Here is a 56648-nt window from a genome sequence, read left to right as displayed (position 1 = left end):
GCTGGGTCGGTCAGAACCTTGCGGTCGATGGTCCGGCAGGATGTGCACCAGTCGGCGGTGACATAGATCAGCGTCGGAAGACGGGTCTGCCGGGCGTGGGCCAGCGCGGCGTCCAATGCCTCCGGCGTGCCAATCGCCTGAAACGCCGCCGCCGCGTCTTCGGTCAAGGGCCTTACGGTCCGGCCCTGTAGCGCGGCCAGCGGTTGCAGGGGGTCCGTGCCGCCCAGTGCGGCCCCGACCCCCTGCAGCGCACCGCCGCAAAGGGCGATGGCCGCCAGCGCATTGCCCATGCCGGCGCCGCGGCCCAGCAGGCTGCCGCCAAGGCCCAGCAGAAGCACCGCCCAAAGCGCAAGCGTCAGTGGGCCGGGCAGGATGCGCCCCAGCAACCAGATCGCGAGGGCCAGAAACAGCAGCCCCATCGCGCGGTTGACCAGCCCCGTCCACGGGCCCATTCTCGGCAGGATACTGGCCCCGAACAGCCCGACGGCCAGAAGCGGCATGCCTTGCCCGAGCCCCAGCGCAAAGAGCGCCCCCATGCCAAGCACGACATCCCCGCTTTGCGCGATATAGAGCAGGGCTCCCGCCAAAGGGGCGGTGACACAGGGGCCGATGATCAGGGCCGACGAGAACCCCAGCAGGGCCGCGCGGGCCGAAGATCCCGGTCGTGGCGCGATCTGCCCGACCCGTGCGGCCAGTGCCTGCGGCATTTGCATGGTGAACAGACCGAAGCTGCCCAAGCCCAGCAACACAAAGACCCCCGCCATCAGCCCGACCGCCAGCGGTTGTTGGAGCAGGATCTGCAGATTGGCCCCCGAAACGGCCGCCACGGCGCCGATCAGCGCAAAGGCCAGTGCCATTGCCAGCACATAGACCGTGGCAAGGCCCAATCCGCGCCGCGGCGTGATACCCTGTATGCGGGTGCCGATCATGGCTGCGACAATCGGCACCATCGGCAGCACGCAGGGGGTAAAGGCCAAAGCCAGCCCGAAGCCGAAAAACGCGACCACCACCCAGAGCGCGCCGCCCGACTGCCCCAAAGAGGCCACCAGCCCCGAGGCTTCTTTCGCCGGAATGCCTGTCTGCGCAGTGTCTGCCAATGCAGGGTCTGTGGGCGGAAGGACTGCCTGCGGGGCTTCTGTTTGGAGCGGCCCTGTCGGGGGGAAGGCAGAGGCTGCGGGCGGAACCACCTGACGCGCCTGCGGCGGATAGCACAGCCCTGCTTCCTCGCAGCCCTGCCAACTGAGGGTTGCGGTATGATTGACAGGGGCGAAAACGACGCGGGCATGGTTCTGCCAGATCTCGACCTGCCCGAAATTCGGGTCCTGCTTGCTTTGGGTCGGGCTGGCCTCCACCCGAGGCGCATCAGGGCTTAGCGTCAGCCTGTCCTCATAAAGGTAATAGCCTTTGGCGATGTCCATCGTGACAATCAGCCTGTCCCCCTGCCAGCGGGTTTGCACCCCGAACGCCTGATCGGGGGGCAGGGGCTGGGCGCGCGGGGTCAGGCTGTGCCGCAGATCCGGCTGGGCAGAAGCGGCGGTGCCAAGTGCGACAGTCAGCGTCAGGGCAATGGCCAGAAGGGACGGAGTGTGTTTCATAAGGGGCAGACAGGAAATCCACCTTAAGTCAGTCTTAAGGTTGGTGCCGCCCCTAACGCCAAAGGAGACATCATGCGCTTACTTGTGGTTGAAGATGATCATGTGCTGGCCGACGGGCTTGTGGCAGGGCTGAGGATCGCGGGGTTTGCGGTGGATCAGGTCGCCACGCTGGAGGATGCGCGCCATGCGCTGGCCGGCATTGCCTATGCCGCGCTCGTGCTGGATCTGATGCTGCCGGACGGTAGCGGGCTGGATCTGGTGGCCGAACAGCGCAGGCGGCACAATCAGGTGCCGATCCTGCTATTGACCGCCCGCGATCAGGTGGCCGACCGCGTGGCAGGGCTGGATTGCGGGGCGGATGACTATCTGGGCAAACCTTTCGAGCTTGACGAACTGGCCGCGCGGTTGCGTGCGCTGATGCGCCGCTCGGACGGGCGGGCCGAAGCGCAACTGCAGGTGCAGGGGCTCTGTCTCTTTCCGGCCGAGCGGCGTGCGGTCTATCTGGACCGCGAGCTGTCCCTGTCGCGGCGCGAATATGCGGTCTTGCTGGCGCTGGCCGAACGCCCCGGGCGGGTGCTGGCGAAATCCGATCTGGAGGACCGGCTTTATGGTTGGGGGGAAGAGATCGAGAGCAACGCAGTCGAGGTGCATATCCATCATCTGCGCGCCAAGCTCGGGCGCGGGTTCATCGAAACCCTGCGCGGCATCGGTTACCGTATCCGCCCAGAGGAGGGCCGGTCATGTCGATAAAGCTCCGGTTGTTCCTGATCCTTACGGCCTCGACGCTGATCGTCTGGTTCTCGGCGGTGGTCTGGATCGAACATGTCACCCGTGCGCAGGTGGAAAAGGTGCTGGACGCGCGGTTGATGGAAGCGGCGCGGATGGTGGCCTCTTTGGTCGAGAGCAGCGATATGCGCAGGGGTGACAGCGCTCAGGCGCCGCCAGCACTGTCGAGGGGGGCACAGGCGACGGGGGGACAGGCGGCGGGGGCACTCCTGACGGGAGCGGGGTATACGCAGCAGCAATTCTGCCAGATCTGGTCGCTGAGCGGGCAGATGATCGGACGTTCGGAAGATGCGCCGGACGGGCGGCTTCTGTCCTTTGACCAGACCGGCTTTCACGATGTGACCAGTCAGGGCAAGGCGTTGCGGGTCTATGCGATCGTCAATCCCGATCTGCGGGTGCAGGTGACGGTGGGCGATAGCCTCGAGATGCGGGACCGGCTGGTGCATGGCGTGGTGGAAGGTCTGGCCCTGCCTGCCTTGGTTGTGCTGCCCCTGATGGGCGGGCTGATCTGGTGGTCGACAGGGCGTGGGCTAAAACCGCTGGAACGTCTGGCCAAGGCGCTGGGGCACCGTCATATCGATGATGCGGGCCAGATCCCGCAGCAACCCGCCACGCCGCGCGAAATCCGTCCGGTGATTGCCGCGCTGAACGATCTTCTGGCACGGCTCCATCGGGCGCGACGGCGCGAGAAGGATTTTGTCAGCTATGCCGCGCATGAGATGAAGACCCCCTTGGCGGGGCTGAAGATGCAGGCCTATGTCGCGCGCCATGCCCCTGACGAGGCCGCGCGGCTTCATGCTCTGCAGGCGATCGAGTATTCGGTGACCCGCACGGACCGGATGGTGCGGCAACTTCTGGATCTCGCGCAGATCGAGAACCGCCCGCTGGAACCCGCAGCACTGGATCTGGCGGCACTGGCGCGCGAGCAGATGATCTCGCTGACCGATATGGCGGATGCGAAAGGGGTGGGCTATGCCTTGGAGGCGCCCGAGCGGCCGATGATCCGCAGCGATGCTGTCCTGCTGGGGCTGGCCATCCGCAATCTGGTGGAAAACGCGATTCATGCCACAGCCGCCGGGGGGCAGATCGGCGTGGAGGTCTGCTTGCGGCCCGAGGGGGTTGAACTGGCCGTCTATGATGGCGGGCCGGGGCTGCCGCCGGAGCTGGCCGGAAGGATTGGCGAGAAATTCCTGCGCCCGTCCTCTGCTGGCAGATTGGGCAGCGGGCTGGGGCTGGCCATCACATCGGATGCTCTCGCGCTTCTGGGCTGTCGTCTGGTCTGCGCGCAGACGGCGCGGGGCCATAAGATGAGCTTCCTGCTGCCGCCCGCCCACTCCGGCGTCGGCCTCTGACCTCGGGTTTTGATCTCAGGCTCTGGATGTGGCGCGGGCGGCAAGGACCATGCCGCAGAATACCAGTGCCAACCCTGTCAGGAACAGAAGTGACAGCCGGTTTGCCAGCAGCAGCACCGACGCCGCAATGCCGATCAGCGGCACACCCAGCGTGACATTCGACATGGCGAATGCCGAGATGCGGCGGCCATAATCTGCCGCGATCACAAAGCACAAAGAGGTGGCAACAGGGCCGATAAAGACCAGCATCCCGACCAGAGACAGGCTCCAGCGGATCTGGCGGGGCGGGCCCTCAAGCCAGAAGGCCCCAAGACCAAGGCAGAGCGCCGCCAGCGCCATCTGCCACGGCGCAAGGGCCAGCGGGCTGCTGTGCCAGCGGTGACGGCGGATATGCACGATGACCCCCGACCAGCAGATCGCCCCGATCAGCAGGAAGCCCGCCCCCATGAAGGCATCGGGCTGCGTCCAGTCGGTTTCCAGCGGCGAACAGACCAGCGCGATGCCCGAAAGGCCAAGCCCCAAAGCGACAAGCTGGGCGCGGCTCGGGCGCTGGCGCAACATCACAGCGCCCAGAAACACGGTCCAGAGCGGGGTGGTATAGGCCAGCAGCACCGCATGGCTGGTATCGGTCACCGTCATGGCGATCATCCCGAGACCGGTGAACACGGTCATCTGCAACAGGGCGATGCTGAGCACGATCGGCAGGTCGGCGCGTTTGGGCCATGTGATCGCGCCCCGCACGGCCTGCACCGCAAACAGGCATAGGGCGGCAGAGCCGAAGCGGAATGTCGCCAGCCAGAGCGGCGGGATCTCTTGCAATGCCATCTGGGTCGCGGGCCAGCTGAGCCCCCAAAGCAGCACCATCATCCCCAGAGCGCCCCCTGTGCGCGACAGATCGGAGGGTGGAAACAGGCGAAGGGCTGGGGAACTGAGCATGGGATATCCGGCGTGACTGGTTCGGCCCATCTTTTCGTATCATCGCGGGTGAAGCTGTTCTTTCTTGCTGCGGAATGGCGGTTTATAGGTATATCTCACCGCTTATCTGCCAATGAGGGAAAAATTGAACCGCAAGCCCGAAGATCTGGATATGGCCAGCCTGCGCATTCTCGAGGCGCTGCAACAGAATGCGGAACTCAGCACGGCCGAGTTGGCCGCCCATGCACATCTGTCTGCCTCGCCCTGCTGGCGGCGGGTGGCCGATATGCGCGAGAAAGGGGTGATCCGTGGGTCGGTCGCATTGGTTGATCCGGTGAGCCTTGGCTTGCTGGTCAATGTGTTCGTGCATGTGACGCTGGAAAAGCAGGAGAAAAAGACGCTCAAGACCTTTACCGATGCCATCCGGAACCGGCCCGAGATCATGGAATGCTATCTGATGACCGGTTCCGAGGATTTCATGCTGCGCGTCGTGGTCGAGGATCTGTTGCGCTATCAGGATCTGGTGATGAATTTTCTTACCCAGATCCCCGGTGTGGCCAATATCCGCTCCAGCTTCGCGCTGGATCAGGTGAAATACACCACCGCGCTACCGACCAATCACCTGAAGACCTGAGCGTTATTGTGCAGCCAGTTGCGGCTCTGGTTCCGGTTGGGGGCGGCGCACCCATGCCGAATAGTCGCCGCCCTCCGGCAGGGCACGGGCACGGGCGCTGATCTCGGCACTGGCGCGGCGGGCCTGCATCGAAGGGGCGGGGTCCAGCACGCCCAGACGGTCGAGATATTCGGGCAGGCGTCCCGAGAAAATCAGATCGCTGCCCAACGGCAGGTCGGCATCCAGCGTCTTGGCCAGCCGGTAGACGGTTGTCGTGCAGTTTGCGGTGATCGTATTGTAGAAGGCAGGCTTTTCCTCAAGCTGTTGCGCCAGGTCGATATAGGACAGGAACAGCGTGCGGCGTTGTGCAGCGGTCAGGTTCACAGGATAGAGGCTGACCGTTTCCTGCCGGTAATTCGTGCGCAGCTTGACGATATCCTCTTCGGTGGCGGCAATCAGCACCATTTCGAACTGCCGGAAGAACCCGCCCAGCTCATTGAAACTTTCACCGGCCTCGCGGCGGATTTCGACAGAGAAGGCGACCTCGCGCCCGTCGGCAAAGCCGAAACTGACGATGAGATGGGCGATATCGGGATTGTCCCAGACCGATGTCAGCATATCCACCCGTTCAAGCTGGGTCAGGTCATATTCCTGCGTGATCCAGCGCGGTGTCGCGGTGTCGCGGGTTTTCCAGTCGAAATCGCGGATATTGGCCAGTTGGACCAGATCGCCGTCGCGGCGGGCGATCACCCCGCGCGATACCTCCGGAGCCCAGTCGCGGTCCTGACGGGGCAGGATCGTGCTATACCATCCGGCCATGATGCAGGCCGCGGCCAGAAAACCGGCATAGGCCCAGCGTTTGCGCCATAGGCGCAGCCCCCAGAGACCGCAGGCGGCCCCGCCCAGAAGACAGAGCGCGGCCACCCGCAGCGGTCCGTCCAGATGGAACCAAAGGGCGCAGGCGCTCCAGCCGGTGGCAGCCAGAAGAACAAGGCTGAAACAGATGATACGAAAGGTTTTGAGAAAGAAGATCATGGGAACCACCATCGGCTGGAGCAAGCCACCAGCCCGTTGACGGGCCGGCAGCTATCGGGATCAATCGTGTTGCGAGCTTTCGGACAGCAGGCGCTCGGTGCGGGCATCCTCGAGCTTGTTATAGATCCGGTCGGCTTCTTCCTTGTCGCGCAGGGCTTTGGTGATCGAGGCGGTCGAATAGACCAGCATGATGGCCGCCATGCTATAGAACCCTTTCGCGGCAAAGCTGGCCTCAAGGGAGTAAATCCCGCCAGCCATCATGATCGCGGCCAGAGCGAAGTTGAAATAGGTGAAGTAGTTCCAGGCTTTCGAAGCATGCGGGATGTAATTGTTCATGGGTCTGTTCCTTCGGGAATAAGGGTTATTGGGCTTTGGCTTTCAGGCGGTCAAGGACCGCCGAGGCCGAGGATTTCTGGGCAGGGCCACAGCCTGCGGCGGCCAGCCTGTCGCGGGTGCTTTCGGCCTCGTTGGGCAGCGACAGCGCGGCAAGGGCGGTTTCGGTGCTTTCGGTCAGGGACTGGCGGTCCTGCAGACGCTTCAGCGTCGCTTCGGCTTCGGCGATCGAGGAGACCACACCGGCAGGGGCCGCGCCACGCAGGCGTTGGGTGCGGTCGGTGGCCTCGGCCAGTTGCTTGCCGCGTTGCAGGGCGCGCAGGCGCTGTTCCGCAAGCGACATCTCTTCCCGCAATTTCCGGATCTGCGCGGTATAGGTCGCAATCGCCTGCTGGCTGACGGCGCGCTCCTCTTCAAGCTGGGCAATCACCTCGGCGGCCTCTTGCGCCAGATCCAGCTTGTCTTGGGCCAAAGCCGCACAGGCACGGGTTTCCAGATCGGCCAGTTGCGCTTCGATCCGTTCGGCATTCGTTTTCTCGCGCTCGGCATAGGCCATCGTCACCGCCACAGAGCGCTTGGCGGCCTCCAGCCCCTGGGTCGCATCGCGCAACTGCTGGCGCAGGATGGACATGGCATTGGCATCGCTCAGGGCTTCGGCCGCATCATGGCTGCGGGCGCGAACGAGCGTACTGATAAATTTGAACATCGAAGACCTCGTTTCTTTCTTATCTGACGCGGGGTGCGCCGTGGGGCGCGTTGACTTGCATTCGTTTTTCGTTATGAACGCTGTTCATGAGGACCATTTACGAGAGTCGTGAACGATGTTCAAGCCCTTTTGTGAACGTTGTTCAAAAAAATTCGAGGACCTATGAACAAAGACGCAAAACGTGAAGATCTGAAGCAGCGCCTGATCACAGCCGCCGAAGACCAGATCAGGGAGCATGGTCTGGGCGGGCTGAAGGCTCGGGCCGTAACCGCACAGGCGGGATGTGCTTTGGGGGCGCTATATAATGCGGTGGAAGATCTCGACATGCTCGTGCTGCACGTCAACTCCAAGACGCTGGCGCGTCTGGGGCAGGAGCTTGCGCAGGCGGTGCGGCCCGATATGACGGCCAAAGCGGCTCTTCTGGCTCTGGCGCATGCCTATGTGGCCTTTGCCACGCAGAATGAACGGCTGTGGATTGCGCTGTTCGAGCATCGTCTGCCCGAGGGGCGCGACATCCCCGACTGGCACAAACAGGACCACGAGCAGTTGATCGCGCAGATCAACGGCCCGCTGTCGCAACTGGTGCCGGGACTGAGCGGCGATCAGCTCTCCATGCGTGGGCGCACCCTTTTTGCAGCAGTGCAGGGGGTGGTGCATCTGTCGTTCAAGGGGCGGTTCGTCGGCGTCCCGCGCGAGCATCTGCAATCCGAAGTGGCGGCTTTGGTGACCGCGCTGGTCGGGTAGGGCATCTTTCCGGCCCCTGCATTTTGTGGCCCTGCATCCTGTGCGCCCGTTCCGGCGGGCGCGCTTCTAGCCTGCTACATGGGTCAGCAGCAGCGAGCTTTCCGAGTTGATCACCCCGGGCACCTCGCGAATCGCACGTAGCACCTTGTCGAAGGACACAAGGGTATCGGTGCGGATATCCACCACCAGATCCCATGCCCCGTTGGTTGACCATACGGTGCTGACGCCGTTGATCCGCGAGAGCGTATGCACAACCTGCCGCGACATGCGGCCTTGCAGCTCGACCATCGTGATGGCGCGCACCCCGCCTTCCACATCCACATCGGTTTCAATGGTAAAACGGCGGATGCGCCCGCTGGCCTTGAGGCTGTCAAGCCGCGCCTTCACCGTGGTGCGCGACAATCCGGTGACCTGCGCAAGCTCGGTAACCGACATGCGTGCATTGTCGCGAAGGGCGGAGATCAGCGCGTGGTCGCTGGCCGAAATATCCGCCCCGAGGATGTCACCATTTTTTCGTAAACTCGTCATTATGCCCATCAGTATTTTCAAAATGATCAGATATACTTTCTATATGGTCAATTTAATTGTCAAATAAGATATTTTCCTGTGCATGATTTACAAAAGATTTGACGAAGAGGGGACGAGACAATGTCCAGAACCTGCGCCATCCTTGGCGCGCCGATTGAAACAGGCGCATCGCAGCGCGGTTGTCTGATGGGGCCTGCAAGCCTGCGGACTGCCGAAATCGATTCCGAGCTACGCGCGCTTGGTTGGGATGTGACGGATCTGGGCGATGTCACCATTGCGCCGGTCGCACCGCAGACCCATGCCAATCCGGCGCTGCACCATCTGGCCGAGACCTCGGCATGGATTACGGCCCTGCAGAAAGCGGCATTCGAAGCAGGCAAAGCCTGTGATGTCCCGATCTTTCTGGGCGGCGACCACTCGATGGCGGCAGGCACCGTGCCGGCTATGGCGCGTCGTGCCGCCGATGAAGGGCGTCCGCTGTTCGTGCTCTGGCTGGATGCGCATCCCGACATGCATACGCTGGCAACCACCGAAAGCGGCAACCTGCATGGGACGCCTGCGGCCTATTTCACGGCGCAGGAAGATTGCGAGGCCTATCCGGCTTTGGGCCATGCCGTTGATCCCGCCAATATCTGTATGATGGGGATCCGCTCTGTCGATCAGGCCGAGCGTGAGCGCATCAAGAAGATCGGTCTGGAAGTGCATGACATGCGCGCCATCGACGAAACCGGTGTGCTGCCGCCGCTGCAGGCCTTCCTTGAACGGGTGAAGGCGGCCAATGGTATGCTGCACCTGTCTTTCGATGTCGATTTCCTCGACCCGTCGATCGCACCGGCGGTCGGCACCACCGTGCCCGGTGGCGCCACCTTCCGCGAAGCGCATCTGATCATGGAAACGCTTTGCGACAGCGGGCTTGTGACCTCGCTCGATCTGGTCGAGCTGAACCCGTTCCTCGACGAACGCGGCCGGACGGCCGTGCTGCTATGTGATCTCACGGCGAGCCTGTTCGGCCGCCGCGTAATGGACCGTATGACAAGGAGTTTTGGCTGATGACACTCGCGCCTTCCGCATTGGCCTATGTGCCGTTCGTTTCCGTAGAAAATATGATGGGCCTCGTGAACCACATCGGAATCGAAGATTTTCTGAAAGAACTGGCCGTCTATATTGAAGAAGACTTCAAGCGCTGGCCGGAATTCGACAAGACCCCGCGCGTGGCATCGCATGTGCCCGGCGGTGTGATCGAACTGATGCCGACGGCAGACAAGTCGCTTTACGGCTTCAAATATGTCAACGGCCACCCCAAGAACACCAAAACCGGCCACCAGACCGTGACCGCATTCGGCGTTCTGTCGGAAGTCACGACGGGCTATCCGGTGCTGCTGACCGAAATGACGGTGCTGACCGCGCTGCGCACGGCAGCCACCTCGGCTCTGGTGGCAACCTATCTGGCCCCCAAAGACGCCTCGGTGATGGCAATGATCGGCAATGGCGCGCAATGCGAGTTCCAGGCGATGGCGTTCCGCGCGCTCTGCGGGATCAACACGCTGCGCCTGTATGACATCGATTCGAAAGCGACCGAAAAAGCGCAGCGCAACCTTGTGGCGCGCGGCTTCGAGGTGGTGACCTGCCGTTCGGCGCAGGAAGCTGTGGAAGGCGCGCATGTCATCACGACCTGCACCGCAGACAAACAATATGCCACGATCCTGACCGACAACATGGTCGGCGCGGGTCAGCATATCAACGCCATCGGCGGCGATTGCCCCGGCAAGACGGAACTGCATCGCGACATCCTGCTGCGGTCCGACATCTTTGTGGAATATCCCGAGCAAACGCGCATCGAGGGCGAGATCCAGGCCTTGGATGACGATTATCCGGTGACCGAGCTTTGGCAGGTCATGCGCGGCGAGATCCCCGGCCGTCGCGATGCGAAACAGCTGACGCTGTTCGATAGCGTGGGCTTTGCCATCGAGGATTTCTCGGCGCTGCGTTACGTGCGCGACAAGGTTGCGGGCACCGCGTTCTCCGAGCGCCTCGACATGCTGGCAGACCCCGATGATCCGCGCGATCTGTTCGGCATGGTCACGCGCGCCGAAGTGGCCCCCGCGAACTGAGCCTGCGCGCCCCGCACCCGCATCAGGGCGACATCCTGTACATGCGGTGAGGGGCGAAAGCGTTCACAACCTGCGTTGTCGCCTGAAATTTCCGGCTGCAACGCCCCGAAAAGGGCTGGAGGATTCCATCCTCGGGTCCTAAACCACAACAGCCCCGCAATAGGGGCGTCAGACAGGGGCCCGCCTTTCGGGCCTAGACAGGGAATTAGTCGATGATGCCAGACCTGCCCGAAGGGGCGCGCCTTCCCAAATTGTGGGAAGCGGTGTTCTCCTTGCTTTCGCTTACCGTCGGAATCGGTGTTTCAATCGTGCTCTACGGGCTCGACCCGCAAGTGCCCATGTTGCTGGGGGTCATTGCCGCCAGCCTGATCGGGGTGCGGGCAGGGTTCAAATGGCATGATATCGAACAGGGCATGGTCCGTGGCATCTCGAATGCCCTGCCCGCAATCATGATTTTGCTGGTCGTGGGGATCTTGATCGGCGTCTGGATCCTTGCCGGTGTGGTGCCGACGCTGATCTATTACGGGCTGACGGTGCTGTCGCCCAGCGTCTTCCTGCCCGCGACACTGGTGATCTGCTCGATCTCGTCACTGGCCACCGGTTCCAGCTGGGGCACGGCAGGGACCATCGGCGTGGCACTGATGGGGGTCGGGGCCGGTCTGGGCTTCCCGCTGCCCATCGTTGCAGGGGCCGTCCTGTCGGGGGCCTATTTCGGGGACAAGATGTCGCCGCTGTCCGATACCACCAATCTGGCTCCGGCGATGGCGGGCACCGACCTGTTCACCCATATCCGCCATATGACCTACACCACCGGCGTCACCATCACCCTGACGCTGCTGATCGAGATCGGTCTGGGCCTGCATTACAGCGCGACCGCCGTCGACCTGACCCGTATCCAGACCATTCTCAGCACGCTTGAACAGAACTTCACCATCTCGCCGATCCTGCTTCTGCCGCCGGTGCTGGTGATGCTGGTCAGCTATCGCAAACTGCCCGCCATTCCGGGGATTACGGTCGGGATTCTGGCCGGTGCCCTGTGCGGTGTCATTTTCCAAGGCGCGGATTTCGCGCATCTGATGACGGTCTCGTTCAACGGGTTCAGCGCAAGCACGGGGGTCGAGGATGTTGACAGCCTTCTCTCGCGCGGCGGGATGCAAAGCATGCTGTATACCGTGTCGATCATCCTCGTTGCGATGATGTTTGGCGGCGTGATGGAACGTACCGGCCAGATCCGTGTCGTGGCGTTGCATGTCCTGTCGCGGGCGAAATCGACCGGTTCGCTGATCCTGTCCACCGTTTTGACCGCAGTCGGCGCCAATCTGGTGCTCTGTGACCAGTATATGTCGATCGTGATCAGTGGCCGCAGCTATGCCGATGCCTACCGTGCCCGTGGGCTGGCACCGCAGAACCTGTCGCGCGCCATCGAGGATAGCGGCACGGTTACCTCGGTTCTGGTGCCGTGGAACTCCTGCGGGGCCTATCAGGCGACCACGCTGGGCGTTGCGACGCTGGCCTATCTGCCCTTCACCTTCTTCTGCTGGCTCTCGCCGCTGGTGACGGTGCTGTTTGGCTATATGGGCTGGACCATCACCCCGCTTGCCAAGGACGAGGCCGAGCCCGTTGCCGCCGAGGGCGCCGAGCCCGTGGCCGAGGAAGCCTGAGCAAGCCACGATCCGGTCAAACGGACGCAGAACAGGCGGGGATCTCCCCGCCTGTTCTCATTTGGGTTACTCTCATTCGGGCGGCGAGAGGCCCGAGACCCCTGCCTGAAGAGATAGGGCCCTTGCCGCACACCCGAGGCCCGTCACCGGAAGGGGCGGATATAAAATTGCGGACCCCGCTTCCGGCAGGGCCCGCAACTCGGGGAAAGGCAGGGAAGGCGGGCGGTCTAGCCCTGTGTGGTGATAAAGCTGCGCTGTTGATAGGCCTGCAATCCGGCCGGTCCCAATTCGCGTCCGATGCCGCTGGCGCGGAAGCCGCCCCACTGGCTTTGCGGCAGGATGATCTGTGGCGCGTTGACCCAGATATGGCCTGCGGCGATCTGGCTGGCTATCCGCTGGCCGCGCGCGGCGTCGGCGGTCACCACCGTCGCGGCCAACCCGAATTCCGTATCATTGGCCAGTGCGATGGCCTCATGCTCCGATGCGGCCTGCCGGACAGACAGGATCGGCCCGAAGAGTTCCGCACGCCAGAGGAAGCTGTCTGTCGGCACATCCGCATAAACCGTCGGCGCGACGAATTGTCCGGCCAGATCCTTGCGCGCGGCACCGCCGGTCAGACATCGCGCGCCTTCGGCCTTGGCGCGGGCGAAATGCTCCAGCACATGGCGGTATTGCGGCGCAGTGGTGATCGGCCCCATCTGTGCCCCGTCCGGCACGCCAAGGCGGCGCGCCCGCGCGCCCTCGACCACGGCATCAATCAGATCCGGCGCGATCGGAGCCTCGACGATCAGCCGCGAGGTGGCCGAACACATCTGGCCCGCATTCATGAAGATCCCGTCCAGCACCAGCTCTGCCGCCCGCGCCGGATCGGCATCGGCCATGACCACAATCGGGGATTTGCCACCCAGCTCAAGCGAGACCGGCACGATCCTGCGCGCGGCGGCTTCCATCACCTGCGCGCCCACGGGGTTCGAGCCGGTAAACGACAGTTTGGCAATCTGCGGATGGTCGCAAAGCGCCTGCCCGACCTCGGCAAAGCCCGTGAGAATGTTCAGCACACCGGAGGGCAGGCCCATTTCGGCCGCGATATCGCCATAGACCAGTTCGGCCAGCGGTGTCATCTCCGAGAGTTTCAGCACCACGCTACAGCCCGCAGCCAGCGCCGGGGCGATTTTCCATGCGCTTGTCACCAGAGGGAAATTCCACGGCACGATCAGCCCGACCGGCCCCACAGCATGGGCAAGCCCCCGCCCCGTCAGCCCGTCTTCCGACAGATCCTGCACAGGGGCGGGACTGTCCAGCGCGCGCGCCAGTCCCGCGTAATAGTCAAAGCAGGCCGCCGCATCGGCCAGATCCAGCTCGGCCTCGGCGCGCGGTTTGCCATTATTGCGCATCTGCAACGACACAAGCGCCGCATGGCGCGCCCGCAACCCTTGGGCAAAGCCCTCCAGAACCTGCGCCCGCGCAGCCCCTGCCAGAGACCGCCATGCGGGAAATGCCCGCGCGGCGGCGGCGCAGGCCATGCCGGTCTGATCACGATCAGCGGCACCAATACGGGCAAAGATCTCGGAGGTCGCGGGGTCCATCACCGCGATCCGTGCCTCGGCATGGCCTTCATGCCAGAGGCCATCAATGAAAAGCGGGCGGGGCCGGTGGGTAAGGTCGGTCATGCGTTATCGGTCTTTCGGGAAAAGGACGGGCGGCCCTGTGGCATCGCATCTGCCACGGGGCCGCGCTTCGGGGTCAGCGGCGCGCGGGCAGGGCGCAGAGCATCTCGTAGAGCAGATTGGCCGCAATCACGGCGGTGTTGCCCGAGGGGTCATAGGGCGGCGAGACCTCGACCAGATCGCAGCCCACAAGATTGAGCCCCGCACATCCACGCACGATTTCGTAGGCCTGCCATGTCGACAGACCGCCCGGCTCGACAGTGCCCGTACCCGGTGCGAAGGCCGGATCGAGACTGTCGATATCGAAGGACAGATAGACCGGCGCATCGCCCACGCGGGCGCGCACCTCTTCCATCAGGGGCTTGAGGGACTGGTACCAGCACTCTTCGGCCTGCACCACGCGCCAACCCTGCTGGCGGCCCCAGTCGAAATCATCCGCCGCATAGCCTGTCGCCCTGAGCCCGATCTGGGTCACGCGGTCATTCAGCAGGCAGCCGTCTTCCCATGCGCGGCGGAACGGGCAGCCATGCGCCACCGTTTCGCCGAACATGTCCTCGTTGGTGTCCGAATGGGCATCCACATGGATCAGCGCAACCGGCCCGTGTTTCTTGCGCATCGCGCGCAGGATCGGCCATGTCAGCGTATGATCGCCGCCCAGGGTCAGCGGAATGGTGTCATGGGACAGGATCTCGTCATAGAAGCTTTCGATAATCCCGATGGATTTCTTCAGATCGAATGTATTGATCGGGACATCCCCGATATCGGCCACCTGCATCCGTTCGAAAGGGGCCGCCCCCGTGGCCATGTTATAGGGGCGGATCATCCGGCTTTCATCGCGGATCTGGCGCGGGCCGAAACGGGTGCCCGCGCGGTTCGAGGCGCCGATATCCATCGGGATTCCCACGAAACAGGCGTCCAGACCCTTGGCGCTGTCCTGAGCGGGCAGCCGCATCATCGTGGCCGGTCCGCCAAAGCGCGGCATCGTGTTGCCTCCCAGCGGCTGGTTGAACGCAGAAGAATTAGTCATGACGTGGTCCTTTACGGTCGGAAATACTGCGATAGCCGCCTTTGCCTGCCGGAATGACCCAAAGCACCGAAAGCAGGAGGTGGCAGAGGAAGGCGGCCATGAAGGCGGGGATCGAGGCCGAAAACGCGGTGAACACAGCGTTGCCGACAAGGGCATAGGGGTCGAAAAGCGCGGCATAGGTGGCAATCCCTGCGGCCAGAGCGACCAGCGGTGCAGGGTTGATGCCCGCCCAGAAGTGATAGCGCCCCTGCGGCCCTGTGGTATAAAGCGCCTCCAGATCGACCCATTGCCGCCGCAGGATATAGTAATCGGCAATGACAATGCCGATGGCCGAGATCAGCACGGCCTGTGTCCATGCGACAAAGACGAAGAAGCGGTCATAAAGCTCGCTGGCGGTGAACAGGATCAGCAGCGCGCAGATGGCGAACATGGCCCCCGTCAGGGCGGTCCAGCCGATCCGCTGGGTCCAGCTGCCCAGATGCTGGGTAAAGGTCTGCGCGCCCGAGAAGACGAAGCTCGACATGCTGGTGAGGTTGGCGAAGGCCAGAAAGGCCAGCAGGACCGCCCCCACGGCAGGGCCGACAATCGGCAGCATCCACACGGTCGGGTCGCTATCGCCCATCACCAGCGCCGCCGTCAGACCCACCATCTGCGCCAGCACCGCCACCGGCACCAACCCGATGAAACTGCCCCAAGTGGCGCTGCGCTGGGTTCTGGCACCGCGGGCGATATTGCCCACCGCGCACCACCAGCCCGCACCGGCGGCAATATTGAGTTCGATGGCCAGCATCAGGTTGGTGGCGTGGCTTGCGGCGGGGTCGATGGGGGCTGCGGCCACGATTTCGGCCCAGCTATGCTGTGTGAAGATCATCGCGAACAGGATCGCGCTCATCACGATCAGGCCCGGTGCCACAAAGCGGTTGAGAAGTCGCACGGCCTTGTCGCCCTTGGCCACGATCAGCCATGCAAAGGCCAGAGCCGCAAAGGCAAAGCCGGTGATCACGGTGGTGTTGCCGCTCAGATCGGTGCCGCCGATATAGCTGATCACCTGTGTCGAGGCGCGTCCGAACATCAGCGCCAGAATGGTGGTCCAGCCCAGAATGAAGGGCGCGATCAGACCGATGGCCAGCACCAGCACACCGATTGCGCCGTAAATGGCCCGCTGCATCACGAAATGCTCGGTGCCCCATTTGCAGGTCATGATCGCCGAAGCCATCATCATCACGACCGCGCCGAGGATATTGCCCACGAGCATTGTCCAGAGCCCGTCATAGAAGCCGACAAAAAGGGCGGTCACACCGCCAAAGAGAAAAGCCCATGTGGCGATGGCCAGCCCGCTCTGGACCCAGACGAAATCCAGAAGGCCCCAGCTGCGGTCTTCGGCCAGCACCGGAAGACAGTCGCGCATCGCCCCGTGATGGGCGTCAGGCAGGGCAGAGCGGGACGGGAGGGAAGATGCCGATGTCATGCGCGCCTCCCTTACAGAACCAGCGCCGCCAGAAGGGCGAGGGCGGTGATCGCAAAAAGGACGAGCCAATCGGCTTTGGGCAGCGGGCGCAGGGCGGGGTCGGTTGCGGCCTCTTGCTGTTTGCGCTCAAGCCGATAGCTCAGCTCGGCCCGCATCTCGGGGGAAAGTTTCATACCATTATCCTGTTGCATGATGATGTCTTGACCGCAAAGCGGCGCATCATCTTTGTCATTGAGAGCTTCGGGCTATCAGCTCTGCCGACAGGGGGCTATCATTTGCGGACGAAAGAATTCATAGATAAACATCAATGCTTATTTTCGGGGGGCCGATGCTAACTGACCTGACAGGGGCAGATTTACGCGCTTTGCACGTATTTCAGACGATTTGTGCATGCGGAAGCTTTGCCGCGGCTGAACGAAAGTTAGATGTCCGGCAATCCACCATCAGTGTGCAGATCGCCAATCTGGAGCGCCGTCTGGGGTTCCGGCTGTGCGACAGGGGGCCCGGCGGGCTGCGCCTGACCGAGCGGGGGCGCACCCTTCTGGAGGCCAGCGCGCGGCTTAATCTGGCGGTGGAAAGCTTCACCCAGACGGCCGCGGCGCTGACCAACAAGACCGTGGGCACATTGCGGCTGGGGCTGATGGACCATCTGTCGAACACGCCCAGTTTTTCGGTTTCGAGACTGCTGCGCGGCTTTCACGAGCTTGCGCCCGAGGTCAATTTGCAGGTGGTGCAGGATATCCAGTCGGTGCTGGTGGACCAGATCCTGAATAAAAGTCTCGATATGGCCATCGGGGCGTTTCCGGCGTCGGATGCACAATATGACCGCCTGCCGCTTTATAAAGAGCGCCAGTTTATCCATTGCGGCCCGCTCCATCCGTTTTTCAAGGATGCGCCGCAGGACTATGATGCCGAGACGTTGGAAGCGCAGCGATGGGTGCGCCGGAGCTACCGGCTGGACCCCGAAGCGGGTTTCCCGCTGGCCTTGGGGCCTGCCGCTGCCACGGCAGCCAATCTGGAAGCGGTGGGGGTGATCCTGAGTGCGCTGCCGGTGCTGGGCTATCTGCCCTCGCATGCAGCGGCCTCTTTCGTGACCCGCAACGAGATCCGGCGCGTGACGGATAACTATTCGGTCACCTTCGAGGTCTCGCTGATCTCGCGGGCCGGACAGCGCGACACCGCCGCGATGCGCCATCTGCGCGATCTGGCCGTGCAGGCCAAGAAACGGCGTTGAGGCCGCGCGGGGCAGGGGCCATGGCCTCCGCCCCGCGGGTTTGCCGTAAAGCCGTGAAGGGTCAGCCGTTGAGGCGGTCCAGAATGCGCACCCAGGACCGGATGCCCTTATGGAAGCTTGTCACATCGTATTTCTCGTTCGGGCTGTGAATGGCGTCATCCTCATTGGCAAAGCCGATCAGCATCGCATCCATGCCGAGGATATCCTTGAAATAGCCCGCAATCGGAATGGACCCGCCCATGCCGGTGATCACCGCCTCGCGGTCCCATTCATCGGTCAGCGCAAGACGCGCTTTCTCGAATTCGGGGCGGGAGGTGTCCATGAAGGCGGCTTTCGCACCGTCAAGGCTGCTATCCCAGTGAATTTCGGCATCCTGCGGCACGCGCGCTTCCAGATGCGCGCGCAGTTTCGCCCGCACATCGACGGGGTCCATATCCCCCACCAGACGGCAGGTGATCTTGCAATGGGCCTCGGCGGGGATCACGGTTTTCGAGCCCGCGCCCTGATAGCCGCCCCAGAGGCCGTTGATTTCGACGGTCGGGCGCGACCATTGCTGCTCGAGCGTCGAATATCCCTCTTCGCCATGCGCCTTCGTCATGCCGACACCGCCCAGATAGGCGGCCTCGTCAAAACCGCAGGTCTTCCACATGGCGAGTTGCTCTGCCGGAACCTCGGAGACACCCTCATAGAACCCGTCCACCGCGACACGGCCGGTCTCGTCATGCAGCGAGGCGATCAGCTTCGAGATTTCGCGCAGCGGATTGAGCGCAGGCCCGCCATAAAAGCCCGAATGCAGGTCGATGCGCGGACCTTTCAGCGTGAATTCTTCTTTCAGCATCCCGCGCAGACTGCCTGCGATTGTCGGCACCCCCGGGGACACCATGCCGGTGTCGCAGATCAGCGCCAGATCGGCTGTCAGTTCGGCGGCATTGTCTTTCATGAAAGGCACAAGCGAGGGCGACCCCGATTCTTCCTCGCCTTCAAAGAAAATTGTAATATTGCCGGGCAGGGTGCCAGTGGCCGCTTTATAGGCGCGGCAGGCCTCGATGAAGGTCATCAACTGGCCCTTGTCATCCGACGCCCCACGGCCACGGATCACTTTGCCCTTGGCGGTATCCTCGATCTGCGGCTCGAAGGGCGGCGTGTTCCACAGGGCCAGCGGGTCGACGGGCTGCACGTCGTAATGGCCGTAAAACAGCAGATGCGGGCCTGCGCCCTCATGGCGGGCGACAACCATCGGATGGCCTGTGGTGGGGCGGATTTCTGCCTTGAAGCCAATAGATTGAAGATCCTTCACCAGCCATTCCGCCGCCTTGGCGACCTCGGGCTTATAGGCCGGATCGGTGGAAATCGACTGGATGCGCAAAAGCTCCATCAGGCGGTTCATGGCATTGTCGAGATCGGCATCGACTTGGTTCAGGACAGCATCCACAGACATCACATACTCCTTGTTTGGGTCGACCCTAGCAGCGTGTGCGGCACTGTCCAGCGCCGCCCGCCCAGGCGGGCGCAAAGCACGGGCATGGCGGCTTTGCCATATATGCATAGGCTGCGACCATAGGTGCATTTGAAATCATTCTAAAATTGCGTATTTAAAGAGCAGCCTTTGAAAACACGCATCTGTAATTTGACCTTTGTCAATGTAAGGCGTGCTAAAGAGGCCTAACGCTGACCCAGCGAACGGATGCAAGGACAGAACCCATGAATTACGATCAGGCTTTGGACACAGCGATCAACCGGCTTCACGAAGAAGGCCGCTATCGCGTCTTTATCGACCTTGAACGCGAAAAGGGGGCCTATCCGAAAGCCACATGGACGAAAGATGATGGCACGAAGCACGAGATTACGATCTGGTGCGGCAACGACTATCTGGGCATGGGGCAGCATCCGGTGGTTCTGGAAGCCATGCACGAGGCGCTTGACGCGACAGGGGCCGGTTCGGGCGGCACGCGCAACATCTCGGGCACGACCGTCTATCACAAACGTCTCGAAGCCGAGCTGGCGGATCTGCATGACAAGGAAGCCGCGCTGGTCTTTTCGTCGGCCTATATCGCCAATGACGGCACGCTCTCGACGCTGCGCAGCCTCTTTCCCGGTCTGATCATCTATTCGGACGAGCTGAACCACGCCTCCATGATCGAGGGCATCCGCCGCAATGGCGGGGCCAAGCGGATCTTCCGTCACAATGATCTGGCCCATCTGCGCGAGCTTCTGGCCGCCGATGATCCGGCAGCGCCCAAGCTGATTGCCTTCGAGTCGGTCTATTCGATGGATGGCGATTTCGGGCCGATCAAGGAAATCTGTGATCTGGCACAAGAGTTCAACGCGCTGACCTATCTGGACGAGGTGCATGCCGTGGGCATGTATGGCCCGCGCGGGGCAGGCTATGCCGAGGCGATCGGCGAGACCCGCATTGACATTTTCAACGGCACGCTGGGCAAGGCCTTCGGTGTGTTTGGTGGCTATATTGCGGCCTCGGCGAAAATGGTGGATGCGATCCGGTCCTATGCGCCGGGCTTCATCTTCACAACTTCGCTACCTCCGGTTGTGGCGGCAGGGGCTGCGGCATCGATCGCTTTCCTGAAGACGGCAGAGGGGCAGGCTCTGCGTGACAAACAGCAAGAGCATGCACGTATCCTGAAAACCCGCCTGAAGGCGATGGGGCTTCCCTTCATTGACCGTGGCAGCCATATCGTTCCGGTTCATGTCGGAAATCCCAAGCATTGCAAGGCGTTGTCGGATATGCTGCTGGAAGAATTCGGCGTTTACGTCCAGCCGATCAACTATCCGACCGTGCCGCGCGGCACCGAGCGGCTGCGCTTCACTCCCTCGCCCGTGCACTCGCTCAAGGAGATCGACGGGCTGGTGCGGGCGCTGGATAGCCTCTGGTCGCGCTGTGAGCTAAATCGCGCCGAAATGGCGGGTTGACCGATAACTAGCGGTGTAAACCTCTCTAGCCTGTGATAACTTTGCGATAACCAGTTCGGAGTAAACCGAATCGGACCACTCGAGTGCGATAGGGGCAGTATAGCAATGATCGGGCGAAGGACTTCTCCTTCGACGCAGGAGGATGTCGGGCTGAGAGGCTTTGAGGACTATGATCTGCGTCTTGGCGATCTGATGCGTGGCGAGCGCGCCACGCTTTCAAAATCGTTGCTTGATGTCCAACGCGAGTTGCGCATCAGGGCGGCCTATATTGCGGCGATCGAGAGCTGCGACATTTCCGCCTTCGATGCGCCCTCTTTCATCTCCGGCTATGTGCGTTCCTACGCGCGCTATCTCAACCTCGATCCCGAATGGGCGTTCGAGAGGTTCTGCCTTGAATCGGGCTTTGTGCCGACCCACGGCATGGCCCCGCAGGCATCGGCCCCTAAAACCCAAGCTAGCTCTGCGGCAAAGCCCGTCAATGCTCTGGGCAATCCCAATGCGGTCTTTATTCCGAAAACCGACAGCCTCTGGTCGCGGATCGAGCCGCGGGCCATCGGCTCGCTGCTTGTGCTGGCGCTCTTGGCGGGCGGAATCGGGTATGGCGGCTGGTCTGTTCTGCAAGAGGTGCAGCGCGTCAACCTGACGCCGGTGGACCAGCAGCCCAATGTCGTGGCCGAGCTGGACCCGCTTTCTTCGGTCGATACCCAAGCGGCGGATCCCGTCAAAAGCGCGGATGCGGATACCGGCGGCGACAGTCTGGACCGGCTGTTCCGCCCGGCAACGCTTGACACGCCGGTGCTGATTGCCCGCGACGGGCCGATTGCCGCGATCGATCCCAATAAAACCGGCGTGCTGTCCGGCGAGACCCAGACCGCGTCTGTCGATCAGGGGCGGGCCTCGACCCCTCCCAACACCGAATCCGCCATCAATCAGGCCATCGCGCAGGCGATGGGGCAGGGACAAGCGCAGCCTGCTCCTGAAAACGCGCCGGGCAATGCGGTGCGGGTGACGGCGGCCAATGCGGCGGATGTGGAAATTCTGGCTGTGCGGCCCTCATGGGTGCGGGTGCGCGCCGCTGACGGGTCGATCCTGCTGGAAAAAGTCATGAATGCAGGCGAGCGTTTCACGCTGCCCAAACTGGCAGAGCCGCCGACCCTGCGCACCGGCGAATCCGGCGCGATCTATTTTGCGGTCAATGGTGTGGCGCATGGGCCGGTGGGCGCGCGCGGGGCGGTGACCAAGAATATCACCCTCAGCCCTGATGCGCTGTCGCAACGTTTCGCCGTGGCCGATCCGCAGAAAGATGCGGCGCTGACCAGCATGTTTGCGGTGGCCGATGCAGGGCAGGTGATCGGCGAGCCGAAACCGGCCACCGAATAAACACGCCAGATAAACACGTCAGGCGATCAATCCTTCTCGACAGCCGTTGCCCTTGTGCGACGGCTGTTTTACTTTGCCCCCGACATGTCCGAAGGAGTCTCCAATGTCCCTGAACCCGGTTCGTCCGTGGCGCAGCGTCGAACGCCGCAAATCCCGTCAGATCATGGTTGGCAATGTGCCGGTCGGTGGGGATGCGCCGATTTCCGTGCAGACCATGACCAATACGGATACATCGGATGTGAAGGCCACTCTGGACCAGATTATCCGCGCCGCCGATGTGGGGGCCGATATCGTGCGGGTGTCCACCCCCGATCAGGCCTCGACGCAGGCCCTGCGCGAGATCTGCCGCGAAAGCCCCGTGCCGATCGTGGCAGATATCCATTTCCACTATAAACGCGCCATCGAGGCCGCCGAAGCCGGTGCCGCCTGCCTGCGGATCAATCCGGGCAATATCGGCGATGCTTCGCGCGTGAAAGAGGTGGTGAAGGCCGCCAAGGATCACGGTTGTTCCATCCGCATTGGCGTGAATGCGGGGTCTTTGGAAAAGCACCTGCTTGAGAAATATGGCGAGCCTTGCCCCGATGCAATGGTGGAATCCGGTCTGGACCATATCAAGCTGTTGCAGGACAACGACTTCCACGAATTCAAGATTTCCTGCAAGGCCTCGGATGTCTTCCTGTCGGCGGCGGCCTATCAGGCGCTGGCCGAGGTTACCGATGCCCCGATCCACCTTGGCATCACCGAAGCGGGCGGGTTGACCGCAGGCACGGTGAAATCGGCCATCGGTCTGGGCAACCTTCTGTGGATGGGCATTGGCGACACGCTGCGCGTCAGCCTGTCGGCAGATCCGGTCGAAGAGGTCAAAGTCGGCTTCGAGATCCTGAAGTCCCTCGGTCTGCGCACCCGTGGCGTGCAGATCATTTCCTGCCCCTCCTGCGCGCGTCAGGGTTTTAACGTGATCAAGACCGTCGAGACGCTGGAAAAGCGGCTTGAACATATCAAGACGCCGATGTCGCTGTCGATCATCGGCTGCGTGGTGAATGGTCCTGGCGAGGCGCTGATGACCGATCTGGGCTTTACCGGCGGCGGGGCGGGGTCGGGCATGATCTATATGGCGGGCAAGCAAAGCCACAAGATGTCCAATGACCAGATGATCGACCATATCGTCGAGCTGGTCGAGGAACGGGCCGAGAAGCTTGAAGCCGAGAAAAGCGCGGAAGAAAGCACCGCTGCGGAATAAGGGAAGGGCGCGCGCAAGGCGCCCTTTTTCATAAGCCCCGTTTCGTTACAGGGCCCGTTTCAAAGCCAGAAATAGGTTACGACCAGCAGAGCGGCGGCCAGCCCCAGTGCAACCAGCGTGAAGCGGCGGTTGAGATCGAAGGGGATGCGGGCGGCAGGCACGCCAAGCTGGCGTCCGGTGATGATCGACATGGCCGAGATTGGCGAGGCCGAAATTGCCAGCGCCCAAGCAAGGCACAGGCTCAGCCCCAGTGCCAGCGGATGCGCCGCGCCAATCGGGCCTGCGCCCAGCAACTGCGCGATCATCACGACAACCACCGAATGCGGGATCAGTAGCGCCGCCGCCAACGGCACCAGAAACAGGCAGCCCAAGATCGGCACAAGCGCGGGAACACCCTCACCGCCAAGGCCCGCCCCCCACCCCAGAAGCGCAAAGCCGACCGTGACCCCCGCGCCGATCACCGCCGCCGCCAGAAAGATCGTGGCTTCATTGGCCATAGAGGCCGAGGCCTTGCCCAGACCGCCCAACGGGTCGCTGTTTTTCATCGCGGCGCGGATCTCGGGTTCGACAAATGGCCAGCTCCATGACAGGATCGGCAGCACCACGCAGGCCGCCACCAGAAAGCTGATCTCCAGCAAACGGTGCAGGACCAACGTCACGATGATCAGGCCAAGCACCACCGACAAAATAACCGCCAGCGCCCGCCCGCCTGCAAGATCTGTGCTCCGGTCCGGATCGGGGCTGTGATCGGCCGCCGTTTCTTTACGCAAAGCCCAGAGCGTGCCGCATGTGATCACAAAGGCCGACGCCAGCGCCAGAAGCAGGAACGCCACGGGATCGAGCGTCGGAATAGCAGTGGTGACAATGGCAAAGCCGACGCCAATCGGGTTCCAGATGGTCGACAGAACCGTGCCGCGCAAGGCACATAGGGTCATCACGCGGGTATTGATCGGCGGACGCCCCTGTTCTGTGGCATGGCGCGCGTGGTTTTCCGCGATATCGGACATCATTCCGATCGTGCCGATATTGAACAGTACCGAAAGACCCTGCGCCCCAAAGGTCACCGCACCGGCCCGCCGGTTGGCCGAGGCGGCAAACAGCCGCGCCGCCGCCTGTGCGACAAGGCGCGAGGCCCTGACAGGCGCGCGGATCAACCCGAGCGAGGTCAGAAAGGCCGAAAACGCGGTGCCTTGGAACAGGGCGGTCTGCATATGCGGCAGCGCCTCGGGCCGGAGCAGCGCAATCGCCAAGGCCATCAGCACGGAAAGCAGCGCGAAAATCTGCGCCATACGCTGCACCGAGCCAAGCCGCAAAAGGGCCAGCACCACAGCGGCAGCCGCGGCCAGCCATGTCAGGGCACCAAAGCCGGCCCAGATATGCGCACCAATCTGGCCGGTGACCAGACCGGCGATCATCACCACCGCCAGAATGCCGCAAACACGGTCGAGATGCAGCCCGTAGGCGGAAGATGTAAAGAGCATAAAAATCCGGTGCGTTTTGCGTTTGTACCGTTATGCCAGCCTCTGCCACAGGGACAATCGTTGCAAATTGCATAGCCCCCTGTACCCTGACGCAAGGCTCGGACCGGGGCTCGGTCTGGGGCTCGCTCTGGGGCTAGGGCTGGGGAGCTTCGGCTTGCGGCCCCAAAGACGGCAGATTGGGACGGCTGCCGCTGATCAGGGTCAGCAGATCGGTGGCCGTGGCGATGGCATTGGCGCGTGGCGGAACGGCCACATAAACGGGCTCCCAGTCAGGGTCGAATTTCTGCTTGAAATCCCGAAGCCCCTCGAAATTGTAGAAATGCCCGCCATGACGGTAGATAAAGGCACCAAGCTGGCTGCTCAGCCGCGCGCCACGACGGTTTTCCAGCCCCGAAAGCGGCGCATTGCCCAAGCTGAAGCTCTGGTAGCCAAGCGCCTTGAAATGCAGCAGAAGCTCGGTAAACAGGAATTCCATCACCCCCGAAGCGCGTTCGGGAAGATGGCGCATCAGGTCGATGGTGGCGCGGCTCTGCGTCTGCGTGGTCCACAGATTGGCAAAGGCCACGATGGCGTCGTGTTTGTAGATCAGCGCGACGGGCGTCTGTTGCAGATAGGCCTCGCTGAAATAGCCGACGGAAAAGCCTTTTTCGGCACCGGCTTTAACCGCAAGCCACGCCTGTGAAATCTGCCGCAGCTCTTGCAAAAGCGCGGCACTATGCGGCGGCTGGACGACCTCCATGCGCAGACCGTCGCGCAGGGCGCGGGCATGGGTGGTGCGCAGGCGCTTGCGCGCGCTGCCTTCAAGGCTGAACCTGTCAAGCGGCACCACCGCCTCTTCTCCCAGCTTGTGCAGGGCCAGCCCCATATCGATCCACAGATGCGCCGAGGTGGCGGGCACGTCGTAGAAAAGAGGGCGGGCTCCGGCGGCTTGGGCGGCATCATGGAACGACCAGACCAGCCCCGAGGCCTCTTGCCTGTCCCCCACCGGCTCATGCAAGGCCACCCAGCTTCCGCCCTGAATGCGATACATCAGGAAGCTGTTGCCGCTTGGCGAGAACAGCAGCGCCTTATCGCCACTCAGGGCGATATTGGCCTTCGGGTCATCCTGCCGCGCGATAATGGCTGCGGCGCGCTGCATTTCCTCGGCATTTGCGGGGGCGGCATGCAGATTGCCCGGACGCAGGGCATAGCGCAGCAAAAGCAGGGTCATCACCAGAAAGCCCACCAAGGCCGCACGCAAGGCACGGGGGGCGGCCTTATCGGTGGCGAATTGCCACCACAGGTCGCTGTTATAGGGCACCGCCTTATGTACAAAGAACAGGGTCGCCAGAATGGTCAGGGCAAGGCAGACCATCAGCATGAACCAGCGCAGCCCCAGCACATTGCGGGTCAGGCGGGTCATCCGGTAGAATTCACCACGCGCCGATTGCAGGATCAGCGAAGCGACCAGCAGCATAAGCGCGGTCGGATAGTCGAACCCATGTGCCAGACTGGCCACCATGCCAACCGCCAATGCGACCTGTGTCAGCCACCATGCGCCCGAAACCCGCCGCAACAGCCCATGCGCCAGCACGACAAGGCAAGCCCCGATGGCGCTTGACACCAAGGCCCCGCTTTCCAGAAACACCAGCGGCACGACATCACTGAGGCCATCGGCCATCGGGGCGGATGGCGGCAGCAGCGGCAGGATCATCAGCGCCGCCCCAAGGACGAAGGTCATGGCCGACATTGCCAGAGGGGCCAATGCGCTGATCGCCTGAAACGCGGGGGCCAGCAGATCGGCGCGGCCCGCAATCATCTTGCGGCTGGCCAGACGCACTTCCCCCAATGCCATCAGGATCATGGCAAGCGCGAATGGCAGGATATAGTAGATCAGGCGGTACAGCAGCAAACCGGCGGCAATTTCCTGCGCGGGCACATTATGCGGCAGGGCCGCCACGATGATCGTCTCGAAGACCCCGACCCCGCCGGGCACATGCGACAGCACCCCCGCCATCACGGCCGCCGAGAAGACCGCAAGGAAGGTGGCGAACCCCAGCTGGTCGGCGGGCAGCAGGATATAGAGCGTCGCAGCCGACAGGATCGTTTCGGCCGCGGTAAAGAAGAACTGCCCGGCAGACAGCGCCGGTCCCGGCATCTGCAACGAGATGCCGCGCAGGGTCAGGCTGGATTTACGGATCGACATCACCGCCAGCACGCCACAGCTTAGCACGACAATTCCGATCGCGGCCCAGCGGATCAGATGCGGCGACACCGAAATCACCGCCCCCAGCGCATGGGGGTGCCATGCCAGCGCGCCAAGCCCGATCAGCGTGGCTCCGATACCGAACGACAACGAGCAGAAAAGGGAGATCCCCGCAATATCAAAGGCGGAAAGCCCCATCGCCGAATAGATACGATAGCGCACGGCACCGCCGGTCACCGGTCCGGCGCCGACCGTATTGCCGATGGAATATCCGAGAAAACTGCCGGTCAGCACCACCGCCAACGGCAGCTTCTTGCCGATGAACCGCAGGGCCGACCAGTCATAGCCCGCCAGCGCCGCATAGCCGCCACAGGTGCAAAGCACGGCCAGCACGACATCATGAAACGGCGTTGCGCGGATCAGCCGGACGACCTCGACCATACTGACATGGGCCATCAGCCGATACAGGGCAAAAGCCCCGAGGCCGAATAGCACTGCGGTAACAAGATACGGGACCGCCCCGCGCAGCCTAGTTGAGATCATAGGCCTATGCCTTCAGATAGTGTGTCGCCAAATTTTATTGGCACGAAATCTTGTCCGGGATCAATGCCGGAGTTGGTTTGACTTTTGTTACATAACCACGGTTATCGCATTTTTATCCGGCCACCGCCGCAAGGGATCTTACCGCGCCTGTGTCAGCCGCGCGACCTCGACCAAGGCCGTATGGGCGCTGCAACCCTGCCCAAGTTTCGAGGTGCCGACATCTTTCGTCAGCACATTCGGATTGCCATCGGCATCGGCGGCACTGCCGGGGTCGCCATACCACGCTCCGGTCGGCAAAGCGGTGACACCGCGCAGAATATCCGGCGTCACCCGTGCCCGCGCATGGCAGGCGCCGCGGCTGTTGAAAACGCGCACCAGATCCCGATCGGCAATCCCGCGTGCCGCGGCATCCTCGGGATGGATCATCAACGCCACGGGGCGCGCGTCCTCGCTATCGGCCAGCGCGCATTCCAACTGGCTGTGCAGCTTGTCACCGGGCTGCGGCGACACAAGATGCAGGGGCGTCTGCGCTGTTGCCGTGCCCAGCCATTCCGAGGGGGGAAGCCAGACCGGATGACCGGGGCAATCGGCATAACCGAAGCCCTCGATCGTGTCCGAGAAAATCTCGATCCTGCCCGAGGGCGTCCCCAAGGGGCTGGCCTCGGGATCGGCGCGGAAACGGGCGAAAAGCGTTGTGTCCGGCCCCTCGGTCGCAAGAGGCAGACGCACCCAGTTGCGCGCTTTCAACGTGGCCAGATCGGGCAGATCCAGACCTTGCGCCTGTGCCGTCTGGTGGAACTCCGCATACAGATCGGCAATCCATGCCGCCGCCATGCGCCCCTCGCTGAAACGCTCTGACGCCCCAAGCCGTTCTGCCAGCCCGCAGAAAATCGCATAATCGTCGCGTGCCTTACCCACCGCCGGAATAAGCTGGGGCATGTAGAACAGGTAGTCATCCATTGACGAGCGCCCGATATCCTCGCGCTCGTAGGGGGTCGTTGCCGGAAACACGATATCGGCGCGCTTGGCCGTAGCGGTCCACCAAGGTTCGTTCACGATAATGGTTTCGGGGCGCTGCCATGCCTCGTGCAAGGCGTTCAGATCCTGATGATGGTGATAGGGATTTCCTCCCGCCCAGTAGATCAGCCGGATATCGGGATAGCAGGGCTGCTGGCCGTTGAAGTCATAGCGCGCCCCCGGAAAACGCAGCATATCGGCCATGCGCGCCACCGGAATGACGGTTTTCACCGGATTGTCCAGCTGCGGCAGGGTCATACCCTGCAGCGCCCGAAACGATTTTCCGACCCCGCCAATCGCGCCGTACCCATAGCCGACCCCACCACCGGGCAGGCCGATCTGGCCCAGCATCGCGGCCAGCACGGCGGACATCCAATAGGGCTGCTCGCCATGTTCCCCGCGTTGCAGCGACCATGCCACGGTGATCAACGTGCGGGTGCGGGCCATGCGCCGCGCCAAAATCCGGATCTGCTGCGGATCGGCCCCGCACAGCACCGCCGCCCATTCGGGGTCTTTCGGGCAGCCGTCGCTTTCGCCCATAAGATAGGGCCGGAAGCGGTCGAACCCCGTGCAGTAGCGAGCCAGAAACGCCTCGTCCGCCAGCCCTTCCTGCACCAGCACATAGGCCAGTGCCAGCATAAGCGCGGTGTCCGATCCGGGACGGAGCGCCAGCCAGTCGCAGCCCTCGGGGGCATCGCCGCGCTGCGGCCCGATATTGAGGCAATAGATCCCCTTGGCGCGGAACCGCTCCAGCCAGCTTGCGGTGTCGTGCCGGGTGATGCCCCCCATGCTGACCTGCGCATTCTTGGAATTTATCCCGCCAAACATCACCAGCGTTTCGGTGTGGTCATGCAGGGTCTGCCAGCTTTGCTGATGCTGGTAGAGCAGGCTGATGAAATCGGTGCCGAAGACATGCGGCATGATCGATTGCGCGCAGCCCGTGGAGTAGCTGCCGAACGAGGCCACATAGCCGCCGATACTATTGAGGAAACGGTGCACCTGACTTTGTGCATGGTGGAAACGGCCCGCCGAACTCCAGCCATAGGAGCCGCCAAAGATCGCCTCGTTCCCGTAGGTCTTGCGAATGCGGTCGATGTCCTGCGCGGCAATGTCCAGCGCCTCGTCCCAAGGCAGTTCGACAAAACTGTCCTCGCCGCGCCGGCCCTGCCGCCCGTTCAGCCAGCCCTTGCGGATGGACGGGCGGGCGATCCGGCTGTCGTGATGCACTGCGGCAGGCACGGCGGCAGGAATGGCCGACGGGGCAGGATCTTCGGAGAACGGACGGGCAGAGAGAATGCGCCCGCCCTCCGTTTCAACCTCGAAGGCCCCCCAATGGCTGGAGGTGACCCTGATCTGCTGTTTTCCGTCTTGCGTCATGATCTTGTGACCCCTGCCCGATCCGCTTTGGCCGCAGGATGGGCCGATCCGTGTCAAAGGTCCAGTACCGCCTTACGGGCACCTTCCCCGTTGAAGGCATCCGCAATCCGGTGACGGGTCGCACGCGGTGACGGGTCCTATGCGGTGACGGGCCTCAAGAAAGCGGCAGGCATGCGGCAAGCCCCGCGCTCAATCGCCATAGACGATCATCGAGATGAATTTGACCCTGTCACAGCGCAATTCGGCCGGACCATGTTCGACCTCGCCCGAAAAAGTCAGCGCATCGCCTGCGGTCAGGGTAAAACGCTGCGTGCCGAACTGGTAATCCATCTCCCCCTCAAGCATATAGATGAACTCCGTGCCCGGATGGGCAAAGCGGGGATAGCTCTCGCTGTCCTTGTCCATCTCGATGAGGAACGGCTCGAAAGATTTCTGCGGCCCGCGATTATAGGAAAGCAGCCGGTAGGTATGGCCATGTCGGGTGCCGCTGCGCACGACCTCCAGCTGGTCGGCGGCACGGATCAGCTGTGCCGCGCCCTTCTTGTTCTCGACCTCGGCAAACAGCATGGCAATCGACTGGCCCAACGCGCCGCAGATCCGCTCGAGCGCATCAAGGCTGGCACTGGCCTGACCGTTCTCGATCCGGCTCAGCATGGCCGCCGACATTTCGGCCCCCGCTGCCACATCCGCCAGCGTCAGCTTCAGCGCCAGACGTTTGCGCCGGATGGCCGTGCCGATGCGCTGGTCGATCGGCACATGCGCCTGAGCGGTCAGATGGTCCGGGGCGGGGTCGACAGACGCAGGCGCGCGCGTCTTGGCGGATTTCGGCATCGGGATGTCCTACAGGGTCGCTTGGTAGAACTTTGGCGCATCGGTATGGAAATGGAAAGCCTCCGGCCGCTTTACGCCAGAAAGGCCATATCGAACGGGGCCACGTCAGACGTGGCCCCGCGGCACTCGTACTCAGGGCACTCACATAGGATGTGTCGATGCGGCCTTATAGGCATGACGCTCGTGGCGCCAGCCAAGGATGACGGCAATCAACACGCAAAGGTAGGTCGCAACCAGCCACGGCATCTCTGTGCTGCCATAGCCTGCAAAGATCGGGCCGGTCACACCGTCCCAGGATTTTGCAACAAAAGGGGCTTCCATAGGCTATCTCCTGTTGGGAAGGGTTATTCGGCGGGCGAAACCGCGCCATGCAGCGCTTCGGGATAGGCCTCGACCGGCACTTTGGTCTTGTCCAGACCGGTGATTTCGGCTTCGGCAGGCACACGGAGCTGGCCCGTGATTTTCAGCAACCACGACACCCCATAGCCCGGCACAAAGCCAAGAAGCGCCATGACCACCGCCCCGACCAACTGGCCGGTGAAGCTGGTTTCAATGACATCCGGTCCGGAGAGCGCCGGATAGCCCTGTGCGGCAAGCCCCACGGCAAGAAGCCCCCACATGCCCAGACAGCCATGCAACGCGAAGGCGCCCACCGCATCGTCAATGCCGCGCCGTTCGACGAAAGACGCGATGAACGGCATCGCCACCGCACCGGCAAACCCGATCACGAAGGCCATCGGCGGATACCACAGGTCGATCCCCGCCGCGCAGGAGATGATCCCGCCAAGCGCGCCCGACATCATCCAGAACGGATCACGGGTGATCATCCAGGCCCCGATAATGCCGCCAGCCATACCCATCAGCGTGTTGAAGGTCATCCCCGAAAGGGTCATCGGCGTGCCATAGATCGACGCCGCCTGCGTCACCGACCACGACCACGATTCCCCCGGCACGATCACACAGCCCATCAGGAAGCCCCAGAAGCCCGCGATAATCAGCATCAGGCCGATCAGCGTCATCGGCATCGAATGGCCGGGAATGGCATTGGCCGAGCCGTCGGGGTTGAACTTGCCGATCCGCGGACCGAGATTCATCGTCACCCCCAAGGTGAAGAACCCCGCGATCATATGCACGACGCCTGCGGCTCCGAAATCGTGATAGCCGAATTTGGTCACCAGCCAGCCATCCGCATGCCAGCCCCAAGCGGCGGCCAGGATCCACACGAAAGCGCCCAGAATGGTGGCCAGAACGACAAACCCCGTCAGGCGGATCCGTTCGATCAGTGCCCCCGACAGGATCGAGGCGGTGGTGGCCGCAAACAGCACGAAGGCGCCCCAGAACACGCCCGAGGACCGGTCGTCGAGATTGGGCCCCATATTGGGCGACCACGGCGCGGCCACCTCGTTGGCATAGGCCAGACCGGATGCGCCGGTCGGCCCCGCCGAAAGGTCGAGACCCGTCGGGAACGCCCAATAGACCCACCAGCCGATGAAATAGAAAAACGGCACGATCAGCGCGAAGGCCAGAATGTTCTTGATCCCAGAGGCCAGCGCGTTTTTAGACCGCGATGCCCCCATCTCGTAGGCCAAAAATCCCGCATGGATCAGCACCATCAGCGGGATCGTCAGAAAATAGAATGTCTCGGAGAAGGTGGTGCCGGTTCCGTCGGCCTTTGCCTTCAACTCGGCAACAGTTGCCGCCAGATTTGCTAGGTCCTGTTCCACGTCCAAAGCTCCCTGTTTGTGTGGAAGTAGTCTTGGGGAAGTCTTCTTGGGCCGGTGCGGGACCGGCCATGTCTAGGCATAGCGGGTAATTTGCATATGACGCAAATAACTTGCCTATTTTGCAAAAAATTCATGGGTCGCATGAAAATTCAGCGCCAAATCCCCGCCCTTGCCGGAATCTGCCGCACCCCGTGCGGGGGATGTCCATGCGCGCCGCTACTCGCGCCACTACTCGGGCGGATTGGCCCGCGGCGGAATTTCGGCTAGAGCTGTCACAGACCGCACGGAGACCCGCTTATGACCATATTTGTTGATGCCGATGCCTGCCCCGTGAAAGCCGAGGTGGAACGGGTGGGCACGCGCCATAAGGTGCCGATGAAGATCGTCTCGAATGGTGGCATCCGGCCATCGCAAAACCCGTTGGTGGACACGGTCGTGGTGGATGCCGGCCCTGATGTGGCCGACAAATGGATCGCCGAACGTGCGGGGGCGGGCGATATCGTCATCACCAATGATATTCCGCTGGCGGCGAAATGCGTGGCCGCAGGGGCGCAGGTGTTGCGCCATGATGGCGATGCCCTGACCGAGAACAATGTCGGGCAGGCGCTGGCGATGCGCGACCTGATGACCGATATGCGTGCTGCCGACCCGTTCTTGCAGGGCCGCAACAAAGGCTTCACCAAAGCCGATCGGTCCCGCTTTCTGGACGCGCTCGAACGGGCCGTGCGCAAGGCGCGCGCCTAGGCGGCCTCAGGCCAATGCCGCCGGTCCGGCTGTGTTGGCCGTTTGCTACAGCCCCCCTGTCACCCCAACCCGAAAGAGGCGCGATGTTTTCCTGGTTCGAGCGGCGTATCGATCCCTATCCGGCAGAGCTGCCGCAGATGCCACCCGAAAGGTTCTGGCCCTTCATGCGCCATTACAGTCGTGGTGCCCTGCCTTGGCTGGCGCTGTTGGGGGTGACCTCCGGCGCGATCGCCTTGGTGGAGGTCTCGCTTTATGGCTGGCTGGGGGATCTGGTGGACCGGCTGGCCGACACCTCGCGCGAGACGTTCTGGGCCGAGAATTGGGCACGGCTGGCCCTGATGGCGCTGGGGCTGTTGGTGCTTTTGCCGGGGCTGAACCTGCTGGGCGGTCTGCTGATGCACCAGACCCTGCTGGGGAACTTCCCCCAAAGGGTGCGCTGGCTGGCCTATCGCTATCTGCTGCGCCAGTCGGTCGGGTATTTTCAGGATGAGTTCGCAGGCCGCATCGCGCAGCGCCTGATGCAGACAGCCCTTGGCGTGCGCGAAGTGGCGATGAAGCTAATGGATGTGGGCAGCTATGTCGTCATCTATTTCCTCGGCGCTTTGGCGCTGGCCGCCCATCAGGACTGGCGGCTGGCCCTGCCCTTTGCGCTCTGGGCGCTGGGATACGCCCTCATGCTGTCGAAGATCGTGCCGCGTCTGGGCCGTGTGGCACAGCAACAGGCCGATGCACGTTCGGCCATGACAGGGCGCATGGTCGACAGCTATACCAATATCGCTACCGTCAAGCTGTTTTCCCATTCCGACCGCGAAGAGCGCTGGATGCGGGAGGGAATGAACGGCTTCCTCGACACGGTTTACCGTCAGATGCGGCTGGCACAGGTTCAGGATATCACCCTCAGCCTGCTGAATGTCTGGCTGGTGGCCTCGGTCACGGGGGTGGGGCTCTGGCTCTGGACCGAGGGCACACTGGCCGTGGGCGCGGTCGCGATTGCGGTGCCGCTGGCGCTGCGGCTCAATAATATGGCCCATTGGATCATGTGGGAATTCTCGGCCCTCTTCGAGAATATCGGCACCGTGCGCGACGGGATCTCCAGCCTTGCGCTGCCGCGCGCGGTGCAGGACAGGCCGGATGCCAAGCCGCTGCAGGTCACCGCAGGGGCCGTGCGGTTTGATCATGTGACCTTCCGCTACGGGCAGAACGCGGGCGGGCAGGAGGACAGGGCGCGCCCGCTGGCGGTGCTGGACGACCTGGACCTGACCATCCGCGCGGGCGAGAAAGTCGGGCTGGTGGGACGGTCCGGTGCGGGCAAATCCACGCTGATCAACCTGCTTTTGCGTTTTCATGATATCCCCGAGGGGCGGATCACCATTGACGGGCAGGATGTGGCACAGGTGACGCAGGAAAGCCTGCGCGCTGCAATCGGGGTGGTCACGCAGGACAGCACTCTCCTGCATCGCTCGGTGCGCGAGAATGTCACCTATGGCAGGCCCGACGCCTCCGAAGAGGACATCGCCCACGCTTTGCGAATGGCCGAGGCCGATCGTTTCGTGCCGCGCCTGTCGGATGCGCAGGGGCGCAAGGGGCTTGCGGCCCATGTGGGGGAACGCGGTGTGAAGCTGTCCGGCGGCCAGCGCCAGCGCATTGCCATTGCACGGGTCGCCTTGAAGGACGCGCCGATCCTGATCCTTGACGAGGCCACCAGCGCGCTGGACAGCGAGGTGGAAGCCGCGATCCAGTCCCGTCTGGATCTGTTGATGCAGGGCAAGACGGTGATCGCGATTGCCCATCGGCTATCGACCATCGCTGCGATGGACCGGCTTGTGATCATGGATCAGGGGCGCATTGTGGAACAGGGCAGCCATGCCGATCTATTGGCGCGGAACGGTCTTTATGCCCGTCTCTGGGCGCGGCAATCGGGCGGGTTTCTGGCCAGCGGGATGTGATCGGGCCACCCGATCCCGGCACGCCCCAGCCAAAGGCAGCCCTTCTTCGGGCTTGCCTCACCGGATTCTTTTGTTATGTTATACTATAACGTAAAATCCGAGGCTATTATGACCCATGATCTGCTGGACCGCCTGAGCACCGAAGACCCAGAGGCCCGTTATCTGGCACAAGGCATCTTGCAGGGCAGCACCGCGAACGTGCTGCGCAGCCTCAAGGCGCCGGGGGTCGGGGCCAGCCTCTGGCAGCGTCGCCTGCCGGCGGGTCTGCTGGACTGGCTGGACCACCTGCCGGCCGCGCGCCTGCCCGCCCTGCGCGCCGAATGTCTTGCGCTGCGCGATGTGACGCGGGTGCTGGAGCGCAGCTTTGCCGACGCCCGCACGCCGGACGGGCCGGAACGACGCGCGTTTCAGGCGGATATCGAATATCTGGTGGGGGTGTTTGTCGATATGTTCCCCGTCACACGGCTGAACCTGCGCCTTGATGTCATCGAAAACGACGCCTGCCGCCGGTTCCATATCGACCGGTTACAAGCGCGGATGCTGTGCACCTATCGCGGCGAGGCAACGCAATTCGCGCTGGCGTCCGGCACGCAAGGGACCGCCACCGACATCATGGCCCAGCTTGGCACGGGCGATGTCGGGCTGATGCGCGGCACGCTCTGGCCCGGACAGGAAGGCTCCGGCGTCTTGCACCGCTCCCCACCGATTTCCGGCACGGGCCAGACGCGGCTTTTGCTGGTCATCGACCCTTGGGAAGAACGCCCCACCCGGTTCCACTGAAATCACACAGCCCCACGGCGGGGGGATCAAGGGTCGGGGCGTCAGGCCCCGATCACCAAGGCATCCGACGGGTGGAGCGCAAGGCTGACCCGCTCGCCCACCTGAGGCGGGGCCGCGCGGGTGATATTGAACAGATCCACCGCCAGCACCTCTCCGCCCAGATCGACGCGCAACCGGATGACCGATCCCAGAAAATCCACATCCAGAATGGTGCCTGCCAGCGCGGCCTCGCCCGCATTGAAATCGGCCGGTCCCACACGCAGCATCTCGGGGCGCAGCCCCAGCGTCACCTCGGAGCCCGTTACCTCGCGGTAGAGCCAGATCTCGTTCCCGCCGATTTTCACATGACCCGACGGCCCGTCGATCACCTGCGCCTGCACGGTGGTCAGCGTGCCTACAAAGCCCGCCACAAAGCGGGTGGCGGGGGTGTTGTAGATCTCGAAGGGTGTGCCGATCTGGTCCGCGATGCCCTGATGCATGACCACGATCCGGTCCGACATCGACAGCGCCTCTTCCTGATCATGGGTCACGAAAATGGTGGTGATGCCCAGCTCTTTCTGGATGGCGCGGATCTCGTTGCGCAAAGACACCCGCACCTTGGCATCAAGCGCCGAAAGCGGTTCATCCAGCAACAGGACCTGCGGCTTGGGCGCCAGGGCCCGCGCCAGAGCCACCCGCTGCTGTTGGCCGCCAGAAAGCTGGTAGGGATAGCGCTCGCCCATTTCGGGCAGGCCGATAAGCGAAAGCATCTCGGCCACGCGCGGCGCGATCTCGCGGGCGGGCACGCCCTGCACCTTCAGGCCAAAGCCCACATTCTGCGCCACCGTCAGGTTGGGAAACAGCGCATAGGCCTGAAACACCATGCCGATATTGCGCTGGTTGGGCTTGAGAGACGACACCTCGCGCCCGTCGATGGTGATTGAACCCGCCGAGGGCGTTTCAAACCCCGCAACCATGCGCAAGACGGTCGTCTTGCCACAGCCCGAAGGCCCGAGAAGCGAGATGAACTCGCCCTTCTCGATATCGAGATTGAAGTCTTTGACGACGCGGGTCGCGCCGAAGCTTTTCTCCAGATGGGAAATCGTCAGGAAACTCATCGACCCGCCTTGGTATGGTTGGTGAAACGTGTGACCAGCTGGATCAGCCCCATGCAGGCCCAAGTGATGACAAAGGCGATGGTCGCCAATGCAAAGGGCTCATAGGCTTTATTGGCGCCCATAAGCTGCAGATAGGGCCCGAAGGCCGGGCGGTTCAAAAGAGCCGCCATCGTGAACTCGCCCATGACAATCGCGAAGGTCACAAACGAGCCCGAGAGCACCGCCACCAGCACATTGGGCAGGATGATCTGCCCGATGATGCGCACCCAGCCCGCGCCAAGCGATTGCGCGGCCTCGGTCAGCGTGGCCACATCGATGCTGCGCAGCCCCGTATCGACGGCGCGGTACATATAGGGCAGCGACAGCGTGGCATAGCCCATCACCAGAAGGAAGTTGGTGCCAAGCGTGGTGCCGGTCAGCGGCAGCCAGCTTGATGTATTATAAAGCCGGATATAGCCGAAGACCGTGACGATCGCCGGAATAACCAGCGGCATCAATGTGATGAACTCGATCAGCGGGCGCAGGCGCGGCAGTTTGAGCTGCACCCAGAACGCCGTGGGCACCACCAGCAGGATGCCGAAGAGGATGGTCAGAAGCGCCATCAGCACCGAATAGCTGAAGGTCTGGCGGAATTGCGGGTCCGAGAGCACGGCGGCATAGGCGTCGAAACTATAGACGCCGCGCCGCATCGAGAGCGAGAACTCGACCATCCCCCAGAGCGGCAGGATGAAATAAAGAAGGCCGAGGATCATGATAGCCCATGAGGCTGCCTTGGTCATTTGAGCCACCTCTCGGAACGCATGCGCAGCACGATATAGATCACATTGGCCAGCCCCGTGACGAGGATCATCCCGAAGGCCATCGCATAGCCCAAATGCGGGTCGCCCAGCACATCACCGCGGATCTGTGCAAAGAGCATGATCGGCACGATGTTGAGCGAGGAGCCGGTGAGCGCGATGGCGGTGGCCACAGCCCCAAAGGCATTGGCAAAGAGCAGCGCGAAAGTGCCAAGGATCGTCGGGAAGAGGATCGGCAGCGCCACGATGCGCCAGTATTGCGCTCCTGTCGCGCCAAGGCAGGAGGCCGCCTCGCGCCATTCGCGTTTCAGGCCATCCAGCGCGGGGGTAATGATCAGGATCATCAGCGGGATCTGGAAGAAGAGATAGGTGATCGTCAGGCCCCAGAAGCTGAGGATGTTGAACCCCATCGCGCGCAGATTGATGCCGAATTCATGGCGCAGGAACATGGTCACAAGGCCCAGCGGCCCGAGGGTGGCCAGAAAGGCGAAAGCCAGCGGCACACCGGCAAAGTTCGAGGCCACGCCCGAGAAGGTCAGAAGCGGCGCGCGGATCGCCTTGGGCAAGCCACCCAGCACCATCCCCGCCGCCATCAGAAAGCCCACCAGACAGCCGATGGCCGAGGAGGCCAGCGAGATCTTGATCGAGATCCAGTAGGAGTTGAGGATTGTGGGCGTAAACAGCCCCGCAAGGTTTGACAGGGTGAAGCTGCCATCGGGGCGCTGGAAGGCACCGATGACGATCTTCATCGTCGGCAGGGCCAGAAACAGCACGATAAAGGCGATAAAGGGCAAAAGCCCCAGCCATGTCAGGCGGATCCGGCGTTTGGCAGGAGAGTGGTCGGCCACAGGTTTTCCGATTTCGAAACAGGTGGATGCCCCCGCGCTACAGGTGCAGGGGCATCACAGATCAATGCTTACTGGACGTTGGAGCCAACGACGCTATCCCAGCCGCCCACCACGGCATCCTTATTGCCCGCCTGTTCGTCAAGGGTCGGGAAATAGGCCTTTTCATAGGCTTCTGCGGGGGGCAGCGCATCCAGAAGCTCTTGCGGCACCTTGCCCGCCTTCGACATCGCGTTGAAGCGCGCGGGGTGGCAATAGCCCTTCAGCCAGAGGTTCTGCCCCTCGTCCGAGTAAAGATATTCCATCCAGAGCTTGGCGGCATTCGGGTGCGGTGCATGGGCCGAAATCCCCTGCACATAAACGCCCGCCAGAACGCCCGATTTCGGCACCACAACATCAACCGGCGGGTTGCCGTTGAGCGTGTCGCGCGCAGCGAGGGCGTTATAGTCCCACATGATGGTGATCGGGGTTGCCCCCTGTGCCAGCGTGCCCGCCTTGCCGATAACGGGGACGAAATTGCCCGCCTCGTTCATCTTCTTGAAGAACTCGAGCCCCTTCTCGCCCGCGTCCTTACCGGCAGCACCGCCCTCGGCCATACCGGCCGCCAGAACCGACAGGATCGCCTGGTTCGAGGCACGCGGATCACCCGCCAACGCCACCGAGCCCGCATAGTCGGAGTTCAGCAGATCGGACCAGTCCTCGGGGTTGGTGTCGATGAGGTCCTTGTTGATCATGAAGGACATGACGCCGTAGTAATCGCCATACCAGTAGCCGTCGGCATCCTTGATCGTGTCGGGGATCTCGTCCCAGGTCGAGACCTTATAGGGCTGCAACAGCCCCTCGTCCTTGGCCTGCGGACCAAAAGACAGCCCCACATCCAGCACATCGGGGGCCTGCGGGCCGGTATTGCCCTTATTGGCGCGCACAGCTTCCAGCTCGTCTGCGGAGCCCGCATCGGGGTTCAGCTCGTTCACTTCGATTTCGGGATATTTCGCCTTGAAGCCCGCAATCACGTCACCATAGCCACACCAGCTATGCGGCAGGGCGATGGTGGTCAGCATACCTTCTTTCTTGGCGGCAGCTTCCAGCTCGGTCAGGTCCTGCGCATGGACCAGCGCGGTGCTGGCCAGCAGGGTTGCCGCAAACATTGCGGACTTTTGCATCACTCGTTTCAAAGTCGTTCTCCCCGAAGTCGGTCGTGGCGTGGGTTTGCCCCCGCCGCGTTTAAGCGCCGTTTTTGACGTCTAGATGACAGTTCTTATCCCTGCACGCTGCCACGGATAACAAATAACGAGAAAGAGAAGATTGTCCCTTTTCTACGAGAAGTTAGGCATTCTTTCGCAGGCAGGGGAAGACTGCCCAAGATTTGATCGCTGTTCAATGCCAAGCTGGCGGGCTACGGACATAAAAAAGCGGGCCTTTGGCCCGCTCTCGTGGTTGTGATAGAGACGCCGTCAGCCTTCGGCTTTTTCATAGGCGTTGATGATCTTCGCGACCAAGTGATGGCGCACCACATCCTTCGAGGTGAAGTAATTGAAGGAAATCCCTTCGACCCCGTCCAGAATACGCTCGGCATCGGCAAGCCCCGAGGGCATCCCCCGCGGCAGGTCGACCTGAGAGCGGTCGCCGGTGATCACCATGCGCGACCCCTGCCCCAGACGGGTCAGGAACATCTTCATCTGCATGGTGGTGGCGTTCTGTGCCTCGTCCAGCACCACAAAGGCATTCGATAGCGTGCGACCGCGCATGAAGGCCAGAGGCGCGATCTCGATGCGCTTGTCTTCCATCAGCTTGGCCAGCTGCTTTTGCGGCAGGAAGTCGTTCAGCGCGTCATAAAGCGGCTGCATATAAGGGTCGACCTTGTCCTTCATATCGCCGGGCAGAAAGCCCAAACGCTCGCCCGCCTCCACGGCCGGACGCGACAGCAGGATCTTGTCGACCTCGCCCGAGATCAGCATGGTCACACCCACAGCCACCGCCAGATAGGTCTTGCCGGTCCCTGCGGGGCCAATGCCAAAGGCCATCTCGTTCTCGAACAGGTTGCGCACATAGGCTTTCTGCGCCTCGGTGCGGGGTTCGACCTGTTTCTTGCGGGTGCGGATTTCATATTGCCCTTTGGCGAACATCTCGAGCTGGTCTTCGAAGCTCGTGGTCCCCCCCAGCTCGGTGGCGCGCAGGGCGGCATCGATATCGCCGGTTTCAATGGGTTTCTGGGCTTCCAGCCGCTGGTATAAGTGCTGCACAACCGCAGCCGCCTGGGCTTGGGCCTCTGGTGCACCCACGACGGCAAGCTGGTTGCCACGTCGGAGGATATGCACCGATAAGGCCTGTTCGATCCGTGCGAGATTGCGGTCAAACTCGCCGCAAAGATCGATCAGAAGTTTATTATCAGGAAACTCGAGAAGTGTCTCGCGGGCATCCTGAGAGCTGGGCGGGGGGGTTATCGCACTGAAGCCCAAATACATCCTCCTGGCTGGATTCCTAGTAAATATGGTGCCCCCAAGATGTGTGTTGCGCAAGTCTTGCTTTTTGTCTGCAACGATCCATGCCGCGAGATTTCATCAATCTGAGACAAAAAAGAACCGCACGACAGGCGTGCGGTTCAAGAATTGCGCGCCGGACCCCGAAAGTTCCGGCAAAGTCATACAGAATCAGTAGCCCGGCGTCGGGTCGGGAATATCCGAGCCCGATTTGAACGGACCGACAGCCGTGGCGGCAGGGCCAGCTCCCGAGCAGATCGGCTTGCCGTAATCATCAAGCCGCGCCGAGAGATAGCCCTCGACACCGTCATCGATGATCCAGTGGTCACAGCCTTCCGGATCGATCCAGATACCGGCTTTCAACTGGCTGAGATCTTTCGACCCCCAACCGCGGTCACGGCTTTTGTCCGGACCGACGGCGGTACAGGCGCCCATTGCCCCCACCAGCCCCAGCAGCACGAGTGTCTTTATGGCAGTCATGATACCGGCCCCTTATTTCACACAGATGATTTCAACGCGGCGGTTCTGCGCCATGCCTTCGCGGGTGGCATTGGTCGCGCGCGGCTGGCGCTCGCCATACCAGTTCACGGCCAGCACCGGCGCGCCGACCTCGCGGGCGACACCCGCCACGGCTTCGGCGCGGCGCTTGGAAAGCTTCATGTTATACTCGTCAGAGGCGCGGCTGTCGGTATGCCCCGTAATGATGAAGCTGCGCGCCTGCGCGGTGCGGAAGAAGTTGCGCAGATATTCACGCCCCGCAACCGAGATCGCAGAACGGTCGGTGGCAAACAGCGTATCGGTCGGAATGATGCCGCAGACATTGCGGTGGCAGACCGGACGCCCGTCGCGGGTGATGCGGTTGTCCATATACCCTTCGGCACCGTCATCCATGACCCAGTGCTCGCAGCCATCGGGGTCGATCCAGATGCCGGGAATATATTTTTCGGCGCGCGTCTGCTGCGCCTGTGCCGGGGCAAAGCCAATGGCGAAAACCATGCCAGCCGCCAGGGCAAAGCCGGCCACCGGCTTCATTTTTTGCAAGAGAGTGCTGATCACCGTCTCGTCCCCCTAAATGCCATCCCGAGCGGCATTTTCCATGCAGCGGGCGGCAAAATGTCCAACTCACGGCAGATTAGCAAAAAAGTGACGCAATGGAAGGGTAAAGACGCAAGATGTAGTAGTGATTATGGAAACAAGTCCCCCAAAAACCACGGATTGTTTCTATTTTGGCGGATTCGCATGGTTTTTACGTGATCCGCCAAAACCGGTTTATCAGATCAGCTCTCCGGCAAGCGAATTGGGGCCCGACGCCGTAATGCGGACCCGTGCCAATGTGCCGGGGCGGATATTTTCACCTTTAACGTGAACCGCTTGCAGATAATCCGACTTGCCGACCCACTGGCCTTCCTGACGGCCCGGCTTTTCGAACAGCACGAAACATTCGCGCCCGACCATCGCCTCTTGGGTGGCGCGCTGCTGCTGGGTGATCAGCGCCTGCAGACGTTGCAGACGCTCATCGGCCACCTCGGCAGGCACGGCATCGGTGCGATCTGCCGCAGGCGTGCCCGGACGGGCGGAATATTTGAACGAATAGGCCGCGCCATAGCCCACCTTGCGCACCAGCTCCATCGTATCCTCGAAATCCTGATCGGTCTCGCCGGGGAAGCCCACGATAAAATCGCCCGAAAGCACCAGATCGGGGCGGGCGGCACGGATACGCTCGATCAGGCGGATATATTCCGCCGCCGTATGCTTGCGGTTCATCGCCTTCAGAATACGGTCGGAGCCCGATTGCACCGGCAGATGCAGATAGGGCATCAGCTTGGGTTCATCGCCGTGGGCGGCGATCAGATCATCTTCCATGTCATTCGGATGCGAGGTGGTATAGCGGATCCGGTCCAGCCCCTCGATCTTGGCCAATTCGCGCACCAGACGCGCCAGAGACCAGGTGCCCTCCTCGCCCTCGCCGTGATAGGCGTTGACGTTCTGACCCAGAAGGGTGATCTCGCGCACGCCCTTCTCGACCAGCTTGCGCGCCTCGCCCAAGATGCGGGCCACAGGGCGCGAGACCTCGGCCCCGCGGGTATAGGGCACCACGCAGAAGGCGCAGAACTTGTCGCACCCTTCCTGCACCGTCAGAAAGGCGGTGGGGCGCGCCTGCACGGGGCGCTCGGGAAGATGTTCGAATTTATCCTCGACGGGGAAGTCGGTATCCACCGGCTTCTCGCCGCGATCCACCGCGCGGGTCATCGCAGGCAGTTTGTGATAGCTTTGCGAGCCCACCACCATATCCACCAGCGGCATGCGGCGGCGGATCTCTTCGCCCTCGGCCTGCGCCACACAGCCCGCCACCCCGATCTTCAGGTTCGGGTTGGCCTCTTTGAGCGGACGCAGGCGGCCCAGCTCGTGATAGACCTTCTCGGCGGCCTTCTCGCGGATGTGGCAGGTGTTCAGCAGCACCATATCGGCCTCTTCGGGGCTGTCGGTCAGGACATAGCCCTCGCCGCCCATCGCCTCGGCCATACGCTCGCTGTCATAGACGTTCATCTGGCAGCCGTAGGTCTTGATATGCAGCTTCTTCAGCACCGGAACGGCGGGCGTCTCAACGGTATCAAGCTTGGAATCGGGCATCAGAGAAACCTCCTGGCGGACAGATTGGGGGCGGATGTGGCGGATCGGCAGCCTGCCCGATACCGGAGATTGCCCTATGGAGCAAGCATCGCCCGTCAAGCTGCGGCCAAAAGTGATGTTTTCACAGACCAGAAAGGCAATGGTAGGTGGTGCAAGAATGCCCCGCGCCGCAGGCTCGGGCGATCACGCTCTTGTAATCACCTGCCTCTTGGGGAAATCTGGCGCAAAAGACCGGACGCTCCATGCTATTTTCTTCTCTTGATGATCTTGCCAGCAAGGGCCAGTCCCTGTTTGCCAAAGGGCCGGTGGCCTTGATTCTTGTCGAGGACGAGGTCGAGCTGGACAGCACGCTGGCCCATCATCTGAACTGTGGCTTCCGAGAGGTGATCGCCTTCATGCCGCAGGCCCTACCCCTGCCCGAAGGGTTCGAGGCGCGGGTTCACAGAGTCGATTACGACACCCATGAACCGGGTGCGACGGTGGCGGCGGTCAATCTGGCCATCAGCCTGACCCCGCCCAAGGTCTGGTTGTATTATTGCTATAACGCCGAATATCTCTTCTATCCGTTCAGCGAGACCCGCCGCGTGGGCGAAATGCTGGCCTTCCATACCGAAGAGCGGCGTCCCGCGATGCTGACCTATGTGATCGACCTTTATACCGCCGATCTGGAGGCCAATCCCAATGGCGTCAGCCGCGAGGATGCGATGCTGGACCGCGCGGGCTATTACGCGCTGGCACGGCTCGACCCCGAAAACCACAATCACCCCAAGGAGCGGCAGCTCGATTTCTTTGGCGGGTTGCGCTGGCGCTTCGAGGAACATGTGCGCGAGAACCGTCGCAAGATCGACCGCATCGGCCTGTTCTCGGCGGCACAGGGGCTGACGCTGCGTGCCGATCACACCTTCAGCGACGAGGAATACAACACCTATTCCTGCCCGTGGCATCATAACCTGACCGGCGCGATCCTGTCCTTCCGCGCGGCCAAAGCGCTGAAAACCAATCCCGGTTCGTCCTGGGCCATTCAGGATTTCCGCTGGTATAATGCCGAGCCCTTCCAGTGGAACTCGCAGCAGCTTCTCGATCTGGGGCTGATCGAACCGGGCCAGTGGTTCTAGGCGCATCGGAACCGCTTGCCCGAAATGATAAGCTAGGTCATGCTGACCCTCCCCATGCGAGGACGCCTGATGACCGATGCCGTTTCTTCCCCCCGCGACGCGCGCGCAGGCATCGGCCTGTTCCTGATTGCGGCCCTGCTGTTCTTCTGTGCGATGTCGGGCACCACCCTGCCGACGCCGCTTTACACGCTTTACCGGCAGCAGATGGATCTGTCGCAGGCGATGATCACCGTGATCTTTGCGGTCTATGCGGGCGGGGTGATTGCCGCATTGGTACTGACGGGGCGCTGGTCCGACCAGATCGGGCGCAAACCGATGCTCTATGCCGGTGTCGGTCTTTCGGTGGCAAGCGATCTGGTCTTCTGTCTGGCAGGGCAGCTCTGGCTGGTTCTGCTGGCGCGGATGATCTCGGGGCTGTCGGCGGGGATCTTTGCCTCGACGGCCACCGCAACCGTCATGGACCTTGCGCCGCCCCGCCATGTGAAGCTGGGCGTGCTGGTCGCGACCGCCGCCAATATGGGCGGGCTCGGCGCGGGCCCGTTGCTGGCCGGAGCCGCCGCCCTGCTGATGCCTTTGCCCTTGCTGACACCCTATCTGCTGCATCTGGCGCTGATCTGTCTGGCTGCGCTCTGTTTCCGCCATGTGCCCGAACGCGTCACGAAAGCGGCCCGTCCGGACTGGTCGCCACAATCGCTCGCACTCCCCCCCGAAGTGCGCCGCGCCTTCCTGCCCGCCGCGATTGCCGCCGTGGCGGGGTTCATGGTGTTCGGCTTCTACTCGGCCGTCATTCCCGGATTTCTGGGGCAGATCATGGGCTATCACAGCCCGCTTCTGATCGGCTTCGTCGCGGGGTTCATTTTCCTTGCCTCGACCCTCGGGCAGGCCTTGGTCGGCCATATCGGCGCAGGCTGGCGCGGGCCACTGGGCTGTCTGGTGCTGGGCGCAGGCACGACGATCATGGCCTTTGCCTTCCAGATGCAGAACCTGCCGCTGCTCCTTCTGGCCACGCTGGTCGCCGGTCTCGGGCATGGCCTCGCCTTCCGCTCCGGTCTGGCGGCCATCGGAGCGGCGGCACCGGACACCGACCGCGCCGGAGTGATCTCGCTGTATTTCGTGGTGAGCTATCTGGCGATCTCGGTACCCGTGGTAATTTTCGGCCTGCTGACACTGGCCTTGCCGCTGGCACCGCTGGCAACGGGTTTTGCCGTTCTGGCAACCGCCCTCTGCCTGCTCGCGCTGAGTTTACTGATCCGCCATCGCTAACAGCCAGATGGGCCGGTCCGGCCCGACGGAAGCCCCTGCCCGTTCCGTTCGGAAAAGACGGCCTTTGTCTGACAAAGGCCGGATGTCGAAGCATATAGGATTAACGCATGAAACAGTCGGGTGTTCTCCCCTTTGGCACCGTGGCTCTGGCCGCGCTTCTGGCCTGCGGGCCGGTCGTCAGCACACAGGCCCTAGCCCAGACCAAGCCGCCGGCCAGAGAGGCAGACGAACCGCCCCGCCCGCCGAGCCTGAAAGAGATGGACCGCAACCATGACGGACGGGTCACGGTAAAGGAATTCGACATGTTCATGGCCGAACATGCCCCCCGCCCCGATGGCCCGCCGCCTTCCAAATCCGGCCATGCGGCTCCCAAGGGCGCGGCCCCCAAAGGCAAGGCCGACCATCCCCGACCGCCCAGCGGCGCAGAACTGGACCGCAACCACGATGGCATCATTTCCAAAAAGGAATTCAAAGCCTTTCTGGCGAAGATGACACCCCCCAAGCCGCAACGCTGATCCCCCCGCGCCGTGACAGACGGCGCGCAACGGAAGGCGAGCCCGCATTCTGCTCTGGCACGGTGCGGGCAGCGGCCCTGCGCCCCCACATCCCCCGCGCGTCTCTCAAAAAGACCCCGCGACAGGCCGCCGCGGGGTTTATGCCGCAGGGGAAGGTGCTTCGCTCACGCAAACATATGCGCACCGATATAGCTGCCCTCGGGCGGGGCGGGCGGCACGAAGAACACGCCCGATGCGATATGCGAGATATATTCGTTCAGCGCGTCCGACGCCCCCAGACGGGTCTGTAGCGTCTCGAACGCATGCGGATCATTCTGGTAGGACAGGAACAACAACCCCGCATCCAGCATGCCCAGACTGTTGATCCCGTCGGTATAGTTATACCCGCGCCGCAGGATCTTCAGCCCGTTATGATGCTCATGCGCCGCAAGACGCATATGTGCATTGGCCGGAATCACGGGCCCATGCGGCCCCTGTGCCTTGAAATCGGGCGTATCGAATTCATGCGTGCCGGTCAGCGGCGCTCCCGACACCTTGAAACGGCCAAAGACCTCGTTCTGGTCATCCACGCGGTCGGTATCCCAGCTTTCGATGAACATCCGGATTTTACGCACCACCTGATAGCTGCCCCCCGCCCCCCAGCCGGGATTGTCGGACCACACGAATTTCGCGCGGTCCTGCTCGGTGACGATATTGCGGGTGCCATCCCGAAACCCCAGAAGATTGCGCGGTGTGCTCTGCCCGACCCCTGCCGAAGCCCGACCGAACCCCATGATCGCCCAGCGAGTGGCCGCCGTTCCGGTGGATTTGGCCAGCCGTGCCAGCACCCGCACCGCATGATAGGCCACCTGCGGATCATCCGCACAGGCCTGTAGCGAAAGATCGCCCCCCGAAATCTCGGGCAAAAGCGCGTCTCCGGGCAGACGTTTGAGCGGGCGCAAGGCTTTGGGACGGAAGGCCTGCAATCCCAGCCTGTCATCGAACACCCCCGGCCCCAAGCCCACGGTCACACTCAGCGAGGCCGGTGCCAGATCCAGCGCCTCGCCCGTATCCAGCGCACCGGCATTGGGCCGCCCCGGATCGACCTTGCTGATCGGCTCGCCCTTCATCATCTGGGCGATCGAGGCCGACCAGCGGGCCAGCAATATCTGCAAATCGCGCGGGTCGGTCGAGGTCAGATCGAAGGTCATATAGACGATATGGCGCTGCGGCGGTGTCGCGATGCCCGCCTGCGGTCCCGGCCCGTAAAACGGATAAGCATGGGTCAGGTCTATCTGGTCTGTGGGCGGGTCTTGGGGGTCATCGCTCGCTTGCGCGGCGGACACCAGCGCGGGGGCGGCAAAAGGTGAAAGCGCCGCGCCGAACAGAAGGCCACGGCGGCGGGAATCGGGGATGTCCATGATGTCTCCTTTGCAAGTCAGGCTGGGAGAAGGCGGTCTGACAGATGTCTCACGGGGCGGGCCGGCACAAGGCCACCCGCCCCCAGATGCGTCTTAGCCTGCGGTCGCGACCTTCTCGGCCACGCGCGACAGCGGTTCCTGCAACGACTGGATGGCTTTGCTGAGCTTGACCTTATCCGACGCTTTCAGCTCTTGCGTATACAGCACATACCCACCGGGCACCGAATTGTCGCGATACTGGTCCAGCAGGGCGCGGACCTTGGCAAATTCGTCGCTGACACGCGCGGTCAGATCGGGGTCGATCTGCTCCATACCCGGTTGCAGATAGGCAAAGGCCTGTTCCGCCCCTTCCACATTGCCCGCGAAATCGGCCAGATCGATGTGGCTATAGGCTTCTTCCTCGCCGCTGATCTTGCTGCTCTGGACCTCTTCCAGCAAGTCTGCAGCCCCGTTGGCCAGATCCTCGGGCCAGAAATCGAGGCTGGGGGCAAGCTTGTCCAGCAGCGTGACATTCTTCACCAGATCCGCCGCAAGCGTCTTAGTGTCCTCGGTAATGGCGCCACGTTCGAACAGATCGCGCTCGATCGCGTGATAGCCCGACCAGCCCACGGCGGGGTCTTCATTCGAGGCCCGCATATCGATGAGGTAATCGAGATTGCCGTGGTTGTCCGTGGCATCGAACCCGTCCATCACGAACCCGTCCACATCGGATTCGATCCGCTCGTAAAACGGGCGGGCCCGCGCATAATCGATCTTGGCGGCCTCAAGATTTCCGGCATCGATATCGGTTTTGAGTTTGGTCACCGCAACCAGCATCGCATCAACGGTCTCGTTGACATAGGCATTGTAGTCTTTGGTGCCCTTTGCCAGCAGTTCGGAGGCGCTGCCTTGCGGGCGCTGTGCCAACTGGCCCTTGACGCTGAAGGCCACCTTCTGCTCTGCCGCGCCGGGGCAGTAGATCTCGTAATCGCCGCCGCCAAGGGTCACGGTAAAGGACACGGGCGGCAGACCGGGGGCGAGGTTCTCTTTTTCACCGATGATGCGATTGCCGGACAGAAGCTCGACTTCGGTCAGGGCTGTAGCTGTCTGGTTGGTGACGGTGAACGTGACCGGACCCGCAACGGCTTCCTTGGCGCTCAGGGCGCAGGTGCCGCCATTATCGCCGGTCAGGGTGATGGCAACCTGTGCGGCACCAGCATCGTTTTTCTGTGCCGTCTGTGCGTAAGCCGTGCTGGCGGCCAGCGTTGCGACAAGCGGAAGGACAAGAGAGGACGGGCGGGAAAACGGCATTACGGCATTCCTTTTGCTGCGGGTTCGGCGCGTGCGCCGGCTGTAGAGTGGAAAGATTCGGGAGAAAGGCGGCGGCGCTGACGTGCACCGCGCAACACGCAGGCAAGCGCCGCCCCCAGAAGAACAAGCGGAAACTGGCGGCACCAGAACTGCCATTCCTGCAAGGCCGCCCCGAAATCGCGATAGGCGGCTTTGGCTTGGGTCGTGTAGGTTTCGGGGATGGCCCAGCGGGCGGGGCCGATGGCCTTTTGCACGGCGTCCGGCACCTCGCGCACACGCAGGCTGCGCGGGGTCTGTAGCCCGCCGCCCGACAGGGTGACGCTGACGCTGCTACGGGCCTGCGCGGCCACAACAGCCCCCTGCCCGCTTGTGGCCTGTGCCTGGATATCGGCCTGCCATTGTGCCGCATAGGGTCCGGGATAGCGCGTGGGGTTCAACCCGATCGGCCTGCGCCCGCCATTCAGTGCCACCAGATCGGCAAAGCTGACGCTATCGGGCGCTGTCGGGATTGCTAGGGTCGCGGCGTAATCGCCTATATTCAGCGCCTGCCCGTTATGGCTGGCATCTTGACTGCGGATCGGGGCAAGGCGCAGCTCGGCCGTACCGAAACGGACCAGAAGATCGGCATGGGCAAGGCGCAACTCACCGGACATATCGCCCTGTATCGTTGTAAGCGGTGCGGTCTGGCGCAGACGGGCCCGCGGTTGCGGCGTCAGCAGAAGCCCGACCCCGACCAGCGCCAGAACCGCCCCCGCACCAAGTTTGAGACGCGCCGCGGTCCGGGGTGCAAGCGGACGCGATTTGGGCCAGTAGACCATCAGCGCCACCGGACCCAGATAGGCCAGCCAACCCAGCACCTCGATCAGACGCGGATCGGCAGGGATACCCAGAACGCCGGTCATCAACGCCGCCCGCACCGTGCCCGGCTGCACCAGCCAAGACAGGTTGACGACAAGCTGCTGGCCCGCATTGATCCAACCCGCCTCATGCGCGGTGCGCAGCGCGGTCACGCACAGGCCCGCCGCCACCAATAGCAGGAATGCCCCCGTCACACGGAAAAACCGCGACAGGTTCAGGCGCACTCCGCCGGCATAGATGCCCCAGCCGATGGCCACCGCCAGACCCAGCCCGATCACCGCCCCGCAGGCGGCCCAGAATGTGGATTGTGCCGCAGAAAAGGTTGCCAGAAAGAAGACGGCAGTTTCGAACCCCTCTTTCAGCACGGCCAGAAAGGCCATCAGCGCAAGGGCGAAGGCCCGCCGCCCGCCAAGGGCTGCCGCAGCCTCGCTTTCCAGACTGCTGCGCATATCGCGGCCATGCTTGTCCATCCACAAGATCATGCCGGTCACGAAGACAATCGCCACCGCCCCGATGACGGTTTCCAGCGCCTCCTGTCGGGCCTGCGGCAGGCTCTGTTCCAGATGGTTCAGCCCGAGCCCTACCGCCAGTGACAGCACGAGTGCGGCAATAACGCCGGTCCACATCGCCCCCAAGCCAACCCCGTTGCGACGCAGGAAAGCCGCGATGATCCCCACGATCAGCGAGGCCTCAAGCCCTTCACGCAGCGCGATTACCAAGGTTGCCAACATCGACCAGACCTTTCGACTTGGCCGGAAGGACGGGTCTGGGCCGTCAGACACATCCCTCCTGCGAGATACCGGATTGGCCCTGAATTCCTGACCAATTTACTTACCAATGGCTTCTGCGCCCTTGGCAAAGACCTGTCAAAACACGCTCGCGTGAAGATGACCCAAGGAAATTTCTGTCGGCAAAGCCGCCTGCACCCCAAATAAAAAATCCCCCGCCATCGATGGATGGCAGGGGGTTTCGTTTGTCTGGTAATGGCTTAGCGCAGGATGCGGCCGATCCGTGCGATCCCTTCGTCGATCTGGGCATCGGTCGCGCAGGAATAGCTGAGCCGCAGGGTGTTCTGGCCCGAGCCATCGGCAAAGAACGCCCCGCCCGGGACGAAGGCGACTTTTTCATCGCGTACCGCTTTCGCCAGCAGATCGGCCCCGTCGAGTTTGGGGTCGAAGGTCAGCCAGATGAACATGCCCCCTTCGGGACGGGTGAAGCTGACCGATGCCGGCATCTCGCGCTCGAGCGCGGCCAGCATCCGGTCGCGACGGCTGGCATAGACCGCCTTGATCTTGGCCACATGCTCGTGGAAGATCGCGCGCGCCACATGGTTCGTCACGATCTGGTTGAGGGTCGGCGAATGCAGGTCGGCGGCCTGTTTCATCAGCACCAGACGGTCGATCACCGGCTTTGCCGCCACAACCCAGCCCACGCGCAGACCGGGCGCCAGCGTTTTCGAGAAAGACCCGCAATAGATGGTGCGGGTGTTCTCGATACCGCCCTTGCGTTCGATGTCCAGCGCAAGGATCGGCGGGATCGCCTCGCCATCGAAACGCAGGTTCTGATAGGCGCCATCCTCGATGATCGCGCAATCCAGCGCCTCGGCCTGATCCAGCAGACGCTCGCGCCCGTCACGGGGCAGGGTCTCGCCCGTCGGGTTGGCAAAATCTGCCGAGAGATAGGCAAATTTTACCGCGCCGCCGGCGGCCTTGGCCTCCGTCTTCAGGGTCTCGGGGTCGATATTCGACATCGGATCCAGCGGAATATAACGCGGCTCATAGGCGTTGAACGCTCCCAAAGCGCCCAGATAGGTCGGGCGCATCACGGCGGCGGTATCGTTTTCGGTCAGGAACAGCTTGCCCAGATAATCCAGCGCCTGCTGCGAACCGGAGGTGATCATGATATTGTCAACGGCACAGGGCACGCCGATCTTTTCCATCTCGCCCACAAGCCATTCGCGCAGCGGGCGATAGCCTTCGGAGACCGAATATTGCAACGCCGCATGGCCGTTATTATCGGCCATCGTGGCGGCAAAAGCGTCGGAATAGGCCGCGCTGGGGAAGAGATCGGGGTCGGGAATACCGCCCGCGAAAGAGATGATATCGGGCTGGTCGAGAAGTTTCAGCAGCTCACGGATCTCCGAGGCTTTCATCCGGCCCGCGCGGCGTGCGAGCACTTTCGTCCAGTCCATTTTTCGTCTCCTGCGTCTCGTCTGGCGGATCACGCCCTTGCGTGGCCGCGTGAAATAGAATGCCCAAAGGGCCTGAACGCAGCGTTAGCGCCTAACGGAAGCCTTCGCAAGGCGGGCAGCCGTGATCTGGCGCACAGAAAACCTGCGCCTCAGTCATAAAAACGAGAGCAATATTTCGAATGCGGCACTGTGGGCGCACAAAAATTTCTGCGCCCACAGTTTTAGGCGTTAGCCTTCGGTCGGTTCGGGGATGTAAAGCGCCCCGCCCTCGCGGAATTTCTCGGCCATCTTGCCCATGCCCTCCTGCCGCTGGGCCTCGGCGCGGATGTCATGGCTGATCTTCATGGAGCAGAATTTCGGCCCGCACATCGAACAGAAATGCGCCACCTTATGCGCCTGCGCGGGCATGGTCTCGTCATGCATCTCGCGCGCGGTATCGGGGTCGAGCCCGATGTTGAACTGATCTTCCCAGCGGAATTCAAACCGCGCACGGCTGATCGCGTCATCGCGCCGCTGCGCCCCCGGATGGCCCTTGGCAAGATCGGCGGCATGGGCGGCCAGCTTATAGGTGATCACCCCCGTCTTCACATCGTCGCGGTCGGGCAGGCCGAGGTGTTCCTTGGGCGTCACATAGCACAGCATCGCCGTACCGAACCAACCGATCATCGCAGCCCCAATGGCCGAGGTGATATGGTCATAACCCGGCGCGATATCGGTGGTCAGCGGTCCAAGCGTGTAGAAGGGCGCCTCATGGCAGTGCTTGAGCTGCTCGTCCATATTGGCCTTGATCTTGTGCATGGCCACATGGCCCGGCCCTTCGATCATCACCTGACAGTCCTTCGCCCATGCGATCTTGGTCAGCTCGCCCAAGGTGCGCAGTTCGGCAAATTGCGCCTCGTCATTGGCATCGGCAATCGAGCCCGGACGCAGGCCGTCCCCCAGCGAGAAGCTGACATCATAGCGGCGGCAGATATCGCAGATCTCGTCGAAATGCTCGTAAAGGAAGCTTTCGCGGTGATGATGCAGGCACCATTTCGCCATGATCGAGCCGCCGCGCGAAACGATGCCGGTGACGCGTTTGGCGGTCATCGGGATCATATGCAGGCGCACGCCCGCATGGATGGTGAAGTAATCGACCCCCTGCTCTGCCTGCTCGATCAGCGTGTCGCGGAAGATCTCCCATGTGAGGTCCTCGGCCACGCCGCCCACCTTTTCCAGCGCCTGATACAAAGGCACCGTGCCGATCGGGACCGGCGCGTTGCGGATGATCCAGTCGCGGATATTGTGGATATTGCGGCCCGTCGAGAGGTCCATCACCGTGTCCCCGCCCCAGCGGATCGCCCAGACCATTTTCTCGACTTCCTCTTCCATCGAAGAGGTCACCGCCGAATTGCCGATATTGGCGTTGATCTTCACTTTGAAGTTGCGGCCGATGATCATCGGCTCAAGCTCGCGGTGGTTGATATTGGCGGGGATGATCGCGCGGCCTTCCGCGATTTCCTGGCGCACGAATTCCGGCGTCACCAGATCGGGGAGGTTTGCACCCATCGGGTCACCATCGCGGGTATAGGCGGCCATACGGCCCTCATTCTCGCGGATGGCCACGAATTCCATCTCGGGGGTGATCACCCCTGCCCGGGCATAGGCGAGCTGCGTCACGGCGCGGTCCCCAATCGCGCGCAGCGGCGGACGCTGCACGGGGAACGGCGCCACGAGGCGGTCGCCCTTGGCAAAGCCGTTATCGGCATCGGTGATGGCGCGGCCCTCATATTCCTCGATCTCGCCGCGCGCCTGCAGCCAGCCGCCACGGGTCTCGGGCAGGCCCTTGGTAATGTCGATCTCGGCCAGCGGGTCGGTATAGGGGCCCGAGCTGTCATAGACGCACAGCGCCTCCTCGTTCGAGATCTCGATCTCGCGCATGGGCACGCGCAGTGCGTGGATCTGGCCTTCCTTATGCACCTTGCGCGAGCCGATCAGCGCGCCGGTGGTAATCGTCGGGACGATATCTTTCATGTCGGTCTCCTCTTTCGAAAAGACCCAACCAAAAACTGCGAGGGAATAGGCCACTGCGGGCCGCAAGGGCCAAAGCGGCCCGAAAGGACCGCCCATAGGATATGGAATGCGGAATTGCCCTTCGGTCTTCCTACGCCAGCATCAACTGGGTCAGGTTCAAAGGGTCGCGTCACCGGAATTGCTTCCAATCAGCCTCTCAGTCCCTTAGGCGGGACTCCCCTGACAGGGCCGGAGATTTGCCGAAATAAGATGCGCCGTCAATGGCTATTCACAGATTGGCGCTGTGCAAGGCTGGCCAAAACCGCTCAGGCAGCGCCCGCCGCCGCAACGAAGTCTTTGATAAGAGACGCCTCTTTCACTCCAGGCGCGGACTCGACACCCGAAGACACATCCAGCTGATTGGCCCCTGTGCGCGCAATCGCCAAGGCGACATTCTCGGGGGTCAGCCCGCCCGCCAGCATCCACGGCTTGGACCATTTGCGTCCTGCAATCAGCGTCCAGTCGAACGACAGCCCGTTACCGCCGGGCAAAGCGGCCCCTTTCGGGGCTTTGGCATCCACAAGGATCTGGTCGGCCACGGCCTCATAGGCGGGGATCGCCTCTAGGTCCGAAGGCTCGGCCACGCCCAGAGCCTTCATCACCGGCAGACCATAGCGGGCACGTATCTCAGCCACACGCTCGGGCGTTTCCTTGCCGTGAAGCTGGAGCATATCAAGGGGAACTTGCGCCGTGATGGCATCAAGCTCGGCATCTGTTGCATTGACCACCAGCGCGACCTTGGCCACGCCCAGCGGCACCATCAGCGCCAGCTCGCGCGCCTGAGCAATCGTCACATTGCGCGGCGACTTCGGGAAGAAGACAAAACCAGCATAGGCCGCACCACTCCGGGATACGGCCTCGACATGGGCGGGCTTGCTAAGACCGCAGATTTTGACGCGGGGTGCCATAGAGGATCAGCGGGCCGAGGGCGCGCGCTCCAGAACCGCCAGAACATCATCCTGCGGGCCTTCATGGCGCTGCTTGAGATGCCCCAGCTCACGCTCCAGCGCCTTGGCCTTACGGGCCTCTTGTGCGCCGCGCGAGCGGATGCGGTATTCCCGCGCCCATTCCCACACGAAGCCGATCAAGAGCCCCAGCAGAACGCCCGTCATGATCGCCACAAACAACGGCACCTGTACCGACCAGCCAAATCCCAGCACCCCTGCCGTTTCTTCCGGCAGCAGACGCAGCGTGACGATCTGCGTGTTCGACAGAGCGATGACGATAAGAACGACCGCAAGGATCGCAAGGATGGCGTAACGCAGGGCGCGGATCATGTTTATTCTTCCTCCACCCCGTTCAGACGGTCGCGCAGCAGCTTGCCGGTCTTGAAGAAGGGGACATGTTTCTCGTTGACATCAACGGAATCGCCAGTGCGCGGGTTCCGTCCCGTGCGTGCATCCCGTTTCTTGACGGAAAAGGCACCGAAACCGCGCAGCTCGACCCGGTCTCCACGGGCCATCGCTTCGATGATCTCCTCGAAAATCGTATTCACGATCCTCTCGACATCGCGTTGGAAGAGATGCGGATTATCTTCGGCAATTTTTGCGATCAGCTCGGACCGGATCATGTAAGAATTCCCCCTGCGAGAATTGGCGGTGCTGTTCTGACTATAGGCAGAATTTTCGGCATGACAAACAGCAAAGCACTGTAATAACTACCTGATTAGCGATCAAGCGGCCTTGCGCGCGAAAATTTACCTGTCTTCCCTTCCCCAAATGCCTTTTCCTTGGGCAAAATCTGCACATGTGAAGCTTTTATAAATAAAAACCCCGCCCGGTACAACCGGACGGGGTAAAGATCTGAAACCAGATCCGGAGAGCAGGATTACTCCTCGCCCTTCAGAGCTGCGCCGAGGATATCGCCCAGCGATGCGCCCGAATCGGACGAACCGTACTGTTCCACGGCTTCTTTCTCTTCTGCGATCTCGCGCGCTTTGATCGAGACGCCCAGACGACGGGTTTTCGAGTCGACATTGGTCACGCGCACATCGACGTGATCGCCAACTTGGAAACGCTCGGGGCGCTGGTCAGCGCGGTCACGTGCGAGGTCCGAACGACGGATGAAGGATTTCATGCCGTTATATTCGACTTCGATGCCGCCATCTTCGATCGCGGTCACGTTCACGGTGATCACCGAACCACGCTTCACGCCGTCAACTGC

General features: G+C 62.4%; 51 protein-coding genes and 1 riboswitch (2 of these 52 running past the window's edge). Of the genes, 17 read left to right on the top strand and 34 right to left on the bottom strand.

Annotated features, from left to right (window positions below):
* Window positions 1–1595, bottom strand: partial view of a protein-disulfide reductase DsbD gene (dsbD, locus tag WDB88_RS16940; RefSeq protein WP_339109871.1) — the 5' portion only. The gene continues 202 nt to the left of window position 1, outside the view; only the first 1595 of its 1797 coding nucleotides appear in the window; its start codon is at window positions 1593–1595; its stop codon lies off the left edge, out of view.
* 72 nt (window positions 1596–1667) lie between these two features.
* Here dsbD and WDB88_RS16935 point away from each other — a divergent pair, with 72 nt between their 5' ends.
* Window positions 1668–2345, top strand: coding sequence for a response regulator transcription factor (locus tag WDB88_RS16935; protein ID WP_339109870.1), 678 nt, complete (start codon window positions 1668–1670; stop codon window positions 2343–2345).
* Window positions 2336–3733 carry an ATP-binding protein gene (locus tag WDB88_RS16930; protein ID WP_339109869.1) on the top strand — a complete coding sequence of 466 codons (1398 nt, stop codon included), beginning with the start codon at window positions 2336–2338 and terminating at the stop codon, window positions 3731–3733. Before WDB88_RS16935 ends, WDB88_RS16930 begins: the two co-directional genes overlap by 10 nt.
* A gap of 15 nt (window positions 3734–3748) precedes the next feature.
* Here the strand turns inward: WDB88_RS16930 and WDB88_RS16925 are convergent, their stop codons facing one another.
* Window positions 3749–4669, bottom strand: a complete 921-nt coding sequence (locus tag WDB88_RS16925; RefSeq protein ID WP_339109868.1) for a DMT family transporter — start codon at window positions 4667–4669, stop codon at window positions 3749–3751.
* A gap of 151 nt (window positions 4670–4820) precedes the next feature.
* Here WDB88_RS16925 and WDB88_RS16920 point away from each other — a divergent pair, with 151 nt between their 5' ends.
* Window positions 4821–5282: an Lrp/AsnC family transcriptional regulator gene (locus WDB88_RS16920; RefSeq protein ID WP_330629634.1), complete on the top strand. Its 462-nt coding sequence runs from the start codon at window positions 4821–4823 to the stop codon at window positions 5280–5282.
* A 3-nt stretch (window positions 5283–5285) separates the two neighbouring features.
* Here the strand turns inward: WDB88_RS16920 and WDB88_RS16915 are convergent, their stop codons facing one another.
* Genes WDB88_RS16915 through WDB88_RS16905 form a run of 3 tightly spaced genes read right to left on the bottom strand, consistent with a single transcriptional unit; the run spans window position 5286 to window position 7335 of the window.
* The gene (locus WDB88_RS16915; RefSeq protein WP_339109867.1) at window positions 5286–6296 is read right to left on the bottom strand and encodes a DUF4105 domain-containing protein; all 1011 of its coding nucleotides are present in this window, start codon (window positions 6294–6296) and stop codon (window positions 5286–5288) included.
* 60 nt (window positions 6297–6356) lie between these two features.
* Window positions 6357–6632: a YiaA/YiaB family inner membrane protein gene (locus WDB88_RS16910; protein ID WP_330629310.1), complete on the bottom strand. Its 276-nt coding sequence runs from the start codon at window positions 6630–6632 to the stop codon at window positions 6357–6359.
* Between the two features lie 25 nt (window positions 6633–6657).
* A complete protein-coding gene (locus tag WDB88_RS16905) occupies window positions 6658–7335 on the bottom strand; it encodes a PspA/IM30 family protein (protein WP_330629309.1) in 678 nt (225 codons plus the stop codon).
* Between the two features lie 162 nt (window positions 7336–7497).
* Here WDB88_RS16905 and WDB88_RS16900 point away from each other — a divergent pair, with 162 nt between their 5' ends.
* Entirely contained in the window at window positions 7498–8079 is a 582-nt protein-coding gene (locus tag WDB88_RS16900; protein ID WP_330629308.1) for a TetR/AcrR family transcriptional regulator, read from the top strand.
* Between the two features lie 66 nt (window positions 8080–8145).
* Here WDB88_RS16900 and WDB88_RS16895 read toward each other — a convergent pair whose 3' ends face one another.
* Window positions 8146–8607 carry an Lrp/AsnC family transcriptional regulator gene (locus WDB88_RS16895; protein ID WP_330629307.1) on the bottom strand — a complete coding sequence of 154 codons (462 nt, stop codon included), beginning with the start codon at window positions 8605–8607 and terminating at the stop codon, window positions 8146–8148.
* A 120-nt stretch (window positions 8608–8727) separates the two neighbouring features.
* On the opposite strand from WDB88_RS16895, the gene rocF reads away from it, so the two are divergent.
* The 3 genes from rocF (at window position 8728) to nhaC (ending at window position 12379) form a co-directional block, all read left to right on the top strand.
* Window positions 8728–9657 carry an arginase gene (rocF, locus tag WDB88_RS16890; protein ID WP_339109866.1) on the top strand — a complete coding sequence of 310 codons (930 nt, stop codon included), beginning with the start codon at window positions 8728–8730 and terminating at the stop codon, window positions 9655–9657.
* Window positions 9654–10718 carry an ornithine cyclodeaminase gene (locus WDB88_RS16885; protein ID WP_339110049.1) on the top strand — a complete coding sequence of 355 codons (1065 nt, stop codon included), beginning with the start codon at window positions 9654–9656 and terminating at the stop codon, window positions 10716–10718. Before rocF ends, WDB88_RS16885 begins: the two co-directional genes overlap by 4 nt.
* A gap of 212 nt (window positions 10719–10930) precedes the next feature.
* Window positions 10931–12379, top strand: coding sequence for a Na+/H+ antiporter NhaC (gene nhaC, locus WDB88_RS16880; protein ID WP_339109865.1), 1449 nt, complete (start codon window positions 10931–10933; stop codon window positions 12377–12379).
* Window positions 12380–12606: 227 nt separating this feature from the next.
* Here nhaC and WDB88_RS16875 read toward each other — a convergent pair whose 3' ends face one another.
* The 4 genes from WDB88_RS16875 to WDB88_RS16860 all read right to left on the bottom strand — a co-directional run bounded on the left by WDB88_RS16875 (window position 12607) and on the right by WDB88_RS16860 (window position 16714).
* Complete coding sequence (locus WDB88_RS16875; RefSeq protein ID WP_339109864.1) at window positions 12607–14049, bottom strand: aldehyde dehydrogenase family protein; 1443 nt, start codon at window positions 14047–14049, stop codon at window positions 12607–12609.
* A gap of 73 nt (window positions 14050–14122) precedes the next feature.
* Window positions 14123–15073, bottom strand: a complete 951-nt coding sequence (gene speB, locus WDB88_RS16870) for an agmatinase (protein WP_330629303.1) — start codon at window positions 15071–15073, stop codon at window positions 14123–14125.
* Window positions 15066–16541, bottom strand: coding sequence for a cytosine permease (locus WDB88_RS16865; RefSeq protein ID WP_330629302.1), 1476 nt, complete (start codon window positions 16539–16541; stop codon window positions 15066–15068). The genes speB and WDB88_RS16865 overlap by 8 nt, the downstream gene beginning before the upstream one ends.
* A gap of 11 nt (window positions 16542–16552) precedes the next feature.
* On the bottom strand, window positions 16553–16714 hold the full coding sequence (locus WDB88_RS16860; RefSeq protein WP_330629301.1) for a hypothetical protein: 162 nt from the start codon (window positions 16712–16714) through the stop codon (window positions 16553–16555).
* 134 nt (window positions 16715–16848) lie between these two features.
* Here WDB88_RS16860 and WDB88_RS16855 point away from each other — a divergent pair, with 134 nt between their 5' ends.
* On the top strand, window positions 16849–17775 hold the full coding sequence (locus tag WDB88_RS16855; protein ID WP_339109863.1) for a LysR family transcriptional regulator: 927 nt from the start codon (window positions 16849–16851) through the stop codon (window positions 17773–17775).
* 61 nt (window positions 17776–17836) lie between these two features.
* On the opposite strand, the gene WDB88_RS16850 is transcribed toward WDB88_RS16855, so the two are convergent.
* The gene (locus WDB88_RS16850; protein ID WP_330629299.1) at window positions 17837–19213 is read right to left on the bottom strand and encodes a dipeptidase; all 1377 of its coding nucleotides are present in this window, start codon (window positions 19211–19213) and stop codon (window positions 17837–17839) included.
* A gap of 263 nt (window positions 19214–19476) precedes the next feature.
* On the opposite strand from WDB88_RS16850, the gene hemA reads away from it, so the two are divergent.
* The 3 genes from hemA (at window position 19477) to ispG (ending at window position 23323) form a co-directional block, all read left to right on the top strand.
* Window positions 19477–20703: a 5-aminolevulinate synthase gene (hemA, locus tag WDB88_RS16845; RefSeq protein WP_330629298.1), complete on the top strand. Its 1227-nt coding sequence runs from the start codon at window positions 19477–19479 to the stop codon at window positions 20701–20703.
* Window positions 20704–20808: 105 nt separating this feature from the next.
* The gene (locus WDB88_RS16840) at window positions 20809–22083 is read left to right on the top strand and encodes a RodZ domain-containing protein (RefSeq protein WP_339109862.1); all 1275 of its coding nucleotides are present in this window, start codon (window positions 20809–20811) and stop codon (window positions 22081–22083) included.
* A gap of 103 nt (window positions 22084–22186) precedes the next feature.
* Window positions 22187–23323: a flavodoxin-dependent (E)-4-hydroxy-3-methylbut-2-enyl-diphosphate synthase gene (ispG, locus tag WDB88_RS16835; RefSeq protein ID WP_330629296.1), complete on the top strand. Its 1137-nt coding sequence runs from the start codon at window positions 22187–22189 to the stop codon at window positions 23321–23323.
* 59 nt (window positions 23324–23382) lie between these two features.
* On the opposite strand, the gene WDB88_RS16830 is transcribed toward ispG, so the two are convergent.
* From WDB88_RS16830 to WDB88_RS16805, 6 genes are all read right to left on the bottom strand, one after another.
* Window positions 23383–24804 carry a hypothetical protein gene (locus WDB88_RS16830; RefSeq protein WP_339109861.1) on the bottom strand — a complete coding sequence of 474 codons (1422 nt, stop codon included), beginning with the start codon at window positions 24802–24804 and terminating at the stop codon, window positions 23383–23385.
* A 133-nt stretch (window positions 24805–24937) separates the two neighbouring features.
* On the bottom strand, window positions 24938–27532 hold the full coding sequence (gene mprF, locus WDB88_RS16825) for a bifunctional lysylphosphatidylglycerol flippase/synthetase MprF (protein ID WP_339109860.1): 2595 nt from the start codon (window positions 27530–27532) through the stop codon (window positions 24938–24940).
* A 138-nt stretch (window positions 27533–27670) separates the two neighbouring features.
* The gene (locus WDB88_RS16820) at window positions 27671–29926 is read right to left on the bottom strand and encodes a molybdopterin-dependent oxidoreductase (RefSeq protein ID WP_339109859.1); all 2256 of its coding nucleotides are present in this window, start codon (window positions 29924–29926) and stop codon (window positions 27671–27673) included.
* Between the two features lie 189 nt (window positions 29927–30115).
* A complete protein-coding gene (locus WDB88_RS16815; RefSeq protein ID WP_330629292.1) occupies window positions 30116–30757 on the bottom strand; it encodes an XRE family transcriptional regulator in 642 nt (213 codons plus the stop codon).
* 141 nt (window positions 30758–30898) lie between these two features.
* The gene (locus WDB88_RS16810; protein WP_330629291.1) at window positions 30899–31078 is read right to left on the bottom strand and encodes a hypothetical protein; all 180 of its coding nucleotides are present in this window, start codon (window positions 31076–31078) and stop codon (window positions 30899–30901) included.
* A gap of 23 nt (window positions 31079–31101) precedes the next feature.
* Window positions 31102–32481 (bottom strand): ammonium transporter, encoded by a 1380-nt coding sequence (locus WDB88_RS16805; RefSeq protein ID WP_339109858.1) that lies wholly within the window; start codon window positions 32479–32481, stop codon window positions 31102–31104.
* 297 nt (window positions 32482–32778) lie between these two features.
* Between WDB88_RS16805 and WDB88_RS16800 the strand changes: the two genes are divergently transcribed.
* The 3 genes from WDB88_RS16800 to WDB88_RS16790 all read left to right on the top strand — a co-directional run bounded on the left by WDB88_RS16800 (window position 32779) and on the right by WDB88_RS16790 (window position 35951).
* Entirely contained in the window at window positions 32779–33225 is a 447-nt protein-coding gene (locus WDB88_RS16800; RefSeq protein ID WP_339109857.1) for a YaiI/YqxD family protein, read from the top strand.
* 83 nt (window positions 33226–33308) lie between these two features.
* The gene (locus WDB88_RS16795) at window positions 33309–35171 is read left to right on the top strand and encodes an ABC transporter ATP-binding protein (RefSeq protein WP_339109856.1); all 1863 of its coding nucleotides are present in this window, start codon (window positions 33309–33311) and stop codon (window positions 35169–35171) included.
* 108 nt (window positions 35172–35279) lie between these two features.
* Window positions 35280–35951: a DUF1826 domain-containing protein gene (locus WDB88_RS16790; protein ID WP_339109855.1), complete on the top strand. Its 672-nt coding sequence runs from the start codon at window positions 35280–35282 to the stop codon at window positions 35949–35951.
* 41 nt (window positions 35952–35992) lie between these two features.
* Here the strand turns inward: WDB88_RS16790 and WDB88_RS16785 are convergent, their stop codons facing one another.
* The 8 genes from WDB88_RS16785 to miaB all read right to left on the bottom strand — a co-directional run bounded on the left by WDB88_RS16785 (window position 35993) and on the right by miaB (window position 43801).
* The gene (locus WDB88_RS16785) at window positions 35993–37048 is read right to left on the bottom strand and encodes an ABC transporter ATP-binding protein (protein ID WP_339109854.1); all 1056 of its coding nucleotides are present in this window, start codon (window positions 37046–37048) and stop codon (window positions 35993–35995) included.
* A complete protein-coding gene (locus tag WDB88_RS16780) occupies window positions 37045–37827 on the bottom strand; it encodes an ABC transporter permease (protein ID WP_330629285.1) in 783 nt (260 codons plus the stop codon). The genes WDB88_RS16785 and WDB88_RS16780 overlap by 4 nt, the downstream gene beginning before the upstream one ends.
* Window positions 37824–38693, bottom strand: a complete 870-nt coding sequence (locus tag WDB88_RS16775) for an ABC transporter permease subunit (protein ID WP_339109853.1) — start codon at window positions 38691–38693, stop codon at window positions 37824–37826. The genes WDB88_RS16780 and WDB88_RS16775 overlap by 4 nt, the downstream gene beginning before the upstream one ends.
* Window positions 38694–38761: 68 nt before the next feature.
* Window positions 38762–39838: an ABC transporter substrate-binding protein gene (locus tag WDB88_RS16770; protein WP_330629283.1), complete on the bottom strand. Its 1077-nt coding sequence runs from the start codon at window positions 39836–39838 to the stop codon at window positions 38762–38764.
* 306 nt (window positions 39839–40144) lie between these two features.
* A complete protein-coding gene (locus WDB88_RS16765) occupies window positions 40145–41155 on the bottom strand; it encodes a PhoH family protein (protein ID WP_330629282.1) in 1011 nt (336 codons plus the stop codon).
* Between the two features lie 186 nt (window positions 41156–41341).
* Complete coding sequence (locus WDB88_RS16760) at window positions 41342–41650, bottom strand: hypothetical protein (RefSeq protein WP_330629281.1); 309 nt, start codon at window positions 41648–41650, stop codon at window positions 41342–41344.
* A gap of 12 nt (window positions 41651–41662) precedes the next feature.
* Complete coding sequence (locus WDB88_RS16755) at window positions 41663–42166, bottom strand: OmpA family protein (RefSeq protein ID WP_330629632.1); 504 nt, start codon at window positions 42164–42166, stop codon at window positions 41663–41665.
* A 276-nt stretch (window positions 42167–42442) separates the two neighbouring features.
* Window positions 42443–43801, bottom strand: a complete 1359-nt coding sequence (gene miaB / locus WDB88_RS16750; RefSeq protein ID WP_330629280.1) for a tRNA (N6-isopentenyl adenosine(37)-C2)-methylthiotransferase MiaB — start codon at window positions 43799–43801, stop codon at window positions 42443–42445.
* A 242-nt stretch (window positions 43802–44043) separates the two neighbouring features.
* On the opposite strand from miaB, the gene WDB88_RS16745 reads away from it, so the two are divergent.
* The 3 genes from WDB88_RS16745 to WDB88_RS16735 all read left to right on the top strand — a co-directional run bounded on the left by WDB88_RS16745 (window position 44044) and on the right by WDB88_RS16735 (window position 46694).
* Complete coding sequence (locus tag WDB88_RS16745; RefSeq protein WP_339109852.1) at window positions 44044–44916, top strand: hypothetical protein; 873 nt, start codon at window positions 44044–44046, stop codon at window positions 44914–44916.
* 69 nt (window positions 44917–44985) lie between these two features.
* Window positions 44986–46179 (top strand): MFS transporter, encoded by a 1194-nt coding sequence (locus WDB88_RS16740; protein WP_339109851.1) that lies wholly within the window; start codon window positions 44986–44988, stop codon window positions 46177–46179.
* A gap of 107 nt (window positions 46180–46286) precedes the next feature.
* A complete protein-coding gene (locus WDB88_RS16735) occupies window positions 46287–46694 on the top strand; it encodes an EF-hand domain-containing protein (RefSeq protein WP_339109850.1) in 408 nt (135 codons plus the stop codon).
* A gap of 164 nt (window positions 46695–46858) precedes the next feature.
* On the opposite strand, the gene WDB88_RS16730 is transcribed toward WDB88_RS16735, so the two are convergent.
* From WDB88_RS16730 to rpsA, 9 genes are all read right to left on the bottom strand, one after another.
* Window positions 46859–48094 carry a Dyp-type peroxidase gene (locus WDB88_RS16730; RefSeq protein WP_339109849.1) on the bottom strand — a complete coding sequence of 412 codons (1236 nt, stop codon included), beginning with the start codon at window positions 48092–48094 and terminating at the stop codon, window positions 46859–46861.
* A 93-nt stretch (window positions 48095–48187) separates the two neighbouring features.
* Window positions 48188–49384: an iron uptake system protein EfeO gene (efeO, locus tag WDB88_RS16725; protein ID WP_339109848.1), complete on the bottom strand. Its 1197-nt coding sequence runs from the start codon at window positions 49382–49384 to the stop codon at window positions 48188–48190.
* Window positions 49384–50973: an iron uptake transporter permease EfeU gene (gene efeU / locus WDB88_RS16720; protein WP_339109847.1), complete on the bottom strand. Its 1590-nt coding sequence runs from the start codon at window positions 50971–50973 to the stop codon at window positions 49384–49386. The genes efeO and efeU overlap by 1 nt, the downstream gene beginning before the upstream one ends.
* A 257-nt stretch (window positions 50974–51230) precedes the next feature.
* Entirely contained in the window at window positions 51231–52433 is a 1203-nt protein-coding gene (locus WDB88_RS16715) for a PLP-dependent aminotransferase family protein (RefSeq protein ID WP_339109846.1), read from the bottom strand.
* A 228-nt stretch (window positions 52434–52661) separates the two neighbouring features.
* Window positions 52662–54446, bottom strand: a complete 1785-nt coding sequence (thiC, locus tag WDB88_RS16710; RefSeq protein ID WP_330629271.1) for a phosphomethylpyrimidine synthase ThiC — start codon at window positions 54444–54446, stop codon at window positions 52662–52664.
* 110 nt (window positions 54447–54556) lie between these two features.
* Window positions 54557–54677: riboswitch (TPP riboswitch) on the bottom strand.
* A gap of 74 nt (window positions 54678–54751) precedes the next feature.
* A complete protein-coding gene (locus tag WDB88_RS16705; RefSeq protein ID WP_330629269.1) occupies window positions 54752–55393 on the bottom strand; it encodes a phosphoribosylanthranilate isomerase in 642 nt (213 codons plus the stop codon).
* A gap of 6 nt (window positions 55394–55399) precedes the next feature.
* Window positions 55400–55762 (bottom strand): LapA family protein, encoded by a 363-nt coding sequence (locus tag WDB88_RS16700; protein ID WP_339109845.1) that lies wholly within the window; start codon window positions 55760–55762, stop codon window positions 55400–55402.
* 2 nt (window positions 55763–55764) lie between these two features.
* Window positions 55765–56055, bottom strand: coding sequence for an integration host factor subunit beta (gene ihfB, locus WDB88_RS16695; protein ID WP_339109844.1), 291 nt, complete (start codon window positions 56053–56055; stop codon window positions 55765–55767).
* A gap of 257 nt (window positions 56056–56312) precedes the next feature.
* A protein-coding gene (gene rpsA, locus WDB88_RS16690; RefSeq protein WP_330629266.1) for a 30S ribosomal protein S1 crosses the window boundary here: on the bottom strand, window positions 56313–56648 show its 3' end. It continues 1344 nt past the right edge of the window; the window shows 336 of its 1680 coding nt (coding positions 1345–1680); its start codon lies beyond the right edge, outside the window; its stop codon occupies window positions 56313–56315.

Source organism: Thioclava sp. GXIMD4216 (assembly GCF_037949285.1).
GTDB classification, from domain to species: Bacteria; Pseudomonadota; Alphaproteobacteria; order Rhodobacterales; family Rhodobacteraceae; genus Thioclava; species Thioclava litoralis.
The sequence above is the reverse complement of the archived record's forward strand: the minus strand, read 5'-3'. Positions and strand labels throughout refer to the sequence as shown.

What these genes read in the sequence shown, in the direction of transcription:
- WDB88_RS16935 (WP_339109870.1), top strand. Translation starts at nt 1,668, where the DNA reads ATGCGCTTACTTGTGGTTGAAGATGATCATGTGCTGGCCGACGGGCTT.
- WDB88_RS16930 (WP_339109869.1), top strand. Translation starts at nt 2,336, where the DNA reads ATGTCGATAAAGCTCCGGTTGTTCCTGATCCTTACGGCCTCGACGCTG.
- WDB88_RS16925 (WP_339109868.1), bottom strand. Translation starts at nt 4,669, where the DNA reads ATGCTCAGTTCCCCAGCCCTTCGCCTGTTTCCACCCTCCGATCTGTCG.
- WDB88_RS16920 (WP_330629634.1), top strand. Translation starts at nt 4,821, where the DNA reads ATGGCCAGCCTGCGCATTCTCGAGGCGCTGCAACAGAATGCGGAACTC.
- WDB88_RS16915 (WP_339109867.1), bottom strand. Translation starts at nt 6,296, where the DNA reads ATGATCTTCTTTCTCAAAACCTTTCGTATCATCTGTTTCAGCCTTGTT.
- WDB88_RS16910 (WP_330629310.1), bottom strand. Translation starts at nt 6,632, where the DNA reads ATGAACAATTACATCCCGCATGCTTCGAAAGCCTGGAACTACTTCACC.
- WDB88_RS16905 (WP_330629309.1), bottom strand. Translation starts at nt 7,335, where the DNA reads ATGTTCAAATTTATCAGTACGCTCGTTCGCGCCCGCAGCCATGATGCG.
- WDB88_RS16900 (WP_330629308.1), top strand. Translation starts at nt 7,498, where the DNA reads ATGAACAAAGACGCAAAACGTGAAGATCTGAAGCAGCGCCTGATCACA.
- WDB88_RS16895 (WP_330629307.1), bottom strand. Translation starts at nt 8,607, where the DNA reads ATGACGAGTTTACGAAAAAATGGTGACATCCTCGGGGCGGATATTTCG.
- rocF (WP_339109866.1), top strand. Translation starts at nt 8,728, where the DNA reads ATGTCCAGAACCTGCGCCATCCTTGGCGCGCCGATTGAAACAGGCGCA.
- nhaC (WP_339109865.1), top strand. Translation starts at nt 10,931, where the DNA reads ATGATGCCAGACCTGCCCGAAGGGGCGCGCCTTCCCAAATTGTGGGAA.
- WDB88_RS16875 (WP_339109864.1), bottom strand. Translation starts at nt 14,049, where the DNA reads ATGACCGACCTTACCCACCGGCCCCGCCCGCTTTTCATTGATGGCCTC.
- speB (WP_330629303.1), bottom strand. Translation starts at nt 15,073, where the DNA reads ATGACTAATTCTTCTGCGTTCAACCAGCCGCTGGGAGGCAACACGATG.
- WDB88_RS16865 (WP_330629302.1), bottom strand. Translation starts at nt 16,541, where the DNA reads ATGACATCGGCATCTTCCCTCCCGTCCCGCTCTGCCCTGCCTGACGCC.
- WDB88_RS16860 (WP_330629301.1), bottom strand. Translation starts at nt 16,714, where the DNA reads ATGAAACTTTCCCCCGAGATGCGGGCCGAGCTGAGCTATCGGCTTGAG.
- WDB88_RS16855 (WP_339109863.1), top strand. Translation starts at nt 16,849, where the DNA reads ATGCTTATTTTCGGGGGGCCGATGCTAACTGACCTGACAGGGGCAGAT.
- WDB88_RS16850 (WP_330629299.1), bottom strand. Translation starts at nt 19,213, where the DNA reads ATGTCTGTGGATGCTGTCCTGAACCAAGTCGATGCCGATCTCGACAAT.
- hemA (WP_330629298.1), top strand. Translation starts at nt 19,477, where the DNA reads ATGAATTACGATCAGGCTTTGGACACAGCGATCAACCGGCTTCACGAA.
- WDB88_RS16840 (WP_339109862.1), top strand. Translation starts at nt 20,809, where the DNA reads ATGATCGGGCGAAGGACTTCTCCTTCGACGCAGGAGGATGTCGGGCTG.
- ispG (WP_330629296.1), top strand. Translation starts at nt 22,187, where the DNA reads ATGTCCCTGAACCCGGTTCGTCCGTGGCGCAGCGTCGAACGCCGCAAA.
- WDB88_RS16830 (WP_339109861.1), bottom strand. Translation starts at nt 24,804, where the DNA reads ATGCTCTTTACATCTTCCGCCTACGGGCTGCATCTCGACCGTGTTTGC.
- mprF (WP_339109860.1), bottom strand. Translation starts at nt 27,532, where the DNA reads ATGATCTCAACTAGGCTGCGCGGGGCGGTCCCGTATCTTGTTACCGCA.
- WDB88_RS16820 (WP_339109859.1), bottom strand. Translation starts at nt 29,926, where the DNA reads ATGACGCAAGACGGAAAACAGCAGATCAGGGTCACCTCCAGCCATTGG.
- WDB88_RS16815 (WP_330629292.1), bottom strand. Translation starts at nt 30,757, where the DNA reads ATGCCGAAATCCGCCAAGACGCGCGCGCCTGCGTCTGTCGACCCCGCC.
- WDB88_RS16810 (WP_330629291.1), bottom strand. Translation starts at nt 31,078, where the DNA reads ATGGAAGCCCCTTTTGTTGCAAAATCCTGGGACGGTGTGACCGGCCCG.
- WDB88_RS16800 (WP_339109857.1), top strand. Translation starts at nt 32,779, where the DNA reads ATGACCATATTTGTTGATGCCGATGCCTGCCCCGTGAAAGCCGAGGTG.
- WDB88_RS16795 (WP_339109856.1), top strand. Translation starts at nt 33,309, where the DNA reads ATGTTTTCCTGGTTCGAGCGGCGTATCGATCCCTATCCGGCAGAGCTG.
- WDB88_RS16790 (WP_339109855.1), top strand. Translation starts at nt 35,280, where the DNA reads ATGACCCATGATCTGCTGGACCGCCTGAGCACCGAAGACCCAGAGGCC.
- WDB88_RS16785 (WP_339109854.1), bottom strand. Translation starts at nt 37,048, where the DNA reads ATGAGTTTCCTGACGATTTCCCATCTGGAGAAAAGCTTCGGCGCGACC.
- WDB88_RS16780 (WP_330629285.1), bottom strand. Translation starts at nt 37,827, where the DNA reads ATGACCAAGGCAGCCTCATGGGCTATCATGATCCTCGGCCTTCTTTAT.
- WDB88_RS16770 (WP_330629283.1), bottom strand. Translation starts at nt 39,838, where the DNA reads ATGTTTGCGGCAACCCTGCTGGCCAGCACCGCGCTGGTCCATGCGCAG.
- WDB88_RS16765 (WP_330629282.1), bottom strand. Translation starts at nt 41,155, where the DNA reads ATGTATTTGGGCTTCAGTGCGATAACCCCCCCGCCCAGCTCTCAGGAT.
- WDB88_RS16760 (WP_330629281.1), bottom strand. Translation starts at nt 41,650, where the DNA reads ATGACTGCCATAAAGACACTCGTGCTGCTGGGGCTGGTGGGGGCAATG.
- WDB88_RS16755 (WP_330629632.1), bottom strand. Translation starts at nt 42,166, where the DNA reads ATGGTTTTCGCCATTGGCTTTGCCCCGGCACAGGCGCAGCAGACGCGC.
- miaB (WP_330629280.1), bottom strand. Translation starts at nt 43,801, where the DNA reads ATGCCCGATTCCAAGCTTGATACCGTTGAGACGCCCGCCGTTCCGGTG.
- WDB88_RS16745 (WP_339109852.1), top strand. Translation starts at nt 44,044, where the DNA reads ATGCTATTTTCTTCTCTTGATGATCTTGCCAGCAAGGGCCAGTCCCTG.
- WDB88_RS16740 (WP_339109851.1), top strand. Translation starts at nt 44,986, where the DNA reads ATGACCGATGCCGTTTCTTCCCCCCGCGACGCGCGCGCAGGCATCGGC.
- WDB88_RS16735 (WP_339109850.1), top strand. Translation starts at nt 46,287, where the DNA reads ATGAAACAGTCGGGTGTTCTCCCCTTTGGCACCGTGGCTCTGGCCGCG.
- WDB88_RS16730 (WP_339109849.1), bottom strand. Translation starts at nt 48,094, where the DNA reads ATGGACATCCCCGATTCCCGCCGCCGTGGCCTTCTGTTCGGCGCGGCG.
- efeO (WP_339109848.1), bottom strand. Translation starts at nt 49,384, where the DNA reads ATGCCGTTTTCCCGCCCGTCCTCTCTTGTCCTTCCGCTTGTCGCAACG.
- efeU (WP_339109847.1), bottom strand. Translation starts at nt 50,973, where the DNA reads ATGTTGGCAACCTTGGTAATCGCGCTGCGTGAAGGGCTTGAGGCCTCG.
- WDB88_RS16715 (WP_339109846.1), bottom strand. Translation starts at nt 52,433, where the DNA reads ATGGACTGGACGAAAGTGCTCGCACGCCGCGCGGGCCGGATGAAAGCC.
- thiC (WP_330629271.1), bottom strand. Translation starts at nt 54,446, where the DNA reads ATGAAAGATATCGTCCCGACGATTACCACCGGCGCGCTGATCGGCTCG.
- WDB88_RS16705 (WP_330629269.1), bottom strand. Translation starts at nt 55,393, where the DNA reads ATGGCACCCCGCGTCAAAATCTGCGGTCTTAGCAAGCCCGCCCATGTC.
- WDB88_RS16700 (WP_339109845.1), bottom strand. Translation starts at nt 55,762, where the DNA reads ATGATCCGCGCCCTGCGTTACGCCATCCTTGCGATCCTTGCGGTCGTT.
- ihfB (WP_339109844.1), bottom strand. Translation starts at nt 56,055, where the DNA reads ATGATCCGGTCCGAGCTGATCGCAAAAATTGCCGAAGATAATCCGCAT.